This is a genomic window from Lactococcus termiticola (assembly GCF_003116835.1).
Taxonomy (GTDB): Bacteria; Bacillota; Bacilli; order Lactobacillales; family Streptococcaceae; genus Lactococcus; species Lactococcus termiticola.
Window position 1 is genome coordinate 57,291 of record NZ_BFFO01000002.1, and the last position, 57,671, is coordinate 114,961.

At 48.5% G+C, this 57,671-nt stretch carries 53 protein-coding genes and 1 other annotated feature (1 of these 54 only partly in view); of the genes, 47 read left to right on the plus strand and 6 right to left on the minus strand.

The window, feature by feature from the left end; translation table 11 throughout:
• Window positions 1-54: 54 nt before the first annotated feature.
• The 3 genes from NtB2_RS01715 (at window position 55) to spx (ending at window position 3,645) form a co-directional block, all read left to right on the plus strand.
• A complete protein-coding gene (locus NtB2_RS01715; RefSeq protein ID WP_109245222.1) occupies window positions 55-1,830 on the plus strand; it encodes a ribonuclease J in 1,776 nt (591 codons plus the stop codon).
• 126 nt (window positions 1,831-1,956) lie between these two features.
• The gene (gene alr, locus NtB2_RS01720; RefSeq protein WP_109245223.1) at window positions 1,957-3,063 is read left to right on the plus strand and encodes an alanine racemase; all 1,107 of its coding nucleotides are present in this window, start codon (window positions 1,957-1,959) and stop codon (window positions 3,061-3,063) included.
• 168 nt (window positions 3,064-3,231) lie between these two features.
• On the plus strand, window positions 3,232-3,645 hold the full coding sequence (spx, locus tag NtB2_RS01725; protein WP_109245224.1) for a transcriptional regulator Spx: 414 nt from the start codon (window positions 3,232-3,234) through the stop codon (window positions 3,643-3,645).
• Between the two features lie 293 nt (window positions 3,646-3,938).
• Here the strand turns inward: spx and NtB2_RS01730 are convergent, their stop codons facing one another.
• Window positions 3,939-4,376, minus strand: a complete 438-nt coding sequence (locus NtB2_RS01730) for a universal stress protein (protein WP_109245225.1) — start codon at window positions 4,374-4,376, stop codon at window positions 3,939-3,941.
• Between the two features lie 133 nt (window positions 4,377-4,509).
• Here NtB2_RS01730 and NtB2_RS01735 point away from each other — a divergent pair, with 133 nt between their 5' ends.
• The 37 genes from NtB2_RS01735 (at window position 4,510) to NtB2_RS01915 (ending at window position 47,805) form a co-directional block, all read left to right on the plus strand.
• Window positions 4,510-6,870 carry a helicase C-terminal domain-containing protein gene (locus tag NtB2_RS01735; protein WP_109245226.1) on the plus strand — a complete coding sequence of 787 codons (2,361 nt, stop codon included), beginning with the start codon at window positions 4,510-4,512 and terminating at the stop codon, window positions 6,868-6,870.
• A gap of 36 nt (window positions 6,871-6,906) precedes the next feature.
• Complete coding sequence (locus NtB2_RS01740; protein ID WP_109245227.1) at window positions 6,907-7,356, plus strand: cell wall elongation regulator TseB-like domain-containing protein; 450 nt, start codon at window positions 6,907-6,909, stop codon at window positions 7,354-7,356.
• The gene (locus NtB2_RS01745; protein WP_109245228.1) at window positions 7,353-8,543 is read left to right on the plus strand and encodes a pyridoxal phosphate-dependent aminotransferase; all 1,191 of its coding nucleotides are present in this window, start codon (window positions 7,353-7,355) and stop codon (window positions 8,541-8,543) included. Before NtB2_RS01740 ends, NtB2_RS01745 begins: the two co-directional genes overlap by 4 nt.
• A 183-nt stretch (window positions 8,544-8,726) precedes the next feature.
• Window positions 8,727-10,070 carry an asparagine--tRNA ligase gene (asnS, locus tag NtB2_RS01750; protein WP_109245229.1) on the plus strand — a complete coding sequence of 448 codons (1,344 nt, stop codon included), beginning with the start codon at window positions 8,727-8,729 and terminating at the stop codon, window positions 10,068-10,070.
• Window positions 10,071-10,643, plus strand: coding sequence for a TetR/AcrR family transcriptional regulator (locus NtB2_RS01755; protein ID WP_125194930.1), 573 nt, complete (start codon window positions 10,071-10,073; stop codon window positions 10,641-10,643).
• A gap of 250 nt (window positions 10,644-10,893) precedes the next feature.
• Window positions 10,894-11,319 (plus strand): hypothetical protein, encoded by a 426-nt coding sequence (locus NtB2_RS01760; protein ID WP_125194932.1) that lies wholly within the window; start codon window positions 10,894-10,896, stop codon window positions 11,317-11,319.
• Window positions 11,316-11,948, plus strand: a complete 633-nt coding sequence (locus NtB2_RS01765) for an NAD(P)-dependent oxidoreductase (RefSeq protein ID WP_109245232.1) — start codon at window positions 11,316-11,318, stop codon at window positions 11,946-11,948. Before NtB2_RS01760 ends, NtB2_RS01765 begins: the two co-directional genes overlap by 4 nt.
• A 136-nt stretch (window positions 11,949-12,084) precedes the next feature.
• On the plus strand, window positions 12,085-14,490 hold the full coding sequence (locus NtB2_RS01770) for a carbon starvation CstA family protein (protein WP_109245233.1): 2,406 nt from the start codon (window positions 12,085-12,087) through the stop codon (window positions 14,488-14,490).
• A 296-nt stretch (window positions 14,491-14,786) separates the two neighbouring features.
• Window positions 14,787-17,009 (plus strand): single-stranded-DNA-specific exonuclease RecJ, encoded by a 2,223-nt coding sequence (gene recJ / locus NtB2_RS01775; protein ID WP_109245234.1) that lies wholly within the window; start codon window positions 14,787-14,789, stop codon window positions 17,007-17,009.
• 15 nt (window positions 17,010-17,024) lie between these two features.
• The gene (locus tag NtB2_RS01780; protein ID WP_109245235.1) at window positions 17,025-17,537 is read left to right on the plus strand and encodes an adenine phosphoribosyltransferase; all 513 of its coding nucleotides are present in this window, start codon (window positions 17,025-17,027) and stop codon (window positions 17,535-17,537) included.
• A 601-nt stretch (window positions 17,538-18,138) separates the two neighbouring features.
• Window positions 18,139-18,696: a DNA-directed RNA polymerase subunit delta gene (gene rpoE, locus NtB2_RS01785; protein ID WP_109245236.1), complete on the plus strand. Its 558-nt coding sequence runs from the start codon at window positions 18,139-18,141 to the stop codon at window positions 18,694-18,696.
• 156 nt (window positions 18,697-18,852) lie between these two features.
• Window positions 18,853-20,712, plus strand: a complete 1,860-nt coding sequence (gene mltG, locus NtB2_RS01790) for an endolytic transglycosylase MltG (protein ID WP_165814933.1) — start codon at window positions 18,853-18,855, stop codon at window positions 20,710-20,712.
• Between the two features lie 39 nt (window positions 20,713-20,751).
• A complete protein-coding gene (gene greA, locus NtB2_RS01795; protein ID WP_109245237.1) occupies window positions 20,752-21,225 on the plus strand; it encodes a transcription elongation factor GreA in 474 nt (157 codons plus the stop codon).
• Between the two features lie 108 nt (window positions 21,226-21,333).
• On the plus strand, window positions 21,334-21,621 hold the full coding sequence (gene relB, locus NtB2_RS01800; RefSeq protein ID WP_109245238.1) for a type II toxin-antitoxin system RelB/ParD family antitoxin: 288 nt from the start codon (window positions 21,334-21,336) through the stop codon (window positions 21,619-21,621).
• A complete protein-coding gene (locus NtB2_RS01805) occupies window positions 21,611-21,961 on the plus strand; it encodes a type II toxin-antitoxin system RelE/ParE family toxin (protein ID WP_109245239.1) in 351 nt (116 codons plus the stop codon). The genes relB and NtB2_RS01805 overlap by 11 nt, the downstream gene beginning before the upstream one ends.
• A gap of 432 nt (window positions 21,962-22,393) precedes the next feature.
• Window positions 22,394-26,335, plus strand: coding sequence for a KxYKxGKxW signal peptide domain-containing protein (locus NtB2_RS01810; RefSeq protein WP_109245240.1), 3,942 nt, complete (start codon window positions 22,394-22,396; stop codon window positions 26,333-26,335).
• 491 nt (window positions 26,336-26,826) lie between these two features.
• Window positions 26,827-27,279, plus strand: coding sequence for a CtsR family transcriptional regulator (locus NtB2_RS01815; RefSeq protein ID WP_109245241.1), 453 nt, complete (start codon window positions 26,827-26,829; stop codon window positions 27,277-27,279).
• On the plus strand, window positions 27,269-29,719 hold the full coding sequence (locus NtB2_RS01820; protein WP_109245382.1) for an ATP-dependent Clp protease ATP-binding subunit: 2,451 nt from the start codon (window positions 27,269-27,271) through the stop codon (window positions 29,717-29,719). Before NtB2_RS01815 ends, NtB2_RS01820 begins: the two co-directional genes overlap by 11 nt.
• A gap of 118 nt (window positions 29,720-29,837) precedes the next feature.
• The gene (gene hpf, locus NtB2_RS01825) at window positions 29,838-30,392 is read left to right on the plus strand and encodes a ribosome hibernation-promoting factor, HPF/YfiA family (protein WP_109245242.1); all 555 of its coding nucleotides are present in this window, start codon (window positions 29,838-29,840) and stop codon (window positions 30,390-30,392) included.
• Between the two features lie 669 nt (window positions 30,393-31,061).
• Window positions 31,062-31,192, plus strand: a sequence feature (ribosomal protein L20 leader region).
• 58 nt (window positions 31,193-31,250) lie between these two features.
• On the plus strand, window positions 31,251-31,751 hold the full coding sequence (gene infC, locus NtB2_RS01830) for a translation initiation factor IF-3 (protein ID WP_263970103.1): 501 nt from the start codon (window positions 31,251-31,253) through the stop codon (window positions 31,749-31,751).
• A gap of 48 nt (window positions 31,752-31,799) precedes the next feature.
• Window positions 31,800-32,000: a 50S ribosomal protein L35 gene (rpmI, locus tag NtB2_RS01835; RefSeq protein ID WP_109245244.1), complete on the plus strand. Its 201-nt coding sequence runs from the start codon at window positions 31,800-31,802 to the stop codon at window positions 31,998-32,000.
• Between the two features lie 157 nt (window positions 32,001-32,157).
• Window positions 32,158-32,514 (plus strand): 50S ribosomal protein L20, encoded by a 357-nt coding sequence (gene rplT, locus NtB2_RS01840; protein ID WP_109245245.1) that lies wholly within the window; start codon window positions 32,158-32,160, stop codon window positions 32,512-32,514.
• A gap of 221 nt (window positions 32,515-32,735) precedes the next feature.
• On the plus strand, window positions 32,736-33,518 hold the full coding sequence (locus tag NtB2_RS01845) for an ABC transporter ATP-binding protein (protein WP_225867034.1): 783 nt from the start codon (window positions 32,736-32,738) through the stop codon (window positions 33,516-33,518).
• Window positions 33,508-35,241: an ABC transporter permease subunit gene (locus tag NtB2_RS01850; RefSeq protein ID WP_109245247.1), complete on the plus strand. Its 1,734-nt coding sequence runs from the start codon at window positions 33,508-33,510 to the stop codon at window positions 35,239-35,241. The genes NtB2_RS01845 and NtB2_RS01850 overlap by 11 nt, the downstream gene beginning before the upstream one ends.
• Before the next feature lies 1 nt (window position 35,242).
• Window positions 35,243-36,265, plus strand: coding sequence for an extracellular solute-binding protein (locus NtB2_RS01855; protein WP_165814934.1), 1,023 nt, complete (start codon window positions 35,243-35,245; stop codon window positions 36,263-36,265).
• An 11-nt stretch (window positions 36,266-36,276) separates the two neighbouring features.
• Window positions 36,277-37,362 (plus strand): 2-aminoethylphosphonate--pyruvate transaminase, encoded by a 1,086-nt coding sequence (gene phnW, locus NtB2_RS01860; RefSeq protein WP_109245249.1) that lies wholly within the window; start codon window positions 36,277-36,279, stop codon window positions 37,360-37,362.
• Window positions 37,359-38,123 carry a phosphonoacetaldehyde hydrolase gene (gene phnX / locus NtB2_RS01865; protein ID WP_109245250.1) on the plus strand — a complete coding sequence of 255 codons (765 nt, stop codon included), beginning with the start codon at window positions 37,359-37,361 and terminating at the stop codon, window positions 38,121-38,123. The genes phnW and phnX overlap by 4 nt, the downstream gene beginning before the upstream one ends.
• 35 nt (window positions 38,124-38,158) lie before the next feature.
• Complete coding sequence (locus tag NtB2_RS01870) at window positions 38,159-38,551, plus strand: CdiA C-terminal domain-containing protein (RefSeq protein ID WP_109245251.1); 393 nt, start codon at window positions 38,159-38,161, stop codon at window positions 38,549-38,551.
• 308 nt (window positions 38,552-38,859) lie between these two features.
• Entirely contained in the window at window positions 38,860-39,900 is a 1,041-nt protein-coding gene (gene pheS, locus NtB2_RS01875) for a phenylalanine--tRNA ligase subunit alpha (RefSeq protein ID WP_109245252.1), read from the plus strand.
• A gap of 45 nt (window positions 39,901-39,945) precedes the next feature.
• Entirely contained in the window at window positions 39,946-40,941 is a 996-nt protein-coding gene (locus NtB2_RS01880) for a DUF4062 domain-containing protein (protein WP_109245253.1), read from the plus strand.
• Between the two features lie 98 nt (window positions 40,942-41,039).
• Complete coding sequence (locus NtB2_RS01885; protein WP_109245254.1) at window positions 41,040-41,267, plus strand: Eco47II family restriction endonuclease; 228 nt, start codon at window positions 41,040-41,042, stop codon at window positions 41,265-41,267.
• A gap of 13 nt (window positions 41,268-41,280) precedes the next feature.
• Window positions 41,281-43,692, plus strand: a complete 2,412-nt coding sequence (gene pheT / locus NtB2_RS01890; protein ID WP_109245255.1) for a phenylalanine--tRNA ligase subunit beta — start codon at window positions 41,281-41,283, stop codon at window positions 43,690-43,692.
• Window positions 43,693-43,885: 193 nt separating this feature from the next.
• A complete protein-coding gene (rsgA, locus tag NtB2_RS01895; RefSeq protein WP_109245256.1) occupies window positions 43,886-44,767 on the plus strand; it encodes a ribosome small subunit-dependent GTPase A in 882 nt (293 codons plus the stop codon).
• Window positions 44,739-44,966 (plus strand): hypothetical protein, encoded by a 228-nt coding sequence (locus tag NtB2_RS01900; RefSeq protein WP_109245257.1) that lies wholly within the window; start codon window positions 44,739-44,741, stop codon window positions 44,964-44,966. The genes rsgA and NtB2_RS01900 overlap by 29 nt, the downstream gene beginning before the upstream one ends.
• Window positions 44,950-45,606 (plus strand): ribulose-phosphate 3-epimerase, encoded by a 657-nt coding sequence (gene rpe, locus NtB2_RS01905; RefSeq protein WP_109245258.1) that lies wholly within the window; start codon window positions 44,950-44,952, stop codon window positions 45,604-45,606. Before NtB2_RS01900 ends, rpe begins: the two co-directional genes overlap by 17 nt.
• Complete coding sequence (locus tag NtB2_RS01910) at window positions 45,603-46,853, plus strand: DNA recombination protein RmuC (RefSeq protein ID WP_109245259.1); 1,251 nt, start codon at window positions 45,603-45,605, stop codon at window positions 46,851-46,853. The genes rpe and NtB2_RS01910 overlap by 4 nt, the downstream gene beginning before the upstream one ends.
• A gap of 7 nt (window positions 46,854-46,860) precedes the next feature.
• Window positions 46,861-47,805, plus strand: a complete 945-nt coding sequence (locus NtB2_RS01915; RefSeq protein ID WP_109245260.1) for a 3'-5' exoribonuclease YhaM family protein — start codon at window positions 46,861-46,863, stop codon at window positions 47,803-47,805.
• Window positions 47,806-48,040: 235 nt separating this feature from the next.
• On the opposite strand, the gene NtB2_RS01920 is transcribed toward NtB2_RS01915, so the two are convergent.
• On the minus strand, window positions 48,041-48,436 hold the full coding sequence (locus NtB2_RS01920; RefSeq protein ID WP_439956796.1) for a hypothetical protein: 396 nt from the start codon (window positions 48,434-48,436) through the stop codon (window positions 48,041-48,043).
• Window positions 48,437-48,469: 33 nt separating this feature from the next.
• Window positions 48,470-48,631, minus strand: a complete 162-nt coding sequence (locus NtB2_RS08575; RefSeq protein WP_165814935.1) for a hypothetical protein — start codon at window positions 48,629-48,631, stop codon at window positions 48,470-48,472.
• A gap of 138 nt (window positions 48,632-48,769) precedes the next feature.
• On the opposite strand from NtB2_RS08575, the gene NtB2_RS01925 reads away from it, so the two are divergent.
• From NtB2_RS01925 to NtB2_RS08580, 5 genes are all read left to right on the plus strand, one after another.
• The gene (locus NtB2_RS01925) at window positions 48,770-49,351 is read left to right on the plus strand and encodes a GNAT family N-acetyltransferase (protein ID WP_109245262.1); all 582 of its coding nucleotides are present in this window, start codon (window positions 48,770-48,772) and stop codon (window positions 49,349-49,351) included.
• Complete coding sequence (locus tag NtB2_RS01930; RefSeq protein WP_109245263.1) at window positions 49,317-50,597, plus strand: DRTGG domain-containing protein; 1,281 nt, start codon at window positions 49,317-49,319, stop codon at window positions 50,595-50,597. The genes NtB2_RS01925 and NtB2_RS01930 overlap by 35 nt, the downstream gene beginning before the upstream one ends.
• Before the next feature lie 13 nt (window positions 50,598-50,610).
• The gene (locus NtB2_RS01935) at window positions 50,611-51,537 is read left to right on the plus strand and encodes a DHH family phosphoesterase (RefSeq protein ID WP_109245264.1); all 927 of its coding nucleotides are present in this window, start codon (window positions 50,611-50,613) and stop codon (window positions 51,535-51,537) included.
• Window positions 51,538-51,633: 96 nt separating this feature from the next.
• Complete coding sequence (obgE, locus tag NtB2_RS01940) at window positions 51,634-52,947, plus strand: GTPase ObgE (RefSeq protein WP_109245265.1); 1,314 nt, start codon at window positions 51,634-51,636, stop codon at window positions 52,945-52,947.
• An 11-nt stretch (window positions 52,948-52,958) separates the two neighbouring features.
• Window positions 52,959-53,132 carry a hypothetical protein gene (locus tag NtB2_RS08580; RefSeq protein WP_165814936.1) on the plus strand — a complete coding sequence of 58 codons (174 nt, stop codon included), beginning with the start codon at window positions 52,959-52,961 and terminating at the stop codon, window positions 53,130-53,132.
• Window positions 53,133-53,181: 49 nt separating this feature from the next.
• On the opposite strand, the gene NtB2_RS01945 is transcribed toward NtB2_RS08580, so the two are convergent.
• Complete coding sequence (locus NtB2_RS01945; RefSeq protein ID WP_109245266.1) at window positions 53,182-53,769, minus strand: hypothetical protein; 588 nt, start codon at window positions 53,767-53,769, stop codon at window positions 53,182-53,184.
• Window positions 53,766-54,797 carry a tRNA preQ1(34) S-adenosylmethionine ribosyltransferase-isomerase QueA gene (queA, locus tag NtB2_RS01950; protein ID WP_109245267.1) on the minus strand — a complete coding sequence of 344 codons (1,032 nt, stop codon included), beginning with the start codon at window positions 54,795-54,797 and terminating at the stop codon, window positions 53,766-53,768. The genes NtB2_RS01945 and queA overlap by 4 nt, the downstream gene beginning before the upstream one ends.
• An 89-nt stretch (window positions 54,798-54,886) precedes the next feature.
• On the opposite strand from queA, the gene nagB reads away from it, so the two are divergent.
• Complete coding sequence (gene nagB, locus NtB2_RS01955; RefSeq protein ID WP_109245268.1) at window positions 54,887-55,591, plus strand: glucosamine-6-phosphate deaminase; 705 nt, start codon at window positions 54,887-54,889, stop codon at window positions 55,589-55,591.
• Window positions 55,592-55,857: 266 nt separating this feature from the next.
• Entirely contained in the window at window positions 55,858-57,609 is a 1,752-nt protein-coding gene (locus NtB2_RS01960) for a bacterial Ig-like domain-containing protein (RefSeq protein WP_109245269.1), read from the plus strand.
• Between the two features lie 27 nt (window positions 57,610-57,636).
• Here NtB2_RS01960 and NtB2_RS01965 read toward each other — a convergent pair whose 3' ends face one another.
• A protein-coding gene (locus NtB2_RS01965) for an MIP/aquaporin family protein (protein ID WP_109245270.1) crosses the window boundary here: on the minus strand, window positions 57,637-57,671 show its 3' portion. 700 nt of this gene lie beyond the right edge of the window; the window shows 35 of its 735 coding nt (coding positions 701-735); the start codon falls outside the window, past its right edge — the gene reads right to left on this strand; it ends in the stop codon at window positions 57,637-57,639.

Here is a 57,671-nt window from a genome sequence, read left to right on the forward strand (position 1 = left end):
CAACGTTACCTTGTCCTAGTTTAACAACCCTTTTCTAGCAAAAGAAAGGCTATTATGGCAAACATTAAAGTAACACCGCTCGGTGGTGTGCGTGAATTTGGTAAAAACATGTATATCGTCGAAATCGACGAGCAAATCTTCATCCTGGATGCAGGGCTCAAGTATGCTGAGACAGACATGCTTGGCGTTGATTTTATCATCTCAAACATCGACTATCTGGTCGAAAATGCTGACCGGGTCTCAGGGATTTTCCTGACCCATGGTCACTCTGACTCTATCGGAGCCCTGCCCTACATTGTCTCTGAGATGGATGTGCCGGTCTTCGGGAGTGAGCTTACGATTGAGCTTGCTAAAATCAATGTCCGCAATTATCAGGCCAGCAAGAAATTTAACAACTTCCACGTGGTCAATGAAGACACAGAGATCGACTTTGGTGCGGCTGTGATTTCCTTCTTCACAACCACCCACACGATTCCTGAATCTCTCGGGATTGTCTTGACGACCGACCAGGGCTCTATCGTCTACACGGGTGACTTCCGCTTTGACCCAGCTGTGGCTAAAGGCTACCGGACCAACATGAGTCGGCTGGCTGAAATTGGCCAACAGGGCGTCCTGGCTCTCTTGTCATCATCGCCAAACGCCAAGTCTATGGTCCAATCTGCCAGCGACCGTGAGGTCTACGATGAGATTTACGACCAGATAGAGTCTGCCAAGGGCCGTGTGATTGTTGCCTGTAACTCAGGGAACCTCGGCCGGATCCAGCAGGTTGTCGATGCCGCCCTCAAGCAAGGCCGTCGTGTGGCCTTCACAGGGCAAGACATCGACCAGGTGGTAGAAGTAGCGACCCGCCTGAAGAAGCTTGACATCGCTGATCCTAAGGCCATTATCAAACCTAAAGACATTGATAATTATCAAGATGATGAGATTGTTATCCTAGAGACTGGCCGGATGGGTGAGCCTCTGAAGGTCCTTGGTGAGATGGCGAAAGGCCGCAACGGCTATGTGAAAATCAAAGAGGGAGACCTGGCCTATGCCGTGACCAGCCCTTCACTTTCACTCGAAACCACTGTGGCCAAGGTCGAAAACGAGGTTTACAGGGCAGGCGGCGTCATGAAGATGCTGGCTTCAAGCCTGAACATCTCAGGTCATGCTAATGGCCGTGACCTTCAGTTCCTGATTGATCTCCTTCAGCCTAAAAATCTGATTCCTGTCCAGGGCGAATACCGTGAGCTTCGTGCCCACGCTGAGCTTGCCATGACCATGGGTATCCTGCCTGAGCATATCTTCATTGCCAAGCGGGGCGAGACTGTTGAATTTAACGGCGATGAGATGGTTCCTGCAGGCATTATCCCGTCAGAGCAGGTCTTGATTGACGGCTCAGGTGTCGGAGACATTGGCTCTGTCGTCCTGCGTGACCGTAAGATTCTCTCAGAAGATGGGATTTTCATCGCTGTCATCACGATCAACAAGCAGGAGAAGAAAATCATCTCCAAGGCCCGTGTCCATACTCGAGGTTTCGTTTATGTGAAAGCGTCACGCAATCTCATGAATGAAGCCGGCCTGATGGTCAATGAGGCTGTAGAGAAATACCTGGCTGGTCCAAGCTTTGAGTGGGCCGACCTCAAGGGGGCCATCCGTGACGTCCTTGGAAAATTCCTCTATGACCAGACCAAACGCCGTCCAGTCGTCCTGCCCGTTGTGATGGAATCACGCGGTGCTCAGGACATTACCAAAAATTATGGCAAGGGTCGCAAGAAGAATAGTAACAATAAGAACAAGAATAATAAAAATAATAAAAATAATAAGAATCAGCAGGAAAAAGCGAAATGATGTTCGCTTTTTTGTTAGACTTTTGAGCTTGGCAGTGACTAAGGGAAAAAAGTTTGCGGATAGGGAAGGCAGAGCTTTCCTCATGAGGCTATGGTATAATAGAGGCAATGATGGAAAGGAAGCACTATGAAATCATCTCCACACCGCCATACTGCGGCAGTCATCAACTTAGAAAATATTGCTGAAAATATAAATAGGGTGCGAGGGCACCTGCCAGGCCAGCCTGAGCTTTGGGCTGTGGTCAAGGCCAATGCCTATGGCCATGGGGCTGTGCGGGTAGCACGCCACATCCATGACATGGTCGAGGGCTTTTGCGTGTCCAATCTGGACGAGGCCCTGGAACTCCGCCAGCACCTGATTACTCAGCCCCTTCTTGTTTTGTCAGGGATTGTTCCGGCAAATGTTGACCTGGCCAGGGCCAATGGCATCAGCCTGACCTGCCCGAGCCTGGAATGGCTGGAGCTGATTATTGAGGAGCACCAGGACCTGACAGGACTCAAAGTCCACGTCAAGGTAGACTCTGGTATGGGGCGGATTGGGATGCGGTCGGCTGACGAGGTCAACCAGGTCATCCGCCTGCTGGACCAGGAGGGCATGCAGTTTGAAGGCCTCTTTACTCATTTTGCGACAGCTGATGAGGCCAATCCAGACAAGTTTGAGCAACAGAGGCAGACCTTTGATAACTTGGTCAGCCAGCTGGAGCGTAGGCCCCGCTATATTCACTCGACCAATTCGGCGGCAGCCCTTTGGCATAGCGAGCAGGTGGGCGATATTGAGCGGCTGGGCATCGGCATGTATGGCTTGAATCCGAGTGGTGAGGCCATCGAGCTCCCTTATGAGCTGAAGCCGGCCCTGAGCCTGGTCTCTGAGCTGACCCATGTCTCGAAGATTCCCAAGGGCGAAACGGTGGGCTACGGAGCGACCTATGAGCTGGCTGAAGACAGCTATGTGGGGACGGTGTCGATTGGCTATGCTGATGGCTGGACCCGTGATATGCAGGGCTTTTATGTCCTTGTCAATGGCAAGAAGGCTGAGATCATCGGCCGAGTCTCGATGGACCAGATGACGATTAAATTAGATAAAGATTATAAGATTGGTACACCGGTGACACTGATTGGCAGAGATGGCGATGAAGAAATCACTGCCCAAGACATTGCCAACTGGCGGAAGACGATTGCTTATGAGGTTGTCTGTCTTCTTTCAGACCGGATTTATCGGAAGTATATTGGATAAAAAGAAAAAGAGCTGAGGCTCTTTTTTATTACGATAAATTACAATTAAATTAAATAATGAGAGTTTGCTAAGAAAAGGCTTGATAATTTCTAAGACTTTGCTATAATTGGCTTATAAACCAAATGAGAAAAACATTATAAAGAAATTATAGGAAAGTAGGGAACTCAGATGATCAAAATTTATACAGTCATTTCCTGTAGCTCTTGTAAAAAGGCGAAGGAGTGGATGGACAACTATGACCTGGAGTTTGAAGAGGTCAATCTTCTTAATGATGAGATTCCAAAAGAGGATTTCCTTAAAATTCTCTCATTAACAGAAAATGGAACGGAAGACATTATTTCTAAAAGAAGTCGGGCCTACCAGCGTTTAAAGATTGATTTTGACAAGATTTCAGTCAATGAGCTGGTACAGCTGATCGAGGAGAACAGGACCTTGCTCCGCCGCCCGCTGATTTTGGATGATAAGCGCCTTCAAGTAGGCTACAATGAAGATGACATCCGCAAGTTCCTCCCGAGGAAAATCCGAAAAGTCGAGCTGACTGAGGCAACAGAAGCCATCAAGCGAGACGAGATGTTGGCATGAGAAGACCTTTGGGTCTTTTTTCTGTGGATTCCGTTCCAGTCCAGAGCTAGCGGGCAATGGCAGTGAGGCCGCAAGCGAAGCCTTCGGCTTCCATTGCTAAGCTAGGAGCCCGTACGGTCTCCTAGCTTGCCTTTGTTCACTGCTATTGCCCACTAGCTCTGGACTTCCACTATTGTTTGCCTAAAGGCCTTCTCATTTTTTGGAGGAGATTTTTTATAAGTTAAGCTGGAATGGAGCAAGCCCCAAGCCAAAGAGCACGAAAAAAACGACCCCAAGGTCGTTTCTTAAAATCCTTATTGACGGACAACAAGAACATCACAAGGAGCATTCTTGATGATGTAGTCGGCGACTGAACCGATGAAGATGCGTTCGATGTAGCTGAGCCCTGTGGCTCCGAGGACGATGAGCTCGATATTTTCCTCCTGTGGGAGGGTCTGGCCGAGCATCACTTTTGGAGAACCAAATTCGACACGGGTAGAGACCTTTTCGACACCGGCTTTTTTAGCTTCTGCAGCAAAGTCAGCAATCAGGTTTTCAGCCCCCTTGTGGGTATCGTCAGCGACAACTGAGTCGTAGGCTGAGATAGACTGGAAGGCCCGCAGGTCGATGATGTTGGCGATGACCAGCTCAGCCTTGTTGCGGATGGCTGTAGCGACAGCCTTGTCAAAGGCCTTGGTAGCTTCTACAGATCCGTCAAGACCGACGAGGATTTTTTTATAATTATCAAGCATAAGAATACTCCTTTTCTTATTTTCTTCTATAACTTAATTTTACTCTTATTTTCCTCATTTGTAAAAAGATAAAGGTGGCAGGCCTGCTTTATGTTATAATATAGGCAACATTTAATCTAGCACAGGTGGTAAAATGACGCGATATGCGGTGGTTGACCTCGAAGCAACCGATGCCCATAGCAGGGATAATAAAATCATACAAATTGGGATTACACTCATCGAAGATGGGGCAATCACCAAGACCTACGCCAGCAATGTGAATCCGCATGAGAAGCTGGCCTACCATATTAAAGAATTAACTGGCCTAAAAGACAAGGACTTGAAGAAGGCCCCTGACTTTTCAGACATTGCCAAAGATGTTCATCGTTTTATCGGCGATGCTGTTTTTGTTGCCCACAATGCTAAATTTGACTATGAACTTTTATCAAAAAGCCTCTTTCGGGAGGGCCTTTCGCTGGACCTGGCACGTGTAGACACAGTCGACCTGGTCAGGGTCTTCTATCCCAGCTTTGAACGTTATGGCTTGGAATTTCTTGGCGAGGCTTTAGACTTGAGCCATGACCGGCCCCATGAGGCCTTATCCGATGCCTATGCGACGGCTGAGCTCTTGCTTAAAATCCAAGAGCGGGCTAGAAAACTGCCCACAGCAGTCTTAGAGGAGATATTAAGACATGCTGACAATCTTCTCTATGAAACGAAAGACTTTTTAAGAGAACAGCTGGCCTACACGAGCGAAAAGCCTAAGGGCATGAAGGTCCTGGGCAATCTGGCGACGGTCAAGACCAGACGGCCACGACTATCTAAGCGGGCCAAGGCCTTAACACCAGACTTTGACGAGAATATCCAGGTCCTCGGCCTAAAGAAGCGGGAGCAACAAGCTGACCTTGCCAGCTGTATTACAAAAGAGCTGGCAGAAGCTGTCCCAAGCTTTATTGAGGCGGCAACAGGGACCGGAAAGACCTATGCTTATCTCTTGAGCTTCCTTGCTGAGGGCCGAAGATTGGTCGTCTCAACGCCGACCAAGATCCTCCAAGAGCAGTTGATGAGCTCAGTTGCCCCACAGCTCAAAGGCAAGTTCGGGACGAGCTTTGCCAAGCTCATAGGGACGCAAAATTATCTCTCATTAGAGAAGTTTTCACGTGCCCTCAGAGACAATACCGAGGGTAAGAATTTTGAAATTTTTAAGATGAAGGTCCTGGTCTGGCTGACGGAGAGCCGGACGGGCGACCTGTCTGAGCTCTCGACCACGCTGACTAACAAGGACTATTTTGACGAGATTGCCCATGACGGGGTCTGGTCTGAGCGGGAGCTCCATGCTAAGGAAGACTTTTGGATGCGGGCCCAGAAAGAAGCCAAGCAGGCCGATGTTATCGTGGTTAACCATGCCTATCTGATCGAACGCCTGGCTGACTATCCTGAGACCTTCCTAGAAGACCGGGTCCTGGTCGTTGATGAGGCCCAACAGCTTTTTGCGATTATGGAAAATCTTAATCAAAAGTCAGTAAAATTGACTGACGAATTGATTAAGGTTGATGCTTCGAGCTCACATCTGGTCAAACGCCTGCAGGAAAGCTTGGTTTATCAGCTTTCTAAGAAGGAGCTCGACATTGAAAAAATCAATATGGATGCGACTGAGCTGGGCCTGACTGAGCTTTCTGATTTGACCAGCGATAGCGAGCGTTTTGTCTGGATTGAAGACAATAGAATCATCAGCTCAACGACGGACTTTTATGACTTTGCCAAGCTGATTCCATCGGGCACCAAGACCTATATGCTGGGGGCAAGCCTCTCGCTTTCTGATGACGACCCGGTCTTTCCTGGCCTCTTGGGCTTTAGCCACTATGACTTTTTCAAGTTTCCCAGCCAGCAGGTCTCCAATCAAAAAATATCAGTGATATTAGACGGCCCTCCTGTAAAAAATACGACAAATTTAGCTTATGCACAATATCTGGCTGAAAAGGCCAAGCTCTTGAGCAAGAAGAAGCTACCGATCCTCATGCTCTTTACCTCGAGGCAGAGCCTGATTCAGACGGCCGAGGAGATGACAAAATTAAAACTCAATTTCTTGGCCCAGGACATCCAGGGGACGGCCGAGCAAGTCAAACGCAAGTTTGACAAGGGCGAGGCTCAAATCCTGATGGGGCTGGGCTCATTTTGGGAAGGGGTTGACTTTGCCCAGCAGGACCGGCTCCTGCTCATGATTGCAAGACTGCCCTTTGCGACGCCAGAAGACATTCTCACAAAAAAATATGCCAGTCGATTTAAGAATCCCTTTTACGACTTTAATGTGCCGATGGCCAGCCTGAAAATCCAGCAGGCCATGGGCCGGATCAACCGCAGGCCAGAGCAGAAGTCCCAGGTCTTTATCATGGATGACCGCCTGGCTGGCAAGTCTTATGCTAAGAAAATGAGACGGCATCTGGAAAAAATTGCCCCGCTTAACTGCCAGACTTTCGCAGAAGCCATGGGCGATTTGAAGAAATTTTTGCTATAATAGTAATTAAATACTTTATTTTAGAAAGGTGGCCGCATGAAAGAAAAAAGAATGACCAGGCCCATGCAGTTGATTATTGGGGCACTGGTGCTGATACTGGCCCTCTTCATTGCTGTCAGCCTTTTTATCTGGAAGGCAGGCCTGCCTTATCATAATGCCAGAAGCGAGGCCATCGCCATTGCCCAGAAAGCGAGCAAGCTGAAAAAGGTCACGGCCTTTGATATTGCAACGACGGATGAGACGGTCTATGCCATCGAGGGGACGGATGCTAGTGGCGAAAAGCTCGGTGTCTTGATTCCTAAAGAAGGCTCTAAAATCACTCAGGTCAAGCTGAGCGAGGGGGTCGACCCAGAAAGTCTTACTAAGAGCGATACCACCTCGATAGTCCTTGCCAGCTATCAAAATCAGCCGGCCTGGGAGGTCAACAATAAGTCAGGCTTTGCGCTATACGACTTTAAGACTGGAAAGGAGCTCATGACCTCATGAAAAAACTTTCTGACTTTGTCTTAAAAATGGAACCTTCAGTGACCCTTTCGGCCTCAAGCCGGGCCAAGGCCCTGAAGGCTGAAGGCCGTGATATCATCGACCTGACGCTGGGCCAGCCAGATTTCAAGACACCTGAGGCGATTGCTAATTCGGCAGTTTCTGCCATACAAGACGGTCGGGCCAGCTTCTACACCCAGGCTTCAGGACTGCCCGAGCTCAAGACGGCCGTCTCGAGCTACTGGGAGCGATATTACGGCTATCCGGTCAATGAAAATCAGGTCCTGGTCACGGCTGGAGCCAAGTTTGCCCTCTATGCCTACTTTATGACTGTGCTGGATGCTGGCGATGAAGTCATCATCCCAGCCCCCTACTGGGTTTCTTATGTCGACCAGGTCAAGATGGCGGGCGGAAAAGCTGTGATTGTCGAGGCCAAGCAGGAGCATGACTTTAAGGTCAGGGCTGACGAGCTTGAGGCTGTAAGGACTGACAAGACCAAGGTCCTGCTCTTAAACTCACCGTCAAATCCGACCGGCATGATTTATTCTAAGGAAGAGCTGACGGCCATCGCTAACTGGGCGGTCGAGCATGACCTCTTGATTTTAGCCGATGACATCTATCATCAGCTGGTCTACAATGGGGCTGAGTTCACAGCGATGAGCTCGATTTCGGAAGACATCAGGGCTAGGACAACCGTCATCAACGGGGTCTCAAAGACCTTTGCCATGACCGGCTGGCGGATAGGTATCGCTGTGGGCGATCCTGAGCTGATTGGGGCCATGGCGAAGATTGCTAGTCAGACGACCTCAAATCCTACGGCGGTCAGCCAGTATGCGAGCATTGAAGCTTTTGGCCAGGCGGTCTCTAAGGACGTTGAAAGCATGCGACAGGCCTTTGAAGAGCGACTCAACCGGATTTATCCCCTACTCCAAGAAGTTCCAGGCTTTGAAGTCATCAAGCCGGACGGGGCCTTTTATCTTTTTCCAAAAGTGGAAGAAGCGATGAGACTAACCGGCTTTAACGATGTGACCGCCTTTACGACGGCGATTCTCGAAGAAGCTGGCGTGGCCTTGGTCACAGGGGCTGGCTTCGGGGCTCAGGGCCATGTTCGGCTGAGTTATGCGACGGATATGGAGAGCCTATTGGAGGCGGTCAGGCGGATTAAGGCCTGGATGGAAAGCAGGCAATAAGGTAAGATGGAATTCTTGTATCAAGCCTTTGCCTGAATGGCTGATGAACGCAATGCCAGAAGGAAAGTCCAAGGGACGAATTATGATGCAGACCATTGTGAGGCCCCAGCTTGCTGGATACCCGACCTGCTATATCATCAGTAGCCCTAAATCAATTATCAACTATAGAAAGACCTATAAAAAATGAAAGAATTAGTATCAATCATCAACGTCAAAGATTACGTTGGAAAAGAAATTAAAATCGGGGCCTGGCTCTCTGACAAGTCTGGTAAGGGTAAGCTTCAATTCCTCCAGCTCCGTGATGGGACGGCCTTCTTCCAGGCGGTTGTCTTCAAGCCAAATTTCATCGAAAAATATGGCGAAGAAGAAGGGACTGCTAAATTTGATGAAATCAAGCACCTGGCCCAGGAAACCTCTGTCTACGTGACTGGTGTTGTCAAAGAGGACGAACGTTCTAAATTCGGCTATGAGCTGGATGTGACCGACGTCGAAGTCATAGGGACTTCGCACGATTATCCGATCACGCCAAAAGACCATGGGGTCGAGTTCTTGCTCGACAACCGTCATCTCTGGCTCCGCAGCAAGCGTCAGATGGCCATCATGCAGATCCGCAATGCCATCATCTACGCAAGCTATGATTTCTTTGATAAAAACGGCTTTATTAAATTTGACAGCCCGATTCTTTCAGGTAATGCGGCTGAAAATACGACTGAGCTCTTTGAGACCGACTACTTTGACAAGCCAGCCTTTCTGTCACAATCCGGCCAGCTCTACCTTGAAGCTGGTGCAATGGCCCTTGGCCGCGTCTTTGACTTTGGACCAGTCTTCCGTGCGGAAAAATCTAAAACCCGTCGCCATTTGACCGAGTTTTGGATGATGGATGCAGAGTATCCTTTCGTAACCCACGATGAATCACTGGACCTCCAAGAAGCCTATGTGAAACACATGATTCAAGGTGTCTTGGACAATGCTAGCTACGCTTTGGAAGTCCTGGAACGTGACATCAGCCTCCTTCAGAAGTATGTTGATACGCCATTTATGCGTGTCGCTTACGATGATGCCATCGACCTCCTCCAGGCCCATGAAGCTGACGAAGACACTGACTACGAGCATGTCGAGCACGGCGATGACTTCGGTAGCCCGCATGAGACCTGGTTGTCAAACTTTTATGGTGTGCCAACCTTCGTCATCAACTATCCAGCCAGCTTTAAGGCCTTCTACATGAAGCCAGTCCCTGGCAATCCTGAGCGGGTTCTCTGTGCCGATCTCTTGGCCCCAGAAGGCTACGGGGAAATCATCGGTGGTTCTGAGCGTGAGACCGACTATGATGTCTTGACGCAAAAGATCATCGACTTTGGCCTTGACCCTAAAGACTATGACTGGTACCTTGACCTCCGTAAATACGGCAGCGTGCCACACGCCGGCTTTGGCCTTGGCCTTGAACGCATGGTGACCTTCATGGCAGGGACCGAGCATATCCGTGAGGCGATTCCATTCCCTCGGATGATTAACCGGATTAAGCCATAAATGAAATTAATATCCGATAGACAAAGGCAGATTATGGATGCCTTTTTTATGCTTGTCGACGAAGTCGATGAGCCCAGGAAAATCAGCATGGAGATGATTGCGGGCCGAGTCGGGATTCGCAGACAGAGCATCTATGAAAAGCATTTTAGCAGTGTTTCTGATTTGATGACGACGATTTTTGAGCTGGTCAGCAGTCCTTGTGAGCTCAAGATACAGGCCTATTTTGCAGGCGACAAGTCGCAGGATTTCTTTGATTTTTTTGCCCAGGAAATCCTGCCTTTGCTCTATGAAAAGCGGGACTGGCTCAAGCTCTTGTATAGCAAGGTGATCGCCGCCTCTTGGTCTGACTTTGCCCAGAGGACCTATCTGCCCTACGTCGAAGCCTATCTGAAGGACTTTCCTAATGAGACGGGGCTCAGCGACCGCTTCCGGTCGGATTTGCTGGTCCGACAGGTCATTGCGATTGTGGCGAGTTGGCTGACCTCTGAGAAGGTCGAGCCAGCTTCGCTTTTTGCCCCTCGTTTTCTTGATTTGTTGGGGAAATCAAGTTTGGATTTGATTGGAAAAAGCTGACATGATGTCAGGCTTTTTTTGATTTAAGCTTTGAGACAGACATGCGATTGTAGTGAGCATTGAGGGTCAAAGCTTTTCAAAAAGCTTTGGATAGGGAAGCGGAGCCTTCTTCAGTTGTTGAAACTCAAGTTTGGTCAGCTCACTTGGCAAAATTTACCTGACAGCCTGTCCTCCCCTTGTTAGGCTCAAAGCCTTGACAAAAGCATAGAATGGACCTGTAGCAGAGCGCTACAAGAAAGAGGTTATGCAGATGGCCAAATCGATGTTTACAAATGCTCTAAATATTAGAGCGAGCCGGGAGGAGATTGTTGAGGCACTGACTCAGCTCCCTGCGATTCTCAGCTGGGACAAGGAGATAATTGCGATGGAGGCTTTGGCTGGCGGAAGCTACAGGGTCAAGCGGAATGCTTCGGCCTATGTGCAGGAGGAGTTGCTGACGATTAAAAGCCAGGCTGACGGCGTGCTTTATCAGGCGACTTCAGCGGACTTAAATTATCAGATTGATTGGAAACTGTCGGAAGATGAAGGAAGCCAACTCCTGAGCCAGGAGCTCATTATTGAAGAAGCGCTAAATCCTGTCGTGATAGGCATTGCGAAAACAGTGACAAAGCTTGCCTTTCAAAGGATGTTAGGGGCTGTCAAACAGCTTGTAGAAACAAAAGGAGAAATAAAATGAAAATTTTACTTTTAGGGGCAAGTGGCAGAACTGGCCAGAGAATCATCCGCCGGGCCATCGCTGAAGGCCATGAAGTCGTCGCCTATCTAAGGTCGCCAGAAAAGTTAGCGGCAAGACCCCATCTTCAACTTGTCGCAGGCGAGCTGAATGATGAGCTAAAGATGCTCGAAGCAGCAGAGGGCTGTGAGGCTATCCTGGTCTGCCTGTCGGCTTCAATCCACAGTCTGGGCCAGCCACTGATGACAGTGGCGGCTCAAAGCGTGATAAAGCTAGCGAGGGTCCATCAGATCAAGCGGGTCATCTGGCTCTCCGCCCTGGGCGTGGGCGAGACGATAAAAAACGCCTCTTATCCCTTCAAGTTTGCTGTCGAGAGCATTTTCTCGTCACCCTTCAAGGACTATGAGTTAGGAGAAGGCCAGCTCAGGGCGAGTGGGCTCGACTGGACAACGCTTCATCCTGGGGTCCTCAAAGACGACAGGGATTACGGGCCGGCCCGCTTGATTGATGCCAGCTCGGGCTATAAGGTACCTGGCCTCCCCCAGCCTGTCAATCGGGAGTTCATTGCCAGCGAGATGCTCCGGATGATTGATGATGAGACGAGCTTTAAGAAGCGCTTTGTTTTTGATTAGACCAAAGACAGTAAAGACTGTCTTTTTCTTTTTATTAATTTTTAATTAAGATAGCCCTTGCTGAAAGAAATCTAAAGGAGTATAATTCAATTGTAAGCGATTTTATTATAAAAATACTAAAAAGGGAGAATTTTTAATGAAAGAAAAAGAAGTCCCAGAATTCTCCGAGGAAGAAGAGTTATTCATCCTCAGGAATTCGGAAGGAAAAATCGTAGGTCTCCGCGACCTCAAGCAGGTCGATGTCCAGGAGACCGTCAAGGACTGGAAACAGCAACTGCCCAAGATGAAGGCATGGAAGATCATCATTTGGGTCCTCGTTGCCCTGCTAGGCGGGACAGCCTGGGCTCTGATTGCGACAGCTCAGGGCGAGACCATCAATGCCATCTGGTTTGTGGTCGCAGCAGTCTGCTCCTATATTATCGGCTACCGCTTTTATGCCCTCTATATCCAGCGGAAAATCATGCGTCCTAATGACTTGAGGGCAACCCCATCCGAGGTCCACAATGACGGCCAGGAATTTGATCCGACCAACCGGGTCGTCCTCTTTGGTCACCACTTTGCTTCTATTGCAGGGGCTGGGCCTTTGGTCGGTCCAGTCCTCGCTGCTCAGATGGGTTATCTGCCAAGTACCCTTTGGATTATCTTTGGTGTGATTCTTGCCGGAGGTGTCCAAGACATGCTGGTCCTCTGGTATAGCCACCGTCGTGGAGCCCGTTCTATTGGGGCTATGGCCAAGGATGAGATTGGGCCTTTTGCCGGCGGCTTGACCTCATTCATCGTCTTTATCATGACCATGATTGTCCTAGCTGTCCTGGCCCTGATTTGTATCACAGCCATGGCAGATTCGCCATGGGCGGTCTTCTCTATTGGGATGACCATTCCGATTGCTGTATTCATGGGGATTTACCTCAAGTACATCCGGCCTGGTCGGGTCAATGAAGTCTCTATCATCGGTTTTATCCTCCTGCTTCTTGCGATTTTCGGTGGCCGTTGGGTTTCTGAGACAGCAACCATTGCCCATATCTTCACGCTTTCTCAGGGTGCCCTCGTCTGGTGGGTCATGGCCTATACCTTCATTGCGGCCATTATTCCTGCCTGGATTCTCTTGACCCCTCGGGATTACCTTTCTATGTTTATGAAAATCGGGACCATCCTGATTTTGGCGGTTGCTGTGGTCGGCGTCCGGCCTGATGTGACCATTCCAGCTGTGACAAACTTCGCCCACAATACCTCAGGGCCAGTGTTTGCCGGCTCCCTCTTTCCCTTCTTATTTGTGACGATTGCCTGTGGTGCCCTGTCTGGCTTCCACGTCATGATGTCTTCAGGAACAACGCCTCACTTGATTAAGAAGGAATCTCAGACCCGGATGATTGGTTATGGTGGGATGCTCTTTGAGAGTTTTGTAGCGATTATGGCCCTGGTTGCTGCGATTTCACTCAATCCTGGGATTTATTACTCTATGAATACACCAGCGGCCTCAATGCAAAAGCTGGTCGGTCAACAATTTAATCCAGCAGCGACCAAGTCCAATGACCCAGCAGTCGCTGCAGCCGCAGCTGAGCACAATGCTGCCCTCGCCATTCCAAAAATAGAAATGCGACCCGACGGCAAGCCCATGACCATCGAGTGGGAAGGCCAGACTGGCGAAGCAGCACTGAAGGCTGTAGCCGCTGACGTCGGAGAAAAATCCGTCGTCTCAAGGACAGGTGGGGCACCGACCCTTGCCGTCTCCATGTCCAATATCTTACAAAAAGTGCCACTGATTGGTGGTAATCAGATGATGGGCTTCTGGTATCACTTTGCCATCATGTTTGAGGCCCTCTTTATCCTGAGTGCGATTTCTGCAGCGACCAAGTCTACCCGCTACCTCCTGACTGACGTCCTGCGTTCTCGGAAGCGGAAGGCCTTCCAGCGTTTGGGCGACGAGAGCTGGTTGCCGGGTAAAATCATCACGACAGCCGTCATCGTCGGTGTCTGGGGAGCCCTCCTCCTCATGGGTGTTTCTGACCCTAATGGCGGGATCCGGATCATGTATCCCCTCTTTGGGATTTCCAACCAGCTTATTGCAGCGGTGGCCCTGGCAGTCGTTGCCGTCATGGTGGTTAAAAAAGGCTATGTCAAGTGGCTCTGGATTGTGGCGATTCCACTGGTCTGGGATGTCCTTGTGACCTTTGCAGCCTCATGGCAGAAGATTTTCTCGAGCGATGTTAATGTCGGCTATTTTGCAGCAGGTAATGCCGCCAAGAAGCTGATTGACAGTCATAGCGTGACGGGGACTGCCCTGGTCAATGCCCAGGCGACTTTTAGAAATTCGATGATTCAGGGTTCACTCTCTATTCTCTTCCTGCTTTGTGTGGCCGTCCTGCTCGTTATTGCAGTGGTGAAGGTCGTCCAGGTCCTTCGCAGTAAGCAGGTTGGCGATGCCTATAGCTCTGAAGAAGCCTTCGTAGAATCCAAACTCTACGAGACTTCAAGCTTCTGGGCAACGCCACTGGAGCACAAGATTTTGAAGGTCAAAAATGCCCAGAAAACTGACAGCTGATATGTATTTCAGTTGGACGAAGCACCAGCTTTTGATAGAATATAAGTGAGGAAAGGAAATGTAAAATATTTCTTTCTGGCAGTGTCGGTGGAGCACTAAAGACTCGCAAGTATTAAGCGTCATGGACGTGGTTGAGACGGGCGGGCGTCTAAAATCCCGAAAATGTTAGCAGTGTTTAGCTGTGTTGGTCGAGCGAGCGACCTAAAAATCCACCAGGGAAAGGCTAGCGATAGCCTTTTTTCATGCCAAAAACTTTCCATTTCCATAAGTCTAAGAATGTGTTAAAATGAAGGACGATGATTAAAGCGAAATACGACTGGAAGCTCCTTGAAGAATCCCCTTCTGACGGCTTTCTAAAGTTAACTAAAAAATATAAACTCGACCAGCTGGCCAGCCAGCTCCTCTGGCAAAGGGGCATCAGAGAAGAGGAAGAGATAGACGCCTTTCTAAATCCTGACCTCCAAAAGCTCCACAATCCCTTCCTCCTCCATGACATGGAGCGGGCGGTGGCTCGGATCCTAGAGGCCATCGAAAACGGCGAGAATATCCTGATTTACGGCGACTACGATGCTGACGGGATGACGGCGAGCTCGGTCATGAAGTCGGCCCTGGATGAGCTGGGGGCTGAGGCTCAGGTCTACCTGCCCAACCGTTTCACAGACGGCTACGGGCCAAATCTCGATGTCTACAAGTATTTCATCGAAAATGAGGCCATCGACCTGATTATCACGGTCGACAACGGCGTGGCTGGCAATGAGGCGGTCGAGTGGGCTGAAGCCCACGGTGTCAACGTCATCATCACAGACCACCACAGCATGCCCCAAGTCCTGCCTGAGGCTTTTGCCATCGTTCATCCTGAGCATCCCGACTCTGAATATCCCTTCAAATATCTGGCTGGTGTGGGCGTGGCCTTCAAGCTAGCCTGTGCCCTCTTGGAATATATTCCAAGCGAAATGCTGGATTTGGTGGCCATTGGGACCATTGCTGATATGGTCTCGCTGACCGATGAAAACCGGATTCTTGTGGCTCATGGCCTCAAGGTCCTCAAGCAGACCGAGCGGGTCGGCTTAGAAGAGCTCCTCAAGCTCTCTGGCACGGCTCCTGAAGATGTCAATGAAGAAACGGTCGGCTTTCAGATTGCCCCCAGGCTCAATGCCTTGGGCCGTCTCGATGACCCCAATCCTGCCGTTGAGCTCTTGACCGGCTGGGATGAAGACGAGGTCGCTGGCATTGCCCAGATGATTGATGAAAAAAATACAGAACGCAAGGAAATCGTCGACAGCATCTACAAGCAGGCCCTGACGATGATTACAGAGGAACCCGTCCAGATTCTCTATCACAAGGACTGGCACAAGGGCGTGCTCGGGATTGTGGCCGGACGTTTGCTGGAACAGCTCCATAAGCCGGTCGTTATGCTGGCTGAAGAAGATGGACTCCTGCGGGGTTCTGCCCGCTCGATTGAGGCCTACAATATCTTTGAGGCCCTGGACGCCCACCGTGAGCTATTTGTCGCTTTTGGAGGCCACAAGCAGGCGGCAGGGATGACCATTGCTTTGGAGAATATCGAGGCGGTCAAGTCAGCCATGATTGACTATATCGCAGAGCAAAATATTGATATGGCGGGCAAGAGTCGCCTTGAGCTGTCTGGCAAACTCGACTTTCAAGAGCTGAGCCTTGAGACCCTGCAAGGCCTCACAGCCCTTGCCCCTTATGGCATGGATAATCCCAAGCCCCGCTTTTTACTTGAGGACTATAAAGTCGCTCAGAGCCGGCAGATGGGTAAGGACAACAGCCACCTCAAGCTCAAGGTTGAGCAGGCAGGTATCCAGCATGATGCTGTCTATTTCTCGCATGGCCAGGAGAGCCTGGAGTTTGAGCAGGCAGTGACCAAGCTGGCAGTGACCTTGTCGAGCAACACTTGGAATGGCAACACCAGCCTCCAGCTCATGGTCGAAGACGCCAAGGCTGACGGGGTCGAACTGATTGATATTCGGAGCCGGCAGTTTGACATTCCTGAAAAAGCAACGCTTTTTAAGAATAATAATGACAAACATGATATAATGGAAGATGTGCTTGTTCTACTTGAGGCACCGGAGACGGAGGCCGATATGGAGAGCCTCAAAAGCCTTCTTGACCAGCAAGACTTCAGCCTGATTTATTTCAAAAATGAGGTCAAGCAGGCCTACTACCTCTCTGGTGGTGGGACTCGGGAAGAGTTTGCCCGGCTCTACAAGGCCATCTACCAGTATCCGGAATTTGATGTCCGCCATAAGCTCAGAGCCTTGGCGAGCTATCTCAAGATTCCAGATCTTCTCATGATTAAGATGATTCAAATTTTTGAAGAATTAGAATTTGTCAAGATTGACGATGGCATCATGACGGTCAATAAAGAGGCCGAACACCGTGAAATCAGCTCAAGCAAGATTTATCAAGCCCTCCAAGAGACAGTGAAAAGGCAAGCTTTCTTTGCCCTGAGCCCTGTTGCGGAGATTTACAAGGAATTAAAAAACAAGGCATAAAAGCCTGGAGGAAAAATGGAACTTAAAGACTACATCGCAAGTATCAAAGACTACCCACAAGAAGGCATCATCTTCCGTGACATCTCGCCTCTGATGGCAGATGGCAATGCCTACAACTACGCTGCCACTGAAATTGTCCAATATGCACGGGACAAGGAAATCGACATGGTCGTAGGCCCTGAGGCCCGTGGCTTTATCATCGGCTGTCCTGTGGCCTTTGCACTGGGTGTAGGTTTTGCCCCAGTCCGCAAGCCAGGCAAACTGCCTCGTGAAGTCATCTCTGCCGACTACGAAAAAGAGTACGGCACAGATACACTGACCATGCACGCTGATGCCATCAAGCCAGGCCAGCGTGTCCTCATTGTCGATGACCTGCTTGCCACTGGCGGCACCATGCAGGCGACAATCGAACTCATCGAACAAATGGGCGGTATCGTTGTCGGCCTTGCCTTCCTCATCGAACTTGACGACCTCGAAGGCCGCAAGCGGATTGGTGATTATGATTATAAGGTGTTGATGCACTATTAATGCCTGTTGAGTCGTTTCGCTACGGAATTAAAATTTATCGGCCGTGAGGCCGCGAGCAGCCGCCTTCGGCGTCTCATCGCTAAATCTGGAGCCCAAAGGTCTCCAGATTTGCCTTTTTTCACGGCGGATAAATTTCAATTCCGTAGCTCCACTGTAGCACTGTCTTTATAAGCAACTAACCCGTCCAGCAGTGCAAGTAAGTCACTACTTGTTTTATTAAAATAAATAAATTCAAGCCAACGGACAAAGCCCAAGCCCAGGCACAAGTGAAGCGAAGCTTTCGCCGAAGGCGAGGGCGAAGCCCTGACCAAGGGGATTTTCTAATAATGGAAACATCGATAGCTTTGCTGTCGTATGTTTCGCACAGGGGAGATCCGCAAGTACTATTTCTTAGTGGCTAGACGGCTCCCGTAGGGAGACTAAGAGACGCTTAGAAATAGTCGAAGCTAGCTCCCCGAGCACCCATTATTAGAAATATCCCCATCCGCAAAGCGGTTGCCGACCGGCAGGTGGAAGGGCCACCAAATCCCTATAATTATTGACAAAATCAAGTTTTTGAGATAATATAGACAAAGAAAAATCAGAAAAGAGAGTATTACACTTGAAAATCAAAGCACTCGATGGACAAAACATCCAAGAACTTTCTATGATTGAGGTCGCTCATGCCCTCCTCGAAGAAAAAGGCAAGGAGATGTCTTTTGAAGACATCTTGAACACGGTTCAAGATTATCTTCAAAAGTCTGACGCTGACATCAAGGCCAATGTGGCTCGTTTCTATACTGAAATGAATACAGACGGTAGCTTCATCCCGCTCGGTAATAACATCTGGGCCCTGCGTTCATGGTATGCCATCGATGAAATCGATGAAGAAGTTATTGCCCTCGATGAGCTCGAAGACGATGATGCTCCAGTGAAGAAACGCAGTAAAATCAATGCCTTCGGTATCGAAGACGAAGTGGACCCAGAAGATGAAGCCACTGATGACAGTGAAGATGATATGACTTACGACGATGAAAATCCAGACGATGAAAAATCTGAAGTCGAGGCCTATGATTCTGAGCTCAGTGAAGTGGAATTGAACGAAAACGACATCGACGAAAGCGTTGAAATCGATGAGGTTGACGACATCGACGAAGACGAAGACGAAGTGGATTCTTAAGCTTAGTGAAAGATTAACAGAGCATAAAGCGAGGGTCGCCTCGCTTTTGCCCTATAATAAAATACTTTTTTTGCCTTGCAAAAGGCTTGCTAAAGCCTAAAAATAGGTCTAAAATAAAGTAGATTAATGAATATCCCCCAATGATGGAGGCCAAAATTGTCAGATAAAGACACCACAGAATTTTCAAGAGAAAGCTTCAAGGACCGGATTCTTCGTGAACTCGAAGAGGCCAACAAGGCCAAGAGTGAAGGCACCTTTGAAAACTACTCTAAAGAAAATGAAAAAGCCGTCATGCCTAGCGAAATCAAGAAGCGAGAGCTTCCTGAAATCGAGCCCCGGCAGATTGCGACGCCTTTTACCCAGCCCATTGAAGATGAAATCCCAGCCCGTGAGGCAGAGGCCCAGGCCATGCTGGCGGCTTTTCCTCTGGATGAAGACCCGATGAAGTTTAGGGAAAAAGAAGAAGCAGAGGCCCAGGCCAAAGCTGAAGCCGAAGCTCAAGCTCAAGCCCAAGCCCAAGCCCAAGCCCAAGCCCAAGAGGCGGAAATGCCAGAAGTGCTTGCTGAAGAGCAAGAATACGGCAGCCTCCGTGAAAAGCTGGAAGCTATCGCCATGCAACACCAGGGCCAGAGCTATTCAAGAAGGGCCAAGCGGGCTGAAAATGAAGCTGACAAGCTGGTCACTGAGCCTGAAGCCCTAGAAGTCCACCCTGAAGAGGCGGAAATCCCAGCAGTCGAAGCGCTCAAGGCTCCTGAAGAAGCGACTGCCGTCGCCGGTGAGGCGATGGCTCTTGAAGCTGAAGAAGCCAGCCCAAGACAACGCCGGGCCCGGAGTTCAGAAGAGTCGAGCGACGGCCCCAAAGCCAAGAAAAGCAAAAAGTCAAAACCGAAAAAACGGATGACCGCCGGCCGTATCATTGCGGTCATCGCCGTCATCCTCATCCTGCTCATCGCAGGGACTGGCTTCTATGGCTACAACTACGTCAAGGCTGGCCTCCAGCCTCTGAACTCAGCGGACAAGTCCTACAAGACGGTCAATATCATCGAGGGCTCGTCTTCTAAGCAGATTGGTCTCTCGCTGGAAAAGGCCGGTATTATCAAGAATGGCACGATCTTCCAGTACTATACCAAGTTCAAAAACTACACCGGCTTCAAGTCCGGCTTCTATAACCTCTCACCAAGCATGAGCCTAGAAGACATTGCCAACAACCTTGAAAAAGGCGGTACAAAGCAAGCTGTCGCACCAAGCCTTGGTAAAATTACCATTCCTGAAGGCTTTACGCTGGCACAGATTGCCAAGCAAGTCACGGTCGATGCCGACAAGAAAAACGGCAAGACCAACATCAGCACAGAGGCCTTTATGAAGGCGGCACAGGACGAAAGCTTTATCAATAAGATGAAGACCGAGTTTCCAAAGCTCCTCGAGAGCCTGCCAGCCAAGAACACAGGCGTCAAGTACCAGCTTGAGGGCTACCTCTTCCCTGCGACCTATGACTACTCTAAGGAGACCACGGCTGAGAGCTTGATCGAGCAGATGCTCTCTGCGACCAATGAACAGCTCAAGCCTTATTATGACCAGATCAGCCAGTCCGGCCAATCGGTCAATGAGATCCTGAGCCTGGCCGCCCTGGTCGAAAAAGAGGCCAATAACGACGATGACAGACGAAATGTCGCAGGCACCTTCTTTAACCGGATTGCCCAAGGCATGTCGCTTGACTCAAACTCATCTATCCTCTACGCAGAGGACAAGCTGGGGGACAAGACCACGCTCAAGGATGATGCGACGGTCGACACGAGCCTGGCTTCGCCTTATAACCTCTATGCCAATACTGGCACGGGCCCTGGTCCTATCGACAGCCCATCACTGTCTTCTATCAAGGCGGTGCTCAGTCCTGCGCATACCGACAACCTTTACTTTGTTGCCGATGTGACGACTGGTAAGGTCTACTTTGCTAAGACGCTTGAAGAGCAAAATGCAAATGTCCAGACCTATGTGAATGACAAATTAAAACAATAAAAAAGGAGTGCTGGCTCAAGGAAGCTGGCAAAAAATGATATGGCAGAAAAAACATTCCCAATGACCCAAGAAGGCTTGGAAAAACTCAAACTCGAACTCGACGACCTCAAACTCGTCAAACGTCCTGAAGTCATCGACCGCATCAAGGTCGCACGGAGCTACGGCGACCTCTCTGAAAACTCAGAATACGAAGCAGCCAAAGACGAACAAGCCTTCATCGAAGGCCGCATCTCGACCGTCGAGACCATGATCCGCTATGCGGACATCGTCGACAATACCAAGACCGCTAAAAATGAAGTCGCCCTCGGTAAATCCGTGACCTTCCAAGAGATTGGCGAGGATGAAGAAGAAACCTATCAAATCGTTGGTACTGCTGAGGCTGATCCTTTTGCAGGAAAGATCTCTAATGAAAGCCCGATTGCCCAGGCTTTGATTGGGAAGAAGACGGGGGACACCTTGAAAATTCCGCTTCCTGTTGGGGAGATTGAGGTTAAGATTGTTAAGGTGAAGTAAGGAAAACAGCTTTGAGCTGTTTTTTTATTTGAATATATTTTGAAAATCAAGAGCTTTGACTATATGAGACTATATTGATATAATCAAATGTATCTAGGAGGTCTTATCATGGAAAATATCGCTAAAAACTTTCAAGTGAGCTTCAAGACGGATCAAAAATTGGTGCAGGAAGCTAGACAAGTATTTGAAGAAAAAAATTCAAATTTGACAGAAATCATGAACGAGTTCTTGCAAACGGTAGTTGAAACGCATGACATCCCTTTTGAGACAAAAGAAGACAGGAAGCGTCAAAAGATTATCGATGAGCTAAAGGCTGGGATTGAAGAAAGCTACCAACAATATAAAGAAGGGAAGGCCCTCAGTCACGAAGAAGTGAAGGAGCGTTATGGTTTATAAGCTTAAATATTCTCCCAAATTTTTGGAAAAGACGGATGCCATATTCAAGCAAATCATAGAGCTGAGTGCTTCAGAGAGTATTGCTAGGAAAATCATTGCTGAAATCTTTCTTGCTTTAGAAGCCCTATCTGATTTTCCAGAAATGGGCTTTGACATCGATGAGCGACTTGGGATTAGCCTTTTGCCGCCTTTTGTTAGCAGGGGGATGATTTTGGGGAAATTCATTGCCGTCTATCAGCTGCTGGATGAAAAGGATGAAGCTGGGAATGGAGTAGTCTTGATTTCTGATATTTACCCAACTCAATCTGATTGGGTAGGATATTTGAAGAGAAGAAAATAGTTAAGAGAAAAAATGATAGATGAGCTTCAAAATAAAATCCAATCAAACATTAAAGTTTTGCAAGCTTGGATTATGAAGATTTTCTTGTAAACATGCTCGACGCTCTATCCTAATGGATAGGGTGCTTTTTTCTTTAGAGATGATAGGAGAATTAAAGGAGTAAACTCATACTAACCAGGAAGTAAAATCTAACTATTGGAGTTAAAAGGCCTTATATCTTTCGAAAATCTATTATATTTCTATTAAAAATCATATATTATACAAAAAAAGCTTATATTCCCGAAAAATCTTTTATATCATCCCAAAAAATGCTATAATAGAAATAGAATAACATCATCACTAGACTATACAAAAAAAATTAAATTGTGTCAAAATGATAGAAGTTAAATTAGATAGAAATATTAAAATCGTCGAGGAAAGGGGGAAGAGCTAATGGCTGATTTTCGTCATGACCGAAAAAACTTCAAGTTTAAGCATGATGCGAGGCTGAATGCCAAGCTGAACAAGGCGATGACGACTGAAAAGGCAACGCAGTTTAAGGCTTGGAAGTCTGGTAAGACTTGGGTCTATGCTGCGGCGACGTTGACGCTGTTGGCGGGAAGTATGCAGGGGATGGCACTGCCTTTTCTGGGGGAGGTTGGTCAACCGACTGTGGCAAAGGCGACAACGCAAAGCTCAGGGACCATTTCGCCAGGGCAGTCAATAAATACCCCTTCGATTTCGACCTTTCAACCCATTAATACAGAGGACCAATCCGCATGGGGAAATGCATACAGTTCAGATCCAAACTACCCAGTCCCATCACCTTGGAGTAGTGGTACTTGGTTAAACAATACTAATAATGGCCCTAATTCAAATGCAGCCACTAAGCCAATATATACGTATGATACTTATTCCACCACAATTAATATGGCGAATACCTTTAGTATGAGTTTTGCGGCTAAAGGGGCTTCGGGGGATGCCCAAGGCATATTCTTTGTTCCAGTCGCAACGACGGACGCTCAGATTCAAACCTCTTTAAGTGATAGCACCGATGCCTATGGTGGTTTAGGGATTAAAGGGATAAAAAATGCCGTCTTTGCAGGGCGGGATTTCTACTACAATAGTAATAGTGGAGACTATAATGACGGTAGTTTACTTTATTCTGGTGGTAATGGGACCTTTTCAGTTGCAGGGCAACAATCTTACCCAGGTGCCAAAGCAACAATTCGTACAACGGATGGAAGTGGCACTCTAGTCAAGGAAGGGGGCGGGGCTTCAGTAACAAACACATCTACTACTGCTAATACGACCCCCGGCCCAAGTACTGATGCAGGTATTGTGGGGGGGAGTGCGATATCGACAGCAAATGATGACGGACCTTGGTCCATCAACTGGTCACCAGATATTCCTACATCTACTAATACGGCTAATCAAGTAGGCAGTCTCACGCAGACTATCACAGGCACACTGACAGTTTCGATCAATAACTACACCTTAACCTATTCAAAGATGGTAATGCCCCTCCAAATGAAAATGGGAGCGAGTTTTCAAACAAATCAATACGGACAACGAGCTACATCAGGTAACGGTTTTAATTTCAATGGCACTATCACAGGTAATCCTCAGACTACGGTCAAGGTGAACTACCAAAGTAGAGTGACAAACGCTTACGGCAACACAAATATCTCATCAGCGCCTGCAGCAACAATCAAAGCCAATGTGATGTCTAAAATTGGGGCCTATGCAACAGTACCTACAAGTCCTGATGATGGAAATTTATATGACTATGTCGGCCCTGCTACTTTACCTGGCTATACTATCGACCCAGGCTCAAAAAGTTCAACAGTGGCAACTGCAGATGGCCTAGCCGCTTTGAACATATACTATACACCAGACAAACAAAGCGCAACTTTCAACTACAACTGGGACACAGCAAACACTCCGGGTGCGACAAGTGCAACAGCGCCAAACCTTCCTAACGGCGTGGCTCTTCCTGCAGCACAAACAACAACGGGTGTCACAGACGGAGCAATCACAGATTCAACAACAGGTAAATACCCAACCTTCACGGCGCCAGCGGGTTACAGCATTACAGGCTATTTGTATAATAATGGCACAACCATAAGCTCTTACAGCAATTTAACAGACCTCCAAACAGCCTTCCCTGCTTACAAAGTTACTGGCAATAACAGCAATACCGTCACAGTCATCCTAGCAGCCAATAACCAACAAGCCAACTTCACTTACGCCGCAGCCTCAGGAACAAATCTTCCATCAGGCTTGCCAGCCATCAGCTCGGTGACTGGTAAGACCGGCGCAACGCTCACAGCACCAACGGTGACTATTCCAGCTGGTTATACAGCCCAATACAAGGCACCTAACGGCACGCTCTATAGCACTTTAGCACAAGCAATTGCAGCGACAGCTAACGGCACCTTGACTGCTACATCAAACACGTCAAATCCGGGGACATACACTGCTGGAACCAATGACTACCAAGTCGTGCTTACAGCAAGTCCTCAGACTGTTACGTTTAATTGGATAGGCATGAACGGTACTACGACAAGCGTCCTCCCTCAAAACCTCAGCTACGGGGCCTCAGGCCTCACTACTGACAGCAGTGTCATCACAGGAGCCTACTTCAGCGCCACGACGAATCTGAAGAACTATAGTTCTGCGATTTCAGCTGTGGTGCCAGCAGGCTACTACATTTCAAGTATTTATCAAAATTACAACCCTAGCACTGGCTCAGGAACGCTGGTCGCCTCAGGCACATCAGCAGGCCAGGCCTTAAGCAACTTTGCAGCAACGAAACCAGTGGTCGCAGCGACTACGGCCAACAATACCTATACGCTGGCCCTGTCGCCATTGACCCAGACTGCAAGCTTTAGCTACGGCTATGACCCAACGATCACGAGCCCACCAGCAGCACCAGCAACGCAGACCTCGACGGGGGCAACGGCATCAACCATCAGCCCTCCGACCTTCACAGTGCCTACGGGCTACTACATCAAAGGCATCTATGCGGGCACTGCTGCGACAGGAAATCCGATTGCCACGGCAGTAGCCAACGGCACGAATGCCGTCTTCCCGTACCAGGTCTACTCAGCCGGCGGCAATCAGTATTATCTCCAACTGGCCTTGAACAATGTCAATGTCCAGTGGTCCGTCGCTGTCAATGGGGCCGACCCGCTCAATATCAACAAGCTGGCGACTTATACGACATCCGTCACCGGTGGTTCTGGGACAAGCAATTACCAAAGCAACTTGATCGATGCCATCAATAAGGCCTCGACCAATCCTGCAGTGAGCTTGTCCAATCCATCTGGCGACGGACTGACCTACGTGGACAGCAAGTCGGGCGATAAGTACCTCGTCACAGGCTACACATTGGGCTCAACGACCTATTCAAGCTTTGCTGCCCTGCTCGCCGCTAATCCAAAAGTGGCCCTTGGCACAGCAAACAGCATCCAGCAGGCCGTGACCTTAAATCTAGTGGCAGATAATACTGCGCTTGCCTCAAACGCGACGACAGCAACGAGCAACTTTACCCCTGCGACCGTCTATACACCGTCATCAGACATCACTAAAGCGATTGACCTGGACGGGAAAAATGACGATAGCAATCTCGCTACGATCAATGGCTACGATGTGGTGGCGAATATCTCAGGAGGCTCGACTAACATCTGGCAGAAGAGTGCGACAAGTCTCAAGCTCCCTGTTGGAAGTTATACTGAGACCTTCTACGCACTGAACTATAATGGTTTACAAGCCTTTAAGGCCAGTGGTGCAAGCTCAATTGTAACTTATATCCAAGGCCTTTCAAAAGACGATCTTGCCAAGTATACGGTGAGCTCAACCACGCAAATCAAGGTCAGTGAGGCTACAGCCATCACGGCCAAGCCTAGTGACCATATCGCTGCCACTCAAAACTACCAGCCAAGCCAAGACATCACCAGCACGACCAACTCTGACGCGACGAGCGGCACGACGACAACTGTCAATGGTCAACCGATTGGTGCCATCATCAGCAACGCTGCAGGCACTCAAGTCTGGACGGGAAATAGCTCGACCAGCCTGCCAAAAGGTAGTCTGGTCGCTGGTCAGTACACCTTGACCCATTATGCACTGACTGCCCAAGGTGTGGTCGACTATCAGAGCTGGCTGACCAGCCATGCGGGTGGCACGGTCGGCGACTTCGTGAAGTCGCTCAGTTCATCACAACTGACTGCTGACGCGAAGACAGCAACGACCGCCCTCACGGTCACTGACTTCAAGCTCCCATACGCTGGGGGTGAGGGCTATGTCGGCCTGGTTATGGTCGCGACAGCCGCAGCAGCCGCCTCTGCCCTCCTCTGGTTTGGTAGCCGGCGAAAGGAGGATAAGTCATGAACATCCTCCTCTTCCTATTTATCTTTTATAAAAGAAGAAGCAAAGAAAAATAAAAAAGAAGCCGGCTGACTAAGCTGGCTTCTTTTTTGTGTAACAAAAAGAATGATTCAAATCAAACCCGCCTTTTACTGAGAATAAGGGCCCGTCGCTCATACTTATATTATATTAAAAATGTCTATGATAGGAAAACGATTTGCACTTGGCGATGAATAGAGAGAGTGGAATGTTCGAGATTTGAGAAAATAGATTTTCAGGTATTGAATGGAGTGGAAGAAATCTGGGAAAATGAAGTGGAACAAGGCAAAGCTGAAGACCTGTGGGCTTCAGATTTAGCAATGAGACAGCGAAGCTGTCTGCTTGCGTGCCCCACTTCATCTTTCCCAGATTTCTGAAACGGAATACGACAGCTAAAATCGTCGATTATATTTGATTTTTTGCCCATGATTTGAGAAAATGGTCAATAATGGTCAAAAACCAAGAAAAGAGAAACTATGTCTTCACAAAATACTTCTGACATCATAGAAGCCTACCTGAGAAAGCTTCTCGAGGAGGCCAATCAGATAGAAATCAAGCGGGCTGACCTGGCTGAGCATTTTGACGTGGTCCCCTCACAGATCAACTATGTGATCAAGACCCGTTTCACAGCCTCAAAAGGCTTTGACGTCGAGTCCAAGCGAGGTGGCGGTGGCTACATCAAGATTGTCAAATATGAGTACTCCGGCCTCCATGACTTCCTGACCGGCCTCTACCAAAAGATTCCCATGAACTTGACCGCCAAGGCCTGCCAGGACATCATCCAGCTTTTATTTGATGAAAAAGTCCTGACAGAGCGTGAGGGCAATCTCCTCCTCTTGATTTTGACGGACGAGGCGATTGACCAAGTCGAGCGGGCCAGCCTGCTCAAGAAAATTATCCAAAGATTGGACCGCGATGATGAAATTTGAAACTGAGCACTTTACAACAGCAGCAAAAGAGGTCATGGAAAAGGCCTTAGAATATACAAAAATCTACCACTATGCCCAGATGGAGTCTGCCCATGTCTTAGCAGCCCTGATGACAGTCCCTGGCTCGATTGCCAATACCGTCCTCAGCCAATCAAGCCTGGACCTCGAAGACCTCCTGATTGACCTCGAAGACTTCTCCAGTCTTGTCGATGTGAAAAAGTCTGAGATCCACATGACACCACGCTTAGAGAAGTTGGTCTGGTTTGCGGCCAGTCTGGCCTCAAATAATGGCTCTGATAAAATCGGGACTGAGCACCTGCTCTTTGCCATCCTCCAAGATGATGCTGGTTTTGCCAAACAGCTCTTCCGGGCACAAAATGTCAATGTTGACGGCATCATGAAGGAGCTGGAAAGCCGGATGCCTTTTGAGTTGCCCCAAGCCCGCAAGGTCGTGACCCCAGCAGGTAAGCGGGACTTGGCTAAAAAGATCTCGCCTGAGTCGACGACACCGACCCTTGACACAGTCGCCACCGACCTGACCCTGGCAGCAAGAGAAGGCGAGCTCGACCCGATGATTGGCCGGGAGCAAGAGCTGGAGCGGATGATTCACATCCTGAGCCGACGGACCAAGAACAACCCCGTCCTCGTCGGCGAGCCAGGTGTCGGCAAGACCGCGATCGTTGAAGGCTTTGCCCAACGGATTGCAACGGGTGATGTGCCCGTCGGCCTCATGGGCAGCCGGGTCATGAGCCTGAGCATGGCTAATGTCGTGGCTGGGACCAAGTTCCGGGGCGAGTTTGAAGACCGGATGTCAGCCATCGTTGAGGAAGTGACCAATGACCCTCGGGTCATCGTCTTTATCGATGAGTTGCATACCATCATTGGTGCAGGTGGCGGGATGGATTCGGTCACAGATGCGTCTAATATCTTGAAGCCAGCCCTAGCTCGTGGTGCCTTCCAGCTGATTGGTGCGACCACCTACAATGAATATCAAAAATACATCGAAAAAGACGAGGCCCTCGACCGGCGTTTTGCCAAGGTCAATGTGGATGAGCCTTCTCAAGAAGACAGCATCAAAATCTTAAATGGTCTGAAAACTAAGTTTGAAGACTACCACCAAGTGCATTTCACAGATGAAGCTATCGAGTCTGCCGTGAGCCTCTCGACCCGCTACATGACCAACCGTCGCCTGCCTGACAAGGCCATTGACCTGCTTGATGAGGCGGCTGCCGCCGTGAAAATCAAGGTCAAGAATGTCCACAAGGGCCGGATTGACATGGCTCATGACTTTGACTTGCTTGAAAATGAGCTGGCAGAAGCCCTGAGCCAGCTTGACATGAAAAAGAGCCACGAATTAGAGCTCAAGGCTCAAAAACTGGGCCAGAAGATTCAAAACTTCAGGGTCAAAGAGGGCGATTTCTCTCTTGTTGAAGCTAGAGACGTCGTTGCTGTCGTTTCCAATCTGACAGGCGTGCCGATCAAAGAAATGACCAAGTCTGAAAGCGACCGACTCCTCAAGCTCGAGGCTGAGCTCCACAAGCGGGTCGTCGGCCAGGAAGAAGCGATTTCAGCGGTTTCCAGAGCTATTCGTCGCTCCCGCTCTGGGATTGCCGATGCTCAGCGGCCTATGGGAAGCTTTATGTTCCTAGGGCCTACGGGGGTCGGTAAGACCGAGCTCGCCAAGGCACTCGCTGCCAGCATTTTCGGCTCTGAAGACAATATGATCCGGGTCGACATGTCTGAGTACATGGAGAAATTCTCGACCTCACGCTTGATTGGGGCCCCTCCAGGATATGTCGGCTATGACGAAGGTGGCCAGCTGACCGAGCAGGTCCGCAACCATCCTTATTCTGTCGTCCTGCTCGACGAGGTCGAAAAGGCCCATCCAGACGTCTTTAACATCATGTTGCAGATTCTGGACGATGGCTTTGTGACTGACACCAAGGGTCGCAAGGTTGATTTCAGAAATACCATTATCATCATGACCAGCAATCTGGGAGCTACAGCCATCCGAGACGACCATACCGTCGGCTTTGGGGCCAAGTCTGCTGGGGCGGATTATTCTGCCATGAAGGCTCGGATTATGGAAGAGCTCAAAAAGCACTACCGGCCGGAGTTCCTCAACCGGATTGATGAGACGATTGTCTTCCATTCATTGACGGAGGCCGAGATTCATCAGGTACTCAAGATTATGTCCCGTGGCCTGGTTGACCGGCTTAAGGCTCAAAAGATTTCGGTCAAATTTACAACAGCAGCCTACAAGCATATTGCTACAAAGGGCTTTGACCCTGAGTACGGTGCGAGACCGCTTCGCAAGGCTATCCAGTCTGAGATTGAAGACCGCCTCAGTGAAGAGTTGATTGCTGGCAATATCAAGCCGGGCGATAAGATTTCTATCGGTGCAGCAAATAAAAAGATTAGAATCTCTCATATTGTTTGAATATAAAGCCCTTTCATGTTATAATTTAATTAGAAATAAAGGAAGGACGGTTCTTAAAGTTAGCGAGAGAGCTCCAAGTAGAACAGTCTCGATAACAGGGCCGTAATGGTATCCCTATATGATTAAATTTAATATTCGTGGCGAAAATGTCGAAGTAACAGAGGCGATTCGTACTTATGTTGAAGACAAGATTGGCAAACTCGAAAAATATTTTAACGACGGTCATGATGTGACAGCACATGTCAACCTCAAGGTCTACACAGAAAAACGCAGCAAGGTCGAAGTGACTATCCCTGCGAAGAACGTAACCTTGCGGGCAGAGGATACTTCACAAGATATGTATGCCAGCATCGACCTTGTAGAGGAAAAACTGGAACGTCAAGTGCGGAAGTTTAAGACGCGGATGAACCGTAAGAACAAGCTGAGCACACCGACCGGCCAAGCCTTTGCAGATGAGTTTGCACCGCTTGATGCCGCAGATGAAATCGCAGATGATGTGAAAATCGTCCGCACCAAGCATTTGGCCTTGAAGCCAATGGACGCAGAAGAAGCAGTCCTCCAAATGGACATGCTGGGACATGATTTCTATGTCTTTACTGACGCAGATACCAACGGTACAAATGTGGTTTACAAGCGTACTGATGGAAACATTGGTCTTATCGAGACCGAATAAAGCCATGTTGAGGGTCTGGGGAATTTCGGCTCTATAATAAATCGTGTGGGAAATGTCCCACACGATTTGACAAAGAGCCGGAATTTCCCCAGGCCCCTTTTTTATTTGTGCCTTGCAGGCGGCTGGCCCTTCGGGCCCACCTTCGGTGGAAGTCCCCTTCGGGTTAGGGGATGTTTCTAGTAGTGGGTGCTCGCGGAACTAGCTTCGAGTGTTGCTAAGCCCTGCTTAGTCTCGCTCACGCGAGCCGTCGCATGGCAAAGCAACACTACTTGCGGATTTCCGCTCCGCGGATTATGGGAAAGCAAAGCTTTCTCATAATCCCACTACTAGAAAATCCCCTGGGTTAGAGCTCCGCTCCCGCCTTCGGCGGCCCGCTTCGCGGCTTTTGCAAGGCAAAAGGGCCGAAGGCCAATCCCTAGGGGATTTTCTAATAATGGGAAGACAAGCAGCTCTGCTGCTTAGTCTTCCGCGCAGGTGAGATCCGCAAGTACTATTTCTTAGTGGCATGACGGCTCGCCTTGGCGAGACTAAATGACACTTAGAAATAGTCGTAGCTAGCTCACCGAGCACTCCATTATTAGAAACATCCCACCCCCGAAGGGAAAAGCCGCCTGCAAGGCAAAAAATAAAATTCTTGACAAGAAAGAATATATGTTATATAATGAAAAAGTTGAAAAGCAGAAGCACCCGCTTCTCGCCTAAGGAGCCGATAGCCCTGGGCAGACGAAATGGAATTATTCAATTAAAACGAATGTTTTCATGAGCGGGGCACTGATGGTGTTCCGCTTTTGTTTTTCTTAAAAAAACTAATTTTATAAAGGAGAACGAGTCATCGCAAAACAAGATTCAAGAAAACCTCTGATGAACGGTCAAATCCGCTCACGTGAGGTGCGACTCATCGGTGCTGACGGCGAACAGCTGGGTGTAACACCTACTGCTGAAGCCTTGAACCAGGCCGAAGAGCTCGACATGGATTTGGTTCTGATTTCCAATCAAGAGCCTCCTGTTGCGAAAATCATGGATTATACCAAATTCATGTTTGAGCAAAAGAAGAAACAAAAAGAAGCGAAGAAGAAGCAAGCGGTTGTTTCCGTCAAAGAAGTGCGTCTGTCACCCGTTATTGACCAAAACGACTTTGATACCAAGCTTCGCCAGGCCATCAAGTTCCTTGAAAAAGGCGACAAGGTCAAAGTTTCTATCCGTTTCAAGGGCCGGATGATTACCCACCAAGATGTGGGACGTCAGGTCATGGACAAGTTTGCCAAGGCGACTGAAGAAGTTGCTACGGTCGAACAACGTGCCAAAATGGATGGCCGCCAAATGTTCTTGCAGTTGGCTCCCATCAAGAAAAAAGATTAGTCTTCAGGCTCAGGCCTGCTTACTATAAAAATCCAAGGAGAATTAAAAATGCCAAAACAAAAAACACACCGCGCATCAGCTAAACGTTTCAAACGTACTGGTTCAGGCGGTCTTAAACGCTTCCGCGCTTACACTTCTCACCGTTTCCACGGTAAGACTGTAAAACAACGTCGCCAACTTCGTAAGGCACGTATGGTTTCTAAGGGAGACTTCAAGCGTATCCGTCGTATGGTAGCGACGATGAAATAATCCGAAAGGATTATTTCAAGTAACGGTCCGGGGGACCGTTACGGTGGGAGCTAGTCCCGAGGCAAGGCCGAGGGAGACGATGAAGTAATTACATTGTTCAGCTCTCGACAAAATTAAATTAAGAATATTATCTAAGAATTATTAAAGGAGAACACACATGGCTCGTGTTAAAGGAAGCGTTGCAACTCGTGCACGCCGCAAACGCGTATTAAAACTCGCAAAAGGTTACTATGGTGCTAAGCACCGTCTCTTCAAGACTGCTAAAGAGCAAGTCATGAACTCATACTACTATGCATTCCGCGATCGTCGTCAAAAGAAACGCGACTTCCGTAAATTGTGGATTGCACGTATCAATGCAGCTGCTCGTATGAACGGTATCTCATACAGTAAAATGATGCACGGTTTGAAACTTGCAGAAGTTGAAGTAAACCGTAAGATGCTTGCTGAATTGGCAGTATCAGACGAAAAAGCTTTCAAGGTGCTTGCTGATACAGCTAAGGATGCTTTGAAATAAGAAGTAATGAAGAGGCCTTAGGGCTTTTTTTGTTTTCCCTGCTATTATCACTAAAGTTGAGGTCATGTTGACCTCGACTTTTTTCTTTTTCTAAACTTGTCCATCCAATCTCTCTAAACCATTAACATACTGTTTACCTAATATTTACCAACTATTTACGTTCAAAAGCTTTCATCTGAGAGATAATAAAAGAGTAATAAAAATATTAAGGAGAAATGAAATTGCCCCGTTTACATGATCTTGAGCTGATTGGGATTGACAAGAGCTTTGCCACAAGTAAGGTCCTCTCGGATATTTCAATCAGCCTAAAAAATGGAGAAATCCTCTCTATTCTAGGGCCGTCAGGCTGCGGAAAGACCACCCTCTTAAACCTGATTCTGGGTCTAGAGCAGGCGGATGCTGGAAAAATCCTCTATGAGGACAGGGAGGTCAATTGCCTCCCCATGGAGAAACGAGGTTTCAACATCGTCTTTCAAGACTACGCCCTCTTTCCCCACCTCTCGGTCGACAAAAACATCAGGTATGGTCTGGCCAATAAAAAAGGCTTAACATCAGAAGCAGAACTAGCCGAGCTTATCGACCTTCTCGACCTTGGCCCCCATCTCAAAAAACGGATTGACCAGCTCTCAGGTGGCCAAAAGCAACGGGTGGCCCTGGCGAGGACCCTGGTCATGAAGCCTAAAATCCTCCTCCTGGACGAGCCCCTCTCAGCCCTTGACGGCATGATTAAAGAGGGCATCAAGCAACGGATTATCAAGATTGCCAAGCAGATGAATCTCATGACCATCATCGTGACCCACGACCCAGAAGAAGCCTTGACCATGTCGGATAAGGTCCTGATTCTGGAAAAAGGCCGGGTGGCCCAGTTTGGGACCAGAGAGGAAATCGTCGCATCCCCAGCCAACAGCTTTGTGAAAAATTTTATCCTCGAGCAACTTGAAAGCAAGAAGGAAAACATCATGAAGCTCTTTGCAGGCAAGAAGGAGTTCCAGCTTGACTACTAAAAAATGGCCAGCCATCAGCCTAAATCTAATGATTCTCCTCTTCTTTGCCAGCCTCCTGATTCTCCCCCTGGGCAGGCTCTTGATCCTTGCCTTTACGAGCGAGGGCCAGTTTACGTTGGCCAATATCCAGGCAACGCTCAGCCGGCCCGACATTGGCTTGGCCTTTGGCCACAGCCTCTTTCTAGCCAGTCTCTCCGCCTTCTTTGCTGTGATTCTGGCCTTTATCTTAGCTTTTACAGTCAATTTCACAAAGATGTCGGCCCTGCTGAAAAAGGCCATTGAGACACTTGCCCTCTTCCCCATGTTTCTGCCGACCCTGGCCTATGGCTACAGCATCATCTATGCCTTCGGTGCCCAGAGCCCGCTAACCCGCCTGAATCATGACAATCTCATCCTCACCCCTTTTGGCCCCCAGGGCATGGTCATCGGCTTTATTATTTATACCTTCCCGATTGCCTTTATCCTGCTTAATTCTTCTATGAAATACATCGACATGCGATTATTTACAGTCTCAAGGTTAATGGGGGATTCGAGGCTCAGGAGTTTCTGGACTTGCCTGATTCGTCCCCTCCTTATCAGCATCTGTCTTGCCTTTATCCAAGCCTTCTTCCTAAGCTTCACAGACTTTGGACTGCCAAGTGCTCTGGCTGGCAATTATCCCCTCCTCTCCAGCCTCTTATTTAGCCAGATGCAGGGGGCTCTGGCCAATTTTGGCCAGGGGACAGTGATTGCCCTTCTCATGCTCCTTCCAAGTCTCTTGACGACGGCTTTGATGGTCTTCCTTCAACGCTTCCAGGTCAAGCAACAGGCAAAATCAAGCTTCGTCGCCTTTGCTGGCAGAGCCTGGGACTGGGTCTTTGGCGGGGCTTCACTCCTGATTATTTCCCTCAGTATCCTAGTTTTTCTACCGATATTTGTTGTTCCTTTTGTCACAGCCTATCCTTATGTGATGGACTTTAGCCTGGTCCATCTTCAGGAGGTCTTTAACAACCAGAGCCTGATTTCGATTTATCAGTTGACCCTGAAAATGGCAATGCTGACAGCCCTTATCGGTAGTGTCTTCTATTTTGCCATGGCCTATCTGGCGACGAGGAGTCGGATTGCAGGTAGAGTATTTGCAGTTTTTCATTTCCTGTCAAACATGACCAATGCCATTCCAGGTATGGTCTTGGGGATTGCCTTCCTCTTTATCTTTTCAGGCACGCCACTCAATGGCTCGCTCTGGCTCCTGGTCCTGGTTAATCTGATTCATTTCCTGGCCAGCCCTTACCAGATGGCGATCCAGGCACTGAGCAAGCTCTCAAAGCATTATGAGACGACCTCAAGACTCCTGGGCGATAGCTTCATAAAGACCATCTTCAAGGTCATCTTGCCCAACATTCGCCATACAATCTTTGAAATGATGAGCTACCTTTTCATCCAATCCATGGTCACTATCTCAGCTATCGTCTTCCTGGTCGGCGTAGACAGCCAGACCATCACGACAAGCATGCAGAGCCTCCAGCAGTTCAATCAATATGCCCAGGTCTTTGTCCTTGCCCTCTTCCTCTTTGGAACAAACCTTCTGGTCAAGCTCATCTTCCACTTCCTAGGAAGCTATGATTTTTCAGCCTTGAGAGCTAGGACCAGCCACTATAAAAAGCGTATCCTTTCTAAGAAAGAGGCCATCAGCCTCGAGTCCAATCAATTATCAACCGTCGAACACACAACAAATGGAGAATAAGATGAATTTCAAAAAAATTATCACAACAACAGCGATTATCAGCCTCTCGGTCACAGGTCTTCTCGCCCTTTCTGCCTGCTCTTCATCCAAGGCTTCAAAAGATGCCACATCTGGCAAAGAAGTCGTCATCTACACCAATGCTGATAAGGAAGCAGAGACCGTCATGAAAAAGACCCTCGATGACAATGGCTACAAGGGAGCCTACAAGTTTGTAGACTTTGGCTCAGCTGATCTCAACACCAAGGTCAACGCCGAAGGGACAAACCTCCAGGCAGACCTGGTCACTCTTTCGACCTTCTATATCGACTCTGCCCAAAAGTCGAAAGACATGTTTGCCGACTGGAAAACGCCTGGCAATCTCCTAGATAATTTCAAGCAGGAAGGCTTCCAAAGCCCAATTCTTGGCCTCGAAGGCTCGCTTATGGTCAACACAGCAGTCCTCAAGAGCAAGGGGCTAGCCAAGCCAAGCTCTATAAAAGACCTGACTAAGCCAGAATACAAAGGCCTTATCTCATTTCCAAGCCTGGAAACCTCGACCACAGGTTGGCTGATGGTCCAAGCCCTTATTTCCAAATACGGAGAAGTAGAAGCTCAAAACATCTTGACCGGCCTGATTAAAAATGCTGGTGCCCACCTGACCAGCTCCGGCTCAGCCCCAGTCCAGGACGTGACCAGCGGACAGGTTGCTGTTGCCTTTGGCCTTCGTCAACAGGGTGTCGAAGCTCAAAAACAAGGTCAACCCATCGAAGTCATCAATGCCAGTGAAGGCAACTACGTCTTGACCGAGTCTGTCGCTGTGGTCAAGCACAAGGACATTAAGGACAAGACTGAAAAAATTGCTGAAGTCCTGGCAACGAAAACCCGCAAAGACCTGATGGGCTACTATCCACCAGCCATTTTCAAGGGCGAGCAGGAAAGCAACAATGAAAGTCTCCGAGGAGAATACTTCGACAAGCCGTTGAGCACGGACCTCCTGAAGTCTCAAATCCAAATCTTTGAAAAAGCAAAAGCAGCTGCAAACTAAGAAAGGGCAAGATGAAGCAAGAATACAAACTTTTAACACCAGGACCTCTGACCACGACGGCGACGGTCAAAGAGGCCATGCTGGTCGACCACTGCACCTGGGATGATGACTACAAGCGGATCACGCAAGACATCCGAGCCAAACTCCTTGAAATCGCTGGTGCTTCAGGCCAGGACTACACCAGCATTTTGATGCAGGGTTCAGGGAGTTTTGGTGTAGAATCTGTGATTTCAAGTGTCCTGGACAGCGAGGATTGCCTCCTTATCCTGTCAAACGGGGCTTATGGCCAGAGGCTCGGCGAGATTGCAGCTGCCCACAAACTCAACTTTGTCCTCTACGAGCAGGCCTACAACCAACAGCCTGATGTCCATGAGGTTAGTGACCTCCTAAGAGTTCATCCAGAAATCAGCCACATCGCTATGGTCCATTCTGAGACCACGACTGGTATGCTCAATGACCTGGAGCCCTTTGCTGAGCTCTGCAAGGAAAAAGACCTTTACTTTATTGTCGACGCCATGTCGAGCTTTGGCGGTATTGAGATTGATGTCACAGGCCTGGACATTGACTACCTGATTTCTTCTGCTAATAAGTGCCTCCAGGGCGTGCCGGGTTTTTCCTTTATCATTGCTAAAAAATCCAGCCTTGAAGTCAGTCGTGGAAAGGCAGACACCCTCTCGCTTGACCTCCATGCCCAGTATGACGGTATGTTTGATGGCAAATGGCGTTTTACCTCGCCGACCCACGTTGTCATTGCCTTTGAGCAGGCACTGAAGGAGTTTGAAGCAGAAGGCGGGATTCCAGCCAGACATGCCCGCTATGCAGGTAACATGGGCATCCTTATTGAAAACTTCAAGGAAATTGGCCTGATGAGCTACCTCACCGAGGACAACCAGGGACCATTTATTGCCACCTTCCATTATCCTCGGGATAATTTTGACTTCAAGGACATGTATGCCTTTATCAAAGAACGGGGCTATGCGATTTATCCAGGAAAGCTAAATAATATGGACACCTTTAGAATCGGTGTTATCGGCGAGATTTATCCAGAAGATATAAAATTACTCACAGCAGTGATGAAGGAGTATTTTAGCAAATGAAAATTGAAGCAGTAATTTTAGACTGGGCAGGGACAACCGTAGATTATGGATGCTTTAGCCCGGTTCAGGCCTTTGTGGATGCCTTTGAAAGTCAGGGGATTGGCGTGACCTTAGAGGAGGTCAGAGAGCCGATGGGCATATTAAAGCGCGACCACATCATCGCCATGCTTGAAATGCCAAGGATTAACTCCGCATTTAAGGAGCTAAAAGGGCGTGATTACAATGATGAGGATGTCGACCAAATTTTGGAAGTCTTTACAGATAAGCTGATGAGTCATCTGAGACTGGGGACCAGCCTGAAGCCGGGCACGCTCGAAATTGCTCAGCTCCTCAGGGAAAAAGGCATTAAAATTGGCTCAACGACAGGTTACACCAAGGCCATGCTTGAGCCGGTGGCAGAAGCAGCGGCCAGGCTCGGTTATACACCAGACATGGCCGTAACGCCCGAAGAAGTTGCAGGCTTTGGCCGTCCCTACCCCTATATGATTTTTGAAAATCTCAAGCGATTGGAAGTCATGTCGACTGAAAATGTCATCAAGATTGGCGATACTGTCGCTGATGTCCTAGAGGCAAAGCATGCCGGCATCAAGAGCTTTGCTGTTGTCGAAGGCTCGTCTGTCATGGCCCTATCTGAAGAAGAGTGGGAGACCTTGAGTCCTGATGAGCAGGAGCAGAGGTCGTTTGCTGTCAAGAAGGTCTTCCTGGAGGCTGGGGCGGATGTGGTCTTGCAGAATTTGGGAGAGTTAGTGGCTTATCTTTGATTTTTGAAATAGGGATAGACGACTAAATTACTGCAATGAAAAATAAAAAGTTGGGAAGCATACGAACAGAGTATGGGGCATTTCCTGAAGAACATGAAATGCTCACGGCTAAAATTTTCATGCACGCAGGTTTTGATGTTCTTTTCTTGAGCCCGAGAAGGTCCAAGGATATGAAGACGCCAGATGTTGAAATCAATGGGGTGCTCTGGGAGATTAAATCCCCGACCGGAACTTCTAAAGCTACGATAGACCGCAATATCAAGCGGGCCATAAAGCAATCTCGTAACATTATCATTGATACAAGAAGATGTAAACTCGCTGATGAGGAAATCAGACATTTTTTAGTCAAGACTGAGAAGAGCCTTGCTGGTGTAAGGAGGTTGAAACTCATCACAAAGCGAGGGAAAATCATTGACATCAAAGGCTAATTTGATATAATAAGATTAACGGATAGAGGACGCCAGTGCTGAACTGCACAGGCCAGCCTCTGTCCCTTTTTTCGTTTGACAAATCCCCTGAAAACAGATAGAATAAGTAAGTACGGAAGAGTAACTCAGCACGGCTTTTTCCAGGGAATCCAGCCCATCGACTGTAAGGCAGGATATCAGCCACTGAGCGAAGTTCACCCGATTTGAATTAAATAAGTCAAAAAATTAAGTAAAAAATAGGATGGTACCGCGGTTTTCGCTCCTTTGTTGGAGAGATACTGCGGTATTTTTATTTTGAAAGGGAAAAAATGGGATTACAAGAAAACATCGAAACACTGCGTAAAGATACGCTGGCAAAGCTGGCAGTTATTCAAGACGAGAAGATGCTCAATGATATCCGGGTGGATATTCTTGGGAAAAAAGGTCAGCTGACAGAAATTCTTAAAGGAATGAAGGACCTCTCAGGCGATGAACGGCCAAAAATCGGGGCTCTGGCCAATGACTTCCGGGATAAGGTTAACGCCCTGATTGAAGAAAAAAAAGAGGTCATCGAGCAAGAAGAGATGACAAAGGCCCTGCAGAGTGAGCGGATTGACGTGACCCTGCCTGGCAAGTCACAGAAGCAAGGGACGCGTCATATCCTTACCCAGACCCAGGAAGAAATCGAAGACATCTTTATCGGTTTGGGCTATGAGGTGGTCGACGGCTATGAGGTCGAGACCGACTACTACAACTTTGAGCGGATGAATCTGCCAAAAGATCACCCTGCGCGTGACATGCAGGATACTTTCTATATCACAGATGACATCCTGCTCCGGACTCACACCAGCCCAATGCAGGCCCGGACTCTTGACAGCCATGACTGGTCTAAGGGCGGCCTTCGCATGATTGCACCAGGACGTGTTTACCGTCGTGATACGGACGATGCGACCCACTCCCATCAATTCCACCAGGTTGAAGGGCTTGTCGTTGATAAGCATGTGACGATGGCAGACCTCAAGGGAACCCTCGACCTTGTCATGAAGAAAATGTTCGGTGCAGACCGTCAAATTCGCCTCCGCCCGAGCTACTTCCCATTCACAGAGCCCTCTATCGAAGTGGATATCTCATGCTTCAAATGTGGCGGTGCCGGCTGTAACGTCTGCAAGCACACAGGCTGGATTGAAATCTTAGGCGCTGGGATGGTCCATCCAAATGTGCTTGAAATGGCAGGTTTGGACCCTAAAGAATATCAAGGCTTCGCCTTTGGACTTGGTCAAGAACGGATTGCCATGCTGCGTTATGGGATTAATGATATTCGTGGCTTTTATCAGGGAGATTTGCGTTTCTTGGAGCAGTTTGGGAAGTAAAAGAAGAATAAATCAAATTATTATGGAAAGTGTTTAAAAGAAGATATGGCAGTGCCTAAAGTGTTTATTAGTTCGACTTTTTATGATTTAATTCATGTCAGAGCAGATTTAGAGAATTTTGTTAAAAGTTTAGGTTATGAACCAATAATGCATGAACGCAATGGAGTTGCTTATACACAAGATAAAAGTTTGGAAGATTCTTGTTATGATGAGATAGCAAATTGTGATATTCTAATTTGCATTATTGGAAATAAATTTGGCACACAGTCAGAAGATAAAGGAAACTATTCTATTACAATGAATGAGCTGAAAACGGCAGTAAATCAAAAGAAAAAAGTTTATTTATTCGTTCAAGCAGATGTTTATACAGAAAATAAAACTTACCAGCTTAATAAAGATACAGAAAGTTTCAAGACTTACTATGCAGATGATATAAAGATTCATCAATTTATAACAGATATAAATAATGAAACTAATCTCCCAATGGAAAGTTTTAAAGAAGTTGCTGATATTATTAATGCCTTGAAAAATCAATTTGCTGGATTGTTTCAGCGATTAATACAGCAATCTGCGACACCAACGGATTCGAAGACTTTTGAAGACTTTCAAGCTCTTTCTAATCAGATGGCAATTCTTTTAAGAAAAATGGAAAGTCAGAGTGATACAGTTGGTAAGATTATTGATGGTTCAACTTTTTATCAACTTTCAACTACTGTTAAATTAATTGAATTTTTAAATATAGATCCTACTTTAGTTGGAATTTTGCTAAAGGATAGAAGTGGAATTGAAAATTTCTTAGGGTCTTATGGTTATATCAAACAAGAAGATCCTTTTGATGATATACTTGATGAGGTTACAAGATATCAGTTAGTAAGTAAAGATAAAGTTAAGACAATCTCTATTTCAAATGAGTTGTATGATTCAGAAGGTAAAATATTGAAACTTCCATCAAGTCAAATCTTGAAAAAGGGAATACACTATACTGAGGAAGAGATACCGCCACGTCCATTAGAAATAAACGATGATGATTTACCGTTCTAATTTTAAAAAATAAAAAACAACCCAGCTGGAGTTGTCAAAAGCTCGGCCTAGGAATTTCCTATCCTACTTTGGTGTGTTGGCAGTAAGCCTCAACCGTTATGGATAAATTTTATGAGATTGTAACTGGGGATAGTAAGGCATTCTATAAATTATGTATGGTATTGCCAAATATTATCAAGCAAGTGGTTAGTGCAGCTGATAAATTAGAAACTCCTAAAGATACAGTTTTAGAAGAACTGAAAGCAATTTCTGAAAAACAAGATATATCAATCGAATTGGCGGTTTATTTACTTGGTTTTGAAAGTTATAATGGATTCAATAAATAAGAGGTTAAAATAAATGTTAGTATCATACAAATGGTTAAAAACGCTGGTGCCAGAACTTACTGCATCAGCAAAAGAACTCGAAGAAAAAATGTCAACTTCAGGGATTGAAGTCGAAGGCGTAGAAATCCCAGGCGAAGGCCTGTCTAAGCTGGTAGTCGGTGAAATCATCTCTAGTGAAGACATTCCGGAGACCCACCTCCATATCACGATGGTCAACGTTGGCTCAGAAATCAACGATGGCGAACCCCTTCAAATCGTCTGTGGTGCGCCAAATGTGCGCGTGGGCATGAAGTCTATCGTGGCGCTTGTTGGTGCGCGCATCGCTGACAATTACAAAATCAAAAAAGGTAAAATCCGCGGTGTTGAATCGCTCGGCATGCTCTGTGCCCTTGACGAAATCGGTATTCCTGAGAGCGTCAATCCGATGAAGCATGAAGATGGTATTTTTGAAATGCCAGCAGACGCGGTCATTGGTGATTCCGTCCTTCCTTACTTGGACATGGACGATGAGATCATCGAACTTTCGATTACACCTAACCGGGCGGACGCCCTTTCTATGCGTGGCGCAGCTCACGAAGTGGCGGCAATTTACGATAAGACGGTGCAATTTGACAGCAAAACATTGACAGAATCGGCTGAAAAAACAGCAGATAAAATTGCAGTTAAAGTCGAATCTGAAAAAGTGCCAACTTATAAGATTCGTCTGATTGAAAATGTCAAAATCGCGCCAAGTCCACTCTGGCTGCAAAATACCCTCCGCAATGCAGGCATCCGTCCGATTAACAATGTTGTCGACGTGACAAACTACGTCCTTCTCTACTTCGGCCAACCTCTTCACAGCTTTGACTTTGACAAGTTCGGCAGCAATGAAATCCTCGTCCGCCAAGCAAAAGCAGGCGAGAAGATGAAAACGCTCGACGATGTTGAACGCGAACTTTCAGAAGAAGATATCGTGATTACTTCAAATGGCCGTCCTATCGCCCTTGGCGGTGTCATGGGGGGGCTTGACAGCGAGATCACTGATGGGACGACGACAGTTGCCCTGGAGGCTGCCCTCTTTGACGGGACCAGCATCCGCAAGACCTCGCAGAAATTTGCCCTTCGTTCAGAAGCCTCTAGCCGTTTTGAAAAAGGCATCAATGAAGGCACGGTCCGTGAAGCCCTTGACTATGCGGCTGCTATGATTGCTGAGCTCGCTGGTGGACAGGTCCTTTCCGGCGTGGTCGAAAGCAATGACTATCAGCCGAGCCTGCATAAGGTCTCTATCAGTCTTGAAAAGGTCAACGATGCTCTTGGAACCAGTCTTTCTAAGGAAGAAGTCTTCAAGATTTTTGAGCAACTTGGCTTTGACACGACTGAGGTCAATGGAAATTTTGAATGCATCATTCCGAGCCGTCGCTGGGACATCGCTATCGAGGCTGACCTGGTCGAAGAAGTCGCCCGAATCTACGGCTACGACCGCCTGCCCAATACCCTGCCTGCCGGCGATAACATTGGTGAATTAACCCCAATGCAGAAATTCCGCCGGGAAATGCGGGCGAAGCTCGAAGGCTCAGGCCTTTCAGAGGTCATTGGTTACAGCCTGGTCTCTGCCGATAAGGCACTGGAATTTGTCCCTCAAGACTTCCCAACGACGTCGCTCATGCTTCCAATGACGGAAGATCACCAGACACTGCGGGTTAACATGCATTCTGGCCTCCTTGACATCATTGCCTACAACCAAAACCGTAAGCATGATGACGTTGCGATTTACGAAATTGGAAATGTCTTTCATCCAGCACTGGAAGGAGAGAGCCGGCCAAATGAGGTCGAAAACCTTTCTTTTGCCATTTCTGGAAATATAGAAGAGAAAACTTATAGCCAGAATGCTGTCCCTGTTGACTTTTACTATGCTAAGGGCATCGTTGAAGAGCTCCTGGCCGATTATGAAAATGTCAGCTTTGTGGCCTTTTCTGAAAATCCAGCCCTCCATCCAGGCCGGACAGCCATGGTACAGCTTGATGGAGAAAGCATCGGCTTTGTTGGTCAAATCCATCCAAGCATGGCCAAGAAATATGGCATCAGCGAGACCTATGTGGCTGGCCTTGATATGGACAAGCTCTTGGCCAAGAAGCCTGATCAGGTTGTCTTCACAGATATTCCAAAGATCCCAGCCGTCTCTCGTGACATGGCCCTCCTCGTCGATGAAGAAAAGAGCCATGCTGAGATTGTCAGAGTCATTAAGGAAAGTCGGGTAAAATCGCTGATCAAGACCGAACTCTTTGACCTTTATCAGGGGGCAAATCTGCCAGATGGTAAGAAGTCGATGGGCTATCGCCTGACCTTCCAAAATAGGGAAGCGACCATGACGGATGAAGAAATCAGCAATGCAATGACGAAGATTAGTCGGAATTTAGAAGAGAAGTTAGGGATTGAAATCCGCTAAGTAAAAGCCTTTTTGAGGATAAGGCCTCTAAAAAATGAGATGATAAAAAGTGGCTCTATAATAAATCGTGTGGGAAATGTCCCACACGATTTATTATAGAGCCAGAAATTCTGCTCTTTTTTGTGCTGGACTGAATCCTACTTTCTTGCCACTAAGCCCCAAAAGCCCCATAAAATATGATAAAATAAGAACTATGATAAATAAGGGACGCATCCTAAGAAGTCTGGCAGGTTTTTACGATGTTCAGACTGAAGACAGCCAGGTCTACCAGACCAGGGCCAGAGGGAATTTTAGAAAGAAGGGGATGAAGCCTGTCGTTGGCGACTTTGTGGACTTTTCTGCTGAGGAAAATTCTGAGGGCTATGTCCTAGATATCTATGAGCGGAAAAACCAGCTGATCAGGCCTAGCGTGGCCAATATTGACCAGGCGGTCGTCATCATGAGTACGGTCTCACCCGATTTTTCGCTAAATCTCTTGGACCGTTTTCTGGTATTCTTAGAACACAAGCAAATCAGGCCTTTGATTTATATTTCAAAGCTGGACCTGGTCGAGGCTGGGAGCTTTGAGCAGATTAAAAGTGACTATGAAGCTATTGGTTATGCGATTTTCTTTGATGAAGCAGAGCTCAGGGACGAGCTCAAGGGCAAGGTGACGGTCTTTATGGGCCAGACCGGGGTCGGCAAGACCACCCTCCTCAATAAACTGGCTCCAGAAATGGAACTGGCGACAGGCGAGACCTCAGAAAAGCTGGGTCGGGGTCGGCACACGACCCGGCACGTCGAGCTCTATCCGTTGATGGAGGGCCTGATTGCAGATACGCCAGGCTTTTCATCACTCGACTATGAGGTTGACAATCAGCCTGACCTCAATGAAGCTTTTCCAGAAATCCTGAGGATCAGCCATGCCTGCAAGTTCAGAGAGTGTAGCCACACGCATGAGCCAGATTGTGCTGTCAAGACAGCCCTGGAGGCAGGAGAAATCCTCGCCAGTCGCTATCAAAATTACACCCAGCTCCTCAGCGAAATCAATCAAACAAGGGAACACTATGTCAAACAAGGGAAAAAACAAACTTAAAGACAATCTCATCCTCAAGCAACTGGCCTTCTTTGTCCTGGTCCTGCTTTGGATTGCGGCCCTGGTCTTCAAGCATCAGCTGACAGGCCCTGTCAAATGGCTGCTTTACGCCGGTCTGATTATCTTGACCATCCTAGGCCTTTACTACATCAATCGATCATTCTTTGGAATTGGAGAAAAACATGACACTCACAAATAAAATCGCCCCATCTATTTTATCTGCTGACTTTGGAAAATTTGCAGAAGAAGTGAAAAAGCTCGAAGCGTCAGGTGCTGACATGGTCCACATCGACGTGATGGACGGCTATTTTGTCGACAATCTGACCTTTGGAGCCGGTGTGGTCAAGGCCATGAGGCCCCACAGTAAGCTCTTCTTTGACTGCCACATGATGGTAGAAAATCCGGAAAACTTTGTCGACGACTTTGCTGAAGCGGGAGCTGACGGCATGACCATCCATGTCGAGGCGACCAAGCACATCCACGGTGCTCTGCAGGCCATCAAGGCAGCTGGCATGAAGGCCTCTGTTGTCATCAATCCTGGCACGCCTGTTGAGGCCATCAAGCCGGTCCTTGGCATGGTCGACATGGTCCTAGTCATGACGGTCAATCCTGGCTTTGGCGGTCAGAAATTCCTCCCAGAATGCCTGGAAAAGGTCGAAGACCTGGCCAATATCCGCGAATGGCGGGGCCTGGACTTTGAGATTCAAGTCGACGGCGGGATTGACGACAGGACCATCACACTGGCAAAAGAAGCCGGAGCCAACGTCTTTGTTGCAGGTTCCTTTGTCTACAAGGGCGATGTGGCTGAAAACATTCAAAAATTGAAAGCTAAATTATGACCATCATTATCATCATTTTATTGGTCCTGGCCATTATTATTGGCCTGGCCAATTTCTTTAAGAAGACAGATAACGGGGCTGTCCGTGAGCTCAGGAGCGACTTGACCCAGCAGTTGGGTCAGAACCGACAGGAGATTTCAGGCACGGTCCAACAGCTCAACAACAACCTCCACGGCTTCTCAACCGACCTGACTGAGCGGATCAACGACAAGTTTGACCGGCAGTTTAAGGATTTGCAAACTTCTAATGAACAAAAGCTGGACAAGGTCAACGAAGAGCTCAAGCACCTGACTGATGAGCTCAATGCCAAGTTTGACAGCAAGTTTCTCAGCCTCCAGGAAAGCAATGACAAGAAGCTGACCGCCATCCAAAACACGGTCGATGAAAAGCTCCAAGAAACCCTCAATAAGCGAATTTCACAAAGCTTTGAGCAGGTCACGACCCTCTTGACCTCCGTTGACAAGGGCCTCGGTGAGATGCGAAACCTGGCCAGCGACGTCGACAGTCTCCAAAAGGTCATGACCGGTGTCAAGACCCGTGGAATTGTCGGAGAAATCCAGCTGGGCCGGATTCTCGAGCAGATTTTCACCCAGAGCCAGTACCGTGAGCAGGTCAATATTCAGGGCAATAATGCTGTCGACTATGCTGTCGTCATGCCGGGTAAGGCTGAGGGCGAGCTCCTCCTGCCGATTGATAGCAAGTTCCCGCTCGAGGACTATCAACGTCTCCAGTCGGCCCTCGAGCTTGCGGATACGGCCAAGGTCGACTCAGCCCGTAAGGCCTTATTTACCGCCATTAAGACCCAGGCCAAGTCCATCTCAGAGAAGTATATCCTGCCACCTAAGACGACGGATTTCGCGATCATGTTCCTGCCGACAGAGGGTCTTTTTATGGAAGTGGTCAACAATCCTGAGCTCTATGAGCAACTTAGCCGGGACTATAAGGTCAATGTGACCGGTCCGACCACCATGACAGCTGTCCTCAACTCCCTCCAGATGGGCTTTAAGACCCTGCAGATTGAGCAAAAGTCCAGCGAGGTCTATGAGATGCTGGGTGCCGTGAAGACCGAGTTTGGCAAGTTTGAAAAATCGCTGACCAAGGTCCATGAACGCCTCCAGCAGTCTGAAAAAGAGATTAACAGCCTGATTACGACCCGGACCAAAGTCATGAGCCGTAAGCTCCAGGCGATTGATGCCATTGATGATGTCAAGGCCAGTAGCCTACTAGAATTAGAAAACGAGGACTGAGTAGAAGATGACACTGATTAAAAATTTAGAACTCGGAGAATATTTTGAGGGCTACTACCTGATCAAATCCGCTGAAAAGCGACAGACCAGAGCTGGCAAGGACTTTCTTTCCTTAAACTTTCAGGACAAGTCAGGTTCCATTTCTGGAAATCTCTGGGATGTCAGCAACAAGCAGGTCCAGCAGTTTAGTGCTGGGAAAATCGTCCATATGGGGGCCGTCAAAGAGCTCTATAACGGTATGCCCCAGGTCAATAAGATTCAACTCCGTCTGGCTGACGACAACGAAGCTGGCAAGGCTAAAGACTACCGAGAGCAGTCGCCGGTTGACGAGGCCGACCTGCGTGAGTATGTCCACGGCCTCCTCTATAAGATTGAAAACGGCACCTGGAACCGGATTGTCCGCCATATCTTGAAAAAATTTGACAAGGAATTTTTCGAGTTTCCAGCCGCTAAGACTAACCACCATGCCTTTGAAGGGGGACTGGCCTACCATACGGTGACCATGCTCCAGCTGGCTGAACAGGTGGTCCAGGTCTATCCCCAGCTCAATAGCTCGCTGATGTTTGCAGGGATTCTCCTGCATGACATGGCCAAATGCCTTGAGTTTACTGGGGTGGAGAACACCAGCTATACGCTGCGTGGCAATCTCTTGGGACACATCGTCTTGATCGATGAAGAGGTCTCTAAGGCCGCCATCGAGCTGGGTATCGATGACGAGAAGGAAGACCTCCTCCTCCTCCGTCACTGCCTCCTGAGCCACCACGGCGAGCTCGAATACGGTAGTCCCGTCCGCCCTCAAATCATGGAGGCTGAAATCATCCACCAGATTGACATGATGGATGCGACCATGATGATGATGACAACGGCCCTCGCCCCACTCGAACCAGGCGAGATGAGCCAGAGGATTTGGCCTTTGGGGAATCGGAATTTTTATAAGCCTTTAGAGGATTAAAGAGAGAGCTTCGGCTCTTTTTTCTATATCTGTGCTATAATGTGCAAATTGCTTAACTGCAATGTTTGTAGATACACGTTACACAAATTTGTGTAACGGTCGCTACAGTCCTATAAATTTTGAGAACGTCTCAATCGTTTTTTGAGCGGTTCCGTTTTGAATATGGGTATAGTGTTCAGTCAAGTATCTTTGGCCGTTATAAAACCACTTCCTTATTTGGAAAGTGGTTTTATTTCTAAAACGGTTGGTTGCCTGTGTCCCCAAGACTGAAATCTCCTCCACCGTTTGCAGGGGGCGTTGTTCCAGGTGTATTTGGAATAGTCGTAGAACCAGCAGCTTTCGCATACCAAGCCACGCCTTCGTACGTCCAACCTTGTGACACAAGAGTATTCTTTTCGTTGACGTTTGCTGTGTTAAGGTGTGCACCGATTCCGGCTTTTGGGTTGTAGAGGCGATAAACAGGTGTCGAACCGCCCGAGTGGAACGGCACCCCTTCGTAGTTCCAACCAATTTTGAGCAATGAATCTTTTTCATACGAACTCGTTGTGAAGAGATGTTCTCCAGATTTCGGATTATACACACGATAGACGTTGGCCCCGGTGTCTGGCTCTGTAAAGGTCACGGAGTCCATATTCCAATAAGATGATTGCGTAGGAAGTGTCACCTATTCATAATGGCTTGTGTAGAGGTGTTCTCCCGTTGCTGAATTCCAGTTACGGTAAAGTGTTGTGTCAGCGTGGGCTGATGTGGCGAACGCTGTGGTGCCGAGTAGTGTTGTGGCGACCGCCAAAGTTCCGAGTGTCTTTTTCAATGTTTGGGTCCTCATTTCGTTGTTTCCTTAATTGTATCAAAAATTAGAAGGATTACTAGTTTCTGAGAGTCCGTGCTTCGTACTGAGTGTTGTTGGGGGACACTTCTTGCCTATATCTGTGCTATAATACAGATAACAAGAAAGTGTGACAGTATGGACCTCTATCTCTACCAGGGCTTGGCCCGCTACAACATCATTGAGAGCGGGCGGCTCCTCCTCCGGCCCTTTGCCATGAGCGATGTCGACGACATGTACGTCTATGCCAGTCGGCCAGAAAATCTGACCTTTGTCTTTCCGCCCCATCAGTCAAAGGACGAGACGGCACAAGCCATCGTCCAGCAGTTTATGAAGGCCCCGCTTGGTCACTGGGCCATCGAGCTCAAGGCGGACCATCGGATGATTGGCTCGATTAACTTTATCAAAATCGACCAGAAGCGGATGTCGGCTGAGATTGGCTATGTGCTCAATATGGATTACTGGGGCCTAGGTCTGGTAGCCGAGGCCTTGAAAACGCTTGTGGTTTTCTCCTTTGAGCAGTTTGGCTTAAAGACGCTGATTATTAAGGTCGACAAGGAAAACCAGGCCTCAAAAAGCGTGGCCTTAAAGGCAGGCTTTCAATTTCACAAGGCCTACAAGGCGACCAATCAGTACACGGGGCAGATCCGGGATTTTGAAGAATATCAGTTAAGAAAAAGAGACTATGACGAAACATCAAGAAATACTGAACTACATTGAAGGGTTGGAAATCGGGAAGACCGTGAGCACACGAGGCATTGCTAACCGGATGCATGTGGCTGACGGGACGGCTTACAAGGCCATCAAAGAGGCTGAAAACCGTGGCTTGGTCGCTGTCAATGACCGCTCGGGGACTGTCAGGGTCGCCGCCAAAGGTCAGAAGGCCCTCTACCGGCTAACCTTTGGGAAGCTCGTCGAGCTGGCTGACGCTGAGGTCCTGGGGGGGCTGGCCGGCCTTGAGGTCGAGTTTGAGCACTTTGTCATCTCGGCCATGCAGGCCAAGTCTTTTAAGAAGTACCTCAAGGGCAACGGCCTGGTCATCGTGGGAGACAGGACGGACATACAGACGGCAGCCCTCCAGGCCCACAATGCTGTCCTGATCACAGGTGGCCTCGCGGTCTCCCAGGCCGTGATTGATTATGCCGATAGTCTGGGCATTCCTCTGATGCGGACCAATTACGATACCTTTACCGTGGCCAATCGCATCAGCCATGCCCTGACCAATGAGCTCATCAAAAAAGACATCGTGACGGTCGCAGACATTCTCCATCAAAACCGGCCGAAACTCAAAGAGACGCAGACGGTCAAGGACTTTCTCGAGCTCTTTAACAGCACAGGCTTCAGCCGTTTTCCTGTCGTGGATAGCCAAAATCGGGTCGTCGGTGTTGTCGCCATGCGGGATGTCAATGCAAAGGGCAATACGACGCCATTAAAAACTCTGATGAAGCGGGCCAATGTCGCCAAGCTCGAGATGCCGGTCGTTTCCGTGAGCCAGATCATGATCTATGAGGGCTATGACATGATGCCGGTCGTCGATGACAAGCAGGTCTACAACGGCGTGATTACCAAGTCTGACGTCCTCCAGAGCATGCAACGGAGCCAGGAAGAGAGCATGGTCTCCCATACTTTTACTGACAATATCGCTGATAAAATCAAAGAGCAGGGCTCGAGTTTTCAGGTCATTGTGGAGCCCTTTATGATCAACTCTGTCGGCTCTGTCTCGACTGGTATCTTCACTGAGCTGGCAGGCCTCGTGACCCGGCGGGTCATGGCCAAACGCCGGCACAGGACCGTCATCATGGAGTCGATGAACATCAATCTCATGCGGACAGCTGGGATTGATTCGGTCTTGGACATCTATCCCAAGATGATTTCTGAGACCAGACTTGCCGCCATGATCGATGTCGAGATTTATCATGTCAATCAAATCGTTGCCAAAATCCTGGTCAACGTCAACCTTACCTAATAGAAAGTAAACAATGCAAAATATTTTAGAGACTATACAAGCCTACGACCATATCTTAATTCATCGCCATAAAAATCCAGACCCAGACGCCCTAGGATCCCAGGCTGGCCTCCGTGCCCTCCTCAAGGCTAATTTTCCAGACAAGGCCATTTATGCCGTTGGCTACGATGAGCCAACCCTGACCTACCTGACTGAGATGGACCAGGTCGAGCTTCCTGCTGGGACGAGCTATCTGAGCATTGTCTGCGATACGGCCAATGTCCCAAGAATTGACGACGAGCGATTTGAGAGGGCAGACAAGGTCATTAAAATTGACCATCATCCTAATAATGATCCCTACGGCGATATTCAATGGGTCGAAGACTGGCGGAGTTCGGCGTCAGAGATGATTGCGGATTGGGCCCTGTCGCTTGGCTTAGAGCTTAACGCTGAGTCTGCCCGACTGCTCTACGCCGGCATCATTGGCGACACTGGCCGTTTTCTCTTTCCAGCGACCTCGCCAAAGACCTTTGAGATTGCTGGTAAGCTCGCTGCCTATGACTTTGACCGGGCTGAGCTGGGCCGTGAGATGACTTCATTTGATATGAAGATTGCCCGCCTGCAAGGCTATGTCTATGAAAATATGGAGGTTGCCGAATCTGGAGCAGCCCGTGTGCTCTTGACTCAAGAGCTTATGAAGAAGATGAGCCTGAGCGATGCTGAGACATCAAGGATTGTCGGCACACCTGGCAATATCCGTGACGTCAAGTCATGGGCCATCTTTGTCGAGCAGGCAGACGGCCACTACCGGGTGAGAATGCGGTCTAAATTCCAGCCCATCGAGCCGATTGCCCGTCGTCATGACGGTGGAGGCCATGAGTTGGCCTCAGGTGCCAACTCTTATTCGCTGGAAGAAAATGAGCAGATTTGGCAGGAGCTTCAGGATAATTTGAAGGGCTAGGCCCTTTGTGAAAAGCTTAGAATTATGCTAGAATAGGAGAAGCTCAGCTCCTATTCTTTTTATTTAGGGGCGAAAAAGAGAAGGAAATATAATAAAATGAGTTTATTTTTAGACACGGCGACGATCCAAGTCAAAGCCGGTAAAGGCGGGGACGGAGCGGTCGCTTTCCGCCGTGAAAAATATGTGCCAGACGGAGGTCCTGCTGGCGGAGACGGTGGTAAAGGTGGATCGGTCATCTTTAAGGTCGACGAAGGCATGTCAACCCTGATGGATTTCCGATACAATCGGATTTTCCGGGCCAAGCCAGGCGAAAAGGGTATGAACAAGTCCATGCATGGCCGGGGATCGGAAGACCTGATTGTCCATGTGCCCCAAGGGACAACGGTCAAGGATAATGAGACCGGTCAAGTCATCGCTGACCTGGTTGAAAAAGACCAGGAAGTCGTCGTGGCCAAGGGTGGCCGTGGCGGTCGTGGGAACATCAAGTTTGCAACCTCCCGCAATCCTGCACCAGAAGTCGCTGAAAACGGCGAACCTGGCGAAGAGCGAATTCTTCTTTTGGAACTCCGTGTACTCGCTGATGTCGGTCTCGTCGGTTTCCCATCCGTCGGTAAGTCGACGCTTCTGAGCGTGGTCTCAAACGCCCGGCCAAAGATTGGTGCCTACCACTTTACGACCATCACGCCAAATATCGGCATGGTCCAGGTCGGCTATGGCGACAGCTTTGTCATGGCTGACATGCCAGGTCTGATCGAGGGGGCCCACTCTGGGGCAGGGCTTGGGATTCAGTTCCTCCGCCATATTGAGCGGACCCGTGTCCTCCTTCACATCCTTGACATGTCAGGCATGGAGGGGCGTGAGCCGTATGACGACTATAAGACGATTAATGAAGAACTGGAAAGCTATAACCTCCGGCTCCTTGAGCGTCCTCAGCTGATTGTGGCCAACAAGATGGACATGCCGGATTCAGCTGAAAATCTGGCTGAGTTCAAAAAACAACTCCAGGCTGACTTGCCAGCAGGCGAGGAAATGCCTAAAATCTTTGAGGTCTCAGCCTTGACCAAGACCGGCCTCTCAGGCCTCTTGGCTGCGACCAGCGAGATTCTGGCTGAAACGCCTGAGTTTCCGCTTTATGATGAAGAAAAATTCCTTAACACAGAAGCCTACTATGGCTTTGAAGAAGAGGAAGTGCCCTTTACGATTAGTCGTGATGACGATGCCGGCTGGCGACTTTCTGGCGACCGCCTAGAGAAGCTCTTCAAGATGACCAACTTCGACCATGACGAGTCCGTCATGAAGTTTGCCCGTCAGCTCCGTGCTATGGGCGTCGATGAGGCCCTGCGGAGCCAAGGAGCCAAGGACGGCGACTATGTTCGTATCAATAAATTTGAGTTCGAGTTTGTAGATTAAGGTAAAGAACAATGGGATTTAAGATTATTTCAAACCGGGATGAGTCGGGCAATTTCATTGCCTCGGCTGATTACTGGACTGACGAAAAAATTGATGAATTACTCAAAAAATATAATCCTGCTGGGAAGCTGAGGCTTTCAACTGCTGTGCATACAGCTGTTGAGGAGGATAACGAAAAAGGCTGAGCTGTTGCTCGGCCTTTTTTTTGCTGGTCTTAATAACAAAAAAACAGGCCTAGTCAAGCCTGTCTTTTTCTATCGTCTCCTGAAAAATCACACTATTAACCGTCTCAGAGGCCTCAGCGACCTGTAGTAAGGTCGCCCGCTGAAAGGCAATCAGCTGGGCAGGAGAGGCTTCACTAAGGCTTGAGCCGGCCAAGAGTCGCTTAAAAATATCATTAGGATTAAAGTCAATATTATCTGGACAGAGGGAAATCGTTGCTGTCCCTTGGTATTCATGGCTTTTGATATGTCCTTCTTTCACATGGAAGCTGGTCGCCAAGGCCTTTCCATCAACGAAGCCACCAATCAAGGCCGCATAGCTGATGACCTTGCCAATCCCGTCCTGCTTGAGGCGGTAGCTGGCTAGGAGCTCTTCGAGATAGGCCTTGGCTTCATTATAGCTGAGTCTTGGCTGATAATAAAACTTTTTCTTGATTTCCTCAGCAATCTTTTGATAGCCAATCAGGCCAACCACAAAGCCGGCTGGACTGACCTCAAACTTGCGGAAGCGGGTCTCAAGAATCCCTTCAGGACTGCTGATTTGCCCGTCGCTGACGATGCTGATAAAATCAGCTTGCATCAAGAGATTGACGTAGCTCATTTGATAAACATGGCATCGCCAAAGCTGAAGAAGCGGTAGTGCTCATCAATGGCGTGCTGGTAGGCATCGAGGACAAAGTCCCGGCCAGCAAAGGCAGAGACCAGCATGACCAGGGTCGACTTGGGCAGGTGGAAGTTGGTGTTGAAAGCATCAACGACCTTCCAGTCATAGCCCGGCTTGATGAAGATGTCGGTCCATCCAGAGTCAGCCTGGATGTCGCCGTCAAATTTTGTCCCAATGGTCTCAAGGGTCCGGATAGAAGTCGTCCCGCTGGCAATGATGCGGTGGCCAGAAGCCTTGACCTCACGGAGGGTAGCCGCTGCCTCCTCGCTCAGCTGGTAGAACTCAGAGTGCATGTGGTGGTCTTCGATATTGTCGACAGAGACCGGCCGGAAGGTGCCCAGGCCGACGTGGAGGGTCAGCTCGACAATCTTGACGCCCTTGGCCCGGATGGCATCGAGCAATTCAGGCGTATAATGCAGACCAGCTGTCGGTGCAGCCGCAGAGCCATTGACCTTGGCGTAGACCGTCTGGTAGCGTTCCTGGTCTTCGAGTTTTTCGTGGATATATGGAGGCAGTGGCATCTCGCCCAGGCTTTCCAGGACTTCGAGGAAGATGCCCTCGTAGCTGAACTCGACGATGCGACCGCCGTGTTCAAGCTCTTCGACGATGGTCGCAGAGAGCCGACCGTCGCCAAAGATGACCTTTTGGCCGACGGTCATCTTGCGGGCAGGCTTGGCCAGGGTCTCCCAGCGGTTGCCACCGAGGTCTTTGAGGAGGAGGAGCTCGACGTGGCCATGGGTCTCAGCCCGTTCGCCATAGAGGCGGGCAGGCAGGACCCGGGTATTATTGAGGACGAGGGCATCACCCTCATTCATTTCATCGACAATATCAAAAAAGTGCTTGTCCTCCATTGACTTCGCATCCTTATCGAGGACGAGAAGCCTAGAGTTTGAGCGTTGTTCCAGAGGGGTTTGGGCAATGAGTTCTTCAGGGAGCTCAAAATCAAAATCGTTTATATCTAACATGATTCCTATTTTATCACAAAAAGGCTTGACAAAGCTTTTGGATTTGTTATAATAGGTCTATACCAATTAAAGAACGAGGAGGAGTTCGCATGAAAGTCATTACCGTAAAAAATCAGCTTGAGGGGGCAAAAATCGCTTTTGATTTGTTGAAGGAAGCCATGGAGGGGGGGAGCAAGACCCTGGGTCTGGCAACTGGCTCTACACCTGTCGAGTTTTACAACCAGGTGGTTCAGTCTGACCTGGATTTCTCAGAGATGATCTCGATCAATCTGGACGAGTATGTCGGACTCGACGGCTCTGACGACCAGTCTTATCGTTATTTTATGGAGCAACACCTCTTCAATGAAAAGCCTTTTAAGGAGAATTTTTTGCCAGACGGCAAGGCAACTGACCTCTTAGCTGAGGTCAAGCACTACGACAGCATCATCGATAGCCATCCGATTGATTTCCAAATCCTAGGTATCGGGGCTAACGGCCATATCGGTTTTAATGAGCCAGGGACCAGCTTTGAGGTCACAACCCATGTCGTAGACCTTGCAGAATCAACGATTCAGGCCAATGCCCGCTTCTTTGAGGATGAGTCACAGGTGCCAAGACAGGCGATTTCTATGGGGATTGCTTCGATCATGAAGTCTAAGGAAATCGTCCTCATGGCTTATGGCGAAGCTAAGGCAGAAGCTGTGAAGGGGATGATTGAAGGCGAGATTACCGAGAGTCTGCCGGCTTCAGTCCTTCAAAAGCATGACAATGTGATTGTGATTGCTGATGAAGCAGCGGCGAAACTGTTGAAATAAGAAATTTTAAGGAAGGCTGAGTCGCATGCTCAGCTTTTTTCTTGTCTTGGAAATGAAACTGAAAGATGATTAAGTTATCCGTCAATTTATCTGAGGACAGTGCTGTCGCAGGGTCCAGATAAGAATTGTCTAAGAAAAAGCAACAATATGTGAAGGAGAAACACTGAGAAATTTTTAACTTAAAGTTTTTATAAACTTGAGAAGTCAAAGCTTCTTTTCTAGGATAAAATAAATTTAGGATACATTTAAGACTAGGAGGAAACGAGATGAAAACACTAAAATTAATCTTTTTTGGCCTGATCTTGCTGGTCGGCCTCTCGCTGGCTTCACCTCCAGCAGAAGCGGTGACAGAACAGCCTTTTATGAACATCACAGGCCAGATGAAAGAAGCTGACAGCAAGGTTCATCTGACCTTTATCAAAAGCCTGGGCAAGAGCATCCAGGGGACGACGGCAGACATTCAGCTGACCAATGAAGCGACGGGGCAGACTTATCGCTTCAATGATGTAAAAATCGGGCCTGACGATATCATCAGCGATGCGAATCAGCGGGACTTTGAGGGCCAGCTTGCTTCCACCAATGGAAATATTCAGCCCTTGTCGCTAGATACGAGCACTCGCGACAAGGGGACGAGTCTGGGGGAGTTTGGAGAGCAAAATACGGCTTGGCTTAGTCTGACAGGACTTGGCCTTCTCATCCTGATTGTGTTTTGCCTGGCCTACAACAAGAAGAAGAGAGGGGCGAAATTCCTTGGCATTGTCCTCTTTGTCATAGGGACGAGCCTCAGCCCGCAAACAGCTTTGGCCGTGTCGGAAGAGAGCTATGAGCTCAAGCAGGCCGAAGTCCTTCGGGACCGGAATTGGAAGATTGAGGTCAAAATCTATACGAATAGCCTAGAGGAGATGAGTCTTTTGAGGCCGGCGAGTCCGATTTCCACTGATGGAGGAAGTGAACAAAAGCCGGAACCCGCAAGGCCCCTGACACCTGCTGAAAATCTCAAACCAGCAACAGCGCTCAAGCCCTCAAAACCAGTCGAGCCAGAAGACTTGACTAATCTCATCGTCCACGACAGTCAGATTAAGCTTGGCGATGACTGGAAGCCTGAAGACAACTTTGACAGTGCTCAAAGCAAGATAGGCGAGCTGGTGAACTTCTCTGAAATCCAAGTCTCTGGCGAGGTTGACAGTATGAACCTTGGCGACTACACGATTCGCTACAGCTATGCTGGTAAGCAGGAGCTTGCTAAGGTGACGGTTGCTCTGGATCCGGCCTATCTCCCGACCATTGACCCAGATGACCCTCTGGCTGTCCATTATCTGGGCCTCAAATGGAGCATTATCAGAGACCCAGAGACACTTGGCGACAAGCACTACCTGATTGCCCTTGATCAAAACATTGGTCGCTCCAGCTTCTCATCGGCTCCCTATTTCTATGATAACAATGACCTCAAAGCTCCCGACAACCAAGGCATCTGGCGAGAGAGTACCGCCCAGCAACTCATCAATAACTGGTATAACCAAAATATCCAGGGCACTGACTTTGAACGCTCCGTCCTGCCAGCAAGTCTCCCTAATCCGAGCCTCAGTGATGCCAAGGCCTACTGTGATTTCTGGAAACTTCCTTTTGAGAGCAATGAAAAATGGGGCAAGCACCTCTACAGCTCTGGCTATGATGTCCCGATGACAACGTCAGAAAGATTTAGAACAAGATTTGATAAGGAAAATGGTATTAAATCTGCCTTTCTCATGTCCGGCTCTGACATCTGTGATGACGAGGGCGACGGGGCTAAAATCCACTATATGACGCCTGAGGCTGTCCGACATGCTGAGAAATACCGGGATTCTACGGGAATCCACTATGCCTATTGGCTCCGCTCTCCAGGCTGTAAGCAACAATGTGCGTCTCTAGGCATGTGGGGCTATTCGACTGCTGTGGACCAGCACTGGGGGATTGAATATGAAAATGACATGAGCTATGTCGGCTGTGTTCTGCCGGGCTTGATTGTGAAGATACAATAAAAAAAGAGCCTGAGACTGGCTCTTTTTTTAATGATGTGCCACAAATTTAATAATACTATCAA

Coding starts and splice junctions, on each gene's coding strand:
- phnX (WP_109245250.1), top strand. CDS start 37,359: ATGAAAATTGAAGCAGTAATTTTAGACTGGGCAGGGACAACCGTAGAT.
- NtB2_RS01855 (WP_165814934.1), top strand. CDS start 35,243: ATGAATTTCAAAAAAATTATCACAACAACAGCGATTATCAGCCTCTCG.
- greA (WP_109245237.1), top strand. CDS start 20,752: ATGGCAGAAAAAACATTCCCAATGACCCAAGAAGGCTTGGAAAAACTC.
- NtB2_RS01780 (WP_109245235.1), top strand. CDS start 17,025: ATGGAACTTAAAGACTACATCGCAAGTATCAAAGACTACCCACAAGAA.
- NtB2_RS01730 (WP_109245225.1), bottom strand. CDS start 4,376: ATGCTTGATAATTATAAAAAAATCCTCGTCGGTCTTGACGGATCTGTA.
- NtB2_RS08575 (WP_165814935.1), bottom strand. CDS start 48,631: ATGAGGACCCAAACATTGAAAAAGACACTCGGAACTTTGGCGGTCGCC.
- queA (WP_109245267.1), bottom strand. CDS start 54,797: ATGTTAGATATAAACGATTTTGATTTTGAGCTCCCTGAAGAACTCATT.
- NtB2_RS01820 (WP_109245382.1), top strand. CDS start 27,269: ATGAAATTTGAAACTGAGCACTTTACAACAGCAGCAAAAGAGGTCATG.
- NtB2_RS01810 (WP_109245240.1), top strand. CDS start 22,394: ATGGCTGATTTTCGTCATGACCGAAAAAACTTCAAGTTTAAGCATGAT.
- NtB2_RS01805 (WP_109245239.1), top strand. CDS start 21,611: ATGGTTTATAAGCTTAAATATTCTCCCAAATTTTTGGAAAAGACGGAT.
- rpmI (WP_109245244.1), top strand. CDS start 31,800: ATGCCAAAACAAAAAACACACCGCGCATCAGCTAAACGTTTCAAACGT.
- NtB2_RS01740 (WP_109245227.1), top strand. CDS start 6,907: ATGAAAGAAAAAAGAATGACCAGGCCCATGCAGTTGATTATTGGGGCA.
- NtB2_RS01815 (WP_109245241.1), top strand. CDS start 26,827: ATGTCTTCACAAAATACTTCTGACATCATAGAAGCCTACCTGAGAAAG.
- NtB2_RS01935 (WP_109245264.1), top strand. CDS start 50,611: ATGCAAAATATTTTAGAGACTATACAAGCCTACGACCATATCTTAATT.
- rsgA (WP_109245256.1), top strand. CDS start 43,886: ATGATAAATAAGGGACGCATCCTAAGAAGTCTGGCAGGTTTTTACGAT.
- NtB2_RS01910 (WP_109245259.1), top strand. CDS start 45,603: ATGACCATCATTATCATCATTTTATTGGTCCTGGCCATTATTATTGGC.
- pheT (WP_109245255.1), top strand. CDS start 41,281: ATGTTAGTATCATACAAATGGTTAAAAACGCTGGTGCCAGAACTTACT.
- relB (WP_109245238.1), top strand. CDS start 21,334: ATGGAAAATATCGCTAAAAACTTTCAAGTGAGCTTCAAGACGGATCAA.
- NtB2_RS01745 (WP_109245228.1), top strand. CDS start 7,353: ATGAAAAAACTTTCTGACTTTGTCTTAAAAATGGAACCTTCAGTGACC.
- NtB2_RS01885 (WP_109245254.1), top strand. CDS start 41,040: ATGGATAAATTTTATGAGATTGTAACTGGGGATAGTAAGGCATTCTAT.
- NtB2_RS01925 (WP_109245262.1), top strand. CDS start 48,770: ATGGACCTCTATCTCTACCAGGGCTTGGCCCGCTACAACATCATTGAG.
- pheS (WP_109245252.1), top strand. CDS start 38,860: ATGGGATTACAAGAAAACATCGAAACACTGCGTAAAGATACGCTGGCA.
- phnW (WP_109245249.1), top strand. CDS start 36,277: ATGAAGCAAGAATACAAACTTTTAACACCAGGACCTCTGACCACGACG.
- NtB2_RS01880 (WP_109245253.1), top strand. CDS start 39,946: ATGGCAGTGCCTAAAGTGTTTATTAGTTCGACTTTTTATGATTTAATT.
- NtB2_RS01930 (WP_109245263.1), top strand. CDS start 49,317: ATGACGAAACATCAAGAAATACTGAACTACATTGAAGGGTTGGAAATC.
- NtB2_RS01870 (WP_109245251.1), top strand. CDS start 38,159: ATGAAAAATAAAAAGTTGGGAAGCATACGAACAGAGTATGGGGCATTT.
- NtB2_RS01770 (WP_109245233.1), top strand. CDS start 12,085: ATGAAAGAAAAAGAAGTCCCAGAATTCTCCGAGGAAGAAGAGTTATTC.
- NtB2_RS01755 (WP_125194930.1), top strand. CDS start 10,071: ATGAAATTAATATCCGATAGACAAAGGCAGATTATGGATGCCTTTTTT.
- NtB2_RS01945 (WP_109245266.1), bottom strand. CDS start 53,769: ATGAGCTACGTCAATCTCTTGATGCAAGCTGATTTTATCAGCATCGTC.
- NtB2_RS01915 (WP_109245260.1), top strand. CDS start 46,861: ATGACACTGATTAAAAATTTAGAACTCGGAGAATATTTTGAGGGCTAC.
- NtB2_RS01715 (WP_109245222.1), top strand. CDS start 55: ATGGCAAACATTAAAGTAACACCGCTCGGTGGTGTGCGTGAATTTGGT.
- NtB2_RS08580 (WP_165814936.1), top strand. CDS start 52,959: ATGGGATTTAAGATTATTTCAAACCGGGATGAGTCGGGCAATTTCATT.
- alr (WP_109245223.1), top strand. CDS start 1,957: ATGAAATCATCTCCACACCGCCATACTGCGGCAGTCATCAACTTAGAA.
- hpf (WP_109245242.1), top strand. CDS start 29,838: ATGATTAAATTTAATATTCGTGGCGAAAATGTCGAAGTAACAGAGGCG.
- NtB2_RS01765 (WP_109245232.1), top strand. CDS start 11,316: ATGAAAATTTTACTTTTAGGGGCAAGTGGCAGAACTGGCCAGAGAATC.
- rplT (WP_109245245.1), top strand. CDS start 32,158: ATGGCTCGTGTTAAAGGAAGCGTTGCAACTCGTGCACGCCGCAAACGC.
- NtB2_RS01920 (WP_439956796.1), bottom strand. CDS start 48,436: ATGGACTCCGTGACCTTTACAGAGCCAGACACCGGGGCCAACGTCTAT.
- obgE (WP_109245265.1), top strand. CDS start 51,634: ATGAGTTTATTTTTAGACACGGCGACGATCCAAGTCAAAGCCGGTAAA.
- NtB2_RS01960 (WP_109245269.1), top strand. CDS start 55,858: ATGAAAACACTAAAATTAATCTTTTTTGGCCTGATCTTGCTGGTCGGC.
- asnS (WP_109245229.1), top strand. CDS start 8,727: ATGAAAGAATTAGTATCAATCATCAACGTCAAAGATTACGTTGGAAAA.
- spx (WP_109245224.1), top strand. CDS start 3,232: ATGATCAAAATTTATACAGTCATTTCCTGTAGCTCTTGTAAAAAGGCG.
- NtB2_RS01760 (WP_125194932.1), top strand. CDS start 10,894: ATGGCCAAATCGATGTTTACAAATGCTCTAAATATTAGAGCGAGCCGG.
- recJ (WP_109245234.1), top strand. CDS start 14,787: ATGATTAAAGCGAAATACGACTGGAAGCTCCTTGAAGAATCCCCTTCT.
- NtB2_RS01900 (WP_109245257.1), top strand. CDS start 44,739: ATGTCAAACAAGGGAAAAAACAAACTTAAAGACAATCTCATCCTCAAG.
- NtB2_RS01735 (WP_109245226.1), top strand. CDS start 4,510: ATGACGCGATATGCGGTGGTTGACCTCGAAGCAACCGATGCCCATAGC.
- rpe (WP_109245258.1), top strand. CDS start 44,950: ATGACACTCACAAATAAAATCGCCCCATCTATTTTATCTGCTGACTTT.
- nagB (WP_109245268.1), top strand. CDS start 54,887: ATGAAAGTCATTACCGTAAAAAATCAGCTTGAGGGGGCAAAAATCGCT.